This is a genomic window from Halorhodospira sp. 9628 (genome assembly GCF_022228075.1).
GTDB classification, from domain to species: Bacteria; Pseudomonadota; Gammaproteobacteria; order Nitrococcales; family Halorhodospiraceae; genus Halorhodospira; species Halorhodospira halophila_A.
In genome coordinates, this window is sequence record NZ_JAJNRF010000003.1 from 228,000 (window position 1) to 281,295 (window position 53,296).

General features: G+C 68.3%; 50 protein-coding genes and 1 riboswitch (1 of these 51 running past the window's edge). Of the genes, 17 read left to right on the forward strand and 33 right to left on the reverse strand.

Going from position 1 to position 53,296, the window contains the following annotated elements:
• The 8 genes from LRG10_RS05295 to LRG10_RS05330 form a co-directional block, all read right to left on the reverse strand.
• A protein-coding gene (locus tag LRG10_RS05295) for a type I restriction endonuclease subunit R (RefSeq protein WP_238634867.1) crosses the window boundary here: on the reverse strand, window positions 1-1,012 show its 5' end (the start). The gene continues 2,159 nt to the left of window position 1, outside the view; 1,012 of the gene's 3,171 nt are visible here — the first part of the coding sequence; it begins with the start codon at window positions 1,010-1,012; its stop codon lies off the left edge, out of view.
• The gene (locus tag LRG10_RS05300; RefSeq protein WP_238634868.1) at window positions 999-1,970 is read right to left on the reverse strand and encodes a GIY-YIG nuclease family protein; all 972 of its coding nucleotides are present in this window, start codon (window positions 1,968-1,970) and stop codon (window positions 999-1,001) included. Before LRG10_RS05300 ends, LRG10_RS05295 begins: the two co-directional genes overlap by 14 nt.
• Window positions 1,967-3,358, reverse strand: coding sequence for a restriction endonuclease subunit S (locus LRG10_RS13240; RefSeq protein ID WP_238634869.1), 1,392 nt, complete (start codon window positions 3,356-3,358; stop codon window positions 1,967-1,969). Before LRG10_RS13240 ends, LRG10_RS05300 begins: the two co-directional genes overlap by 4 nt.
• 11 nt (window positions 3,359-3,369) lie before the next feature.
• A complete protein-coding gene (locus LRG10_RS05310; RefSeq protein WP_238634870.1) occupies window positions 3,370-4,335 on the reverse strand; it encodes an Abi family protein in 966 nt (321 codons plus the stop codon).
• A gap of 172 nt (window positions 4,336-4,507) precedes the next feature.
• On the reverse strand, window positions 4,508-6,481 hold the full coding sequence (locus LRG10_RS05315) for a class I SAM-dependent DNA methyltransferase (protein WP_238634871.1): 1,974 nt from the start codon (window positions 6,479-6,481) through the stop codon (window positions 4,508-4,510).
• A 148-nt stretch (window positions 6,482-6,629) separates the two neighbouring features.
• On the reverse strand, window positions 6,630-7,001 hold the full coding sequence (locus LRG10_RS05320) for a DUF2237 family protein (protein ID WP_238634872.1): 372 nt from the start codon (window positions 6,999-7,001) through the stop codon (window positions 6,630-6,632).
• Between the two features lie 45 nt (window positions 7,002-7,046).
• Window positions 7,047-8,024, reverse strand: coding sequence for an SPFH domain-containing protein (locus LRG10_RS05325; RefSeq protein ID WP_238634897.1), 978 nt, complete (start codon window positions 8,022-8,024; stop codon window positions 7,047-7,049).
• Window positions 8,017-8,505, reverse strand: coding sequence for an NfeD family protein (locus LRG10_RS05330; protein ID WP_238634873.1), 489 nt, complete (start codon window positions 8,503-8,505; stop codon window positions 8,017-8,019). The genes LRG10_RS05325 and LRG10_RS05330 overlap by 8 nt, the downstream gene beginning before the upstream one ends.
• Window positions 8,506-8,754: 249 nt before the next feature.
• Here LRG10_RS05330 and tenA point away from each other — a divergent pair, with 249 nt between their 5' ends.
• Entirely contained in the window at window positions 8,755-9,423 is a 669-nt protein-coding gene (tenA, locus tag LRG10_RS05335; RefSeq protein ID WP_238634874.1) for a thiaminase II, read from the forward strand.
• Between the two features lie 332 nt (window positions 9,424-9,755).
• Here tenA and LRG10_RS05340 read toward each other — a convergent pair whose 3' ends face one another.
• Window positions 9,756-10,670 carry a homocysteine S-methyltransferase family protein gene (locus tag LRG10_RS05340; protein WP_238634875.1) on the reverse strand — a complete coding sequence of 305 codons (915 nt, stop codon included), beginning with the start codon at window positions 10,668-10,670 and terminating at the stop codon, window positions 9,756-9,758.
• A gap of 20 nt (window positions 10,671-10,690) precedes the next feature.
• Window positions 10,691-11,311: a hypothetical protein gene (locus LRG10_RS05345; RefSeq protein ID WP_238634876.1), complete on the reverse strand. Its 621-nt coding sequence runs from the start codon at window positions 11,309-11,311 to the stop codon at window positions 10,691-10,693.
• Window positions 11,312-11,510: 199 nt separating this feature from the next.
• Between LRG10_RS05345 and LRG10_RS05350 the strand changes: the two genes are divergently transcribed.
• Together LRG10_RS05350 and LRG10_RS05355 are read left to right on the forward strand one after the other, a co-directional pair.
• On the forward strand, window positions 11,511-12,335 hold the full coding sequence (locus LRG10_RS05350) for an alpha/beta hydrolase (RefSeq protein WP_201242381.1): 825 nt from the start codon (window positions 11,511-11,513) through the stop codon (window positions 12,333-12,335).
• 140 nt (window positions 12,336-12,475) lie between these two features.
• On the forward strand, window positions 12,476-13,240 hold the full coding sequence (locus LRG10_RS05355; RefSeq protein WP_201170351.1) for an SDR family NAD(P)-dependent oxidoreductase: 765 nt from the start codon (window positions 12,476-12,478) through the stop codon (window positions 13,238-13,240).
• Between the two features lie 41 nt (window positions 13,241-13,281).
• Here the strand turns inward: LRG10_RS05355 and LRG10_RS05360 are convergent, their stop codons facing one another.
• Window positions 13,282-13,941, reverse strand: coding sequence for a cytochrome b/b6 domain-containing protein (locus LRG10_RS05360; RefSeq protein WP_238634877.1), 660 nt, complete (start codon window positions 13,939-13,941; stop codon window positions 13,282-13,284).
• 219 nt (window positions 13,942-14,160) lie between these two features.
• On the opposite strand from LRG10_RS05360, the gene LRG10_RS05365 reads away from it, so the two are divergent.
• Both LRG10_RS05365 and LRG10_RS05370 read left to right on the forward strand, forming a co-directional pair.
• Window positions 14,161-14,619 (forward strand): cytochrome c, encoded by a 459-nt coding sequence (locus LRG10_RS05365; RefSeq protein ID WP_238634878.1) that lies wholly within the window; start codon window positions 14,161-14,163, stop codon window positions 14,617-14,619.
• Window positions 14,620-14,693: 74 nt separating this feature from the next.
• Window positions 14,694-16,376, forward strand: a complete 1,683-nt coding sequence (locus tag LRG10_RS05370; protein WP_238634879.1) for a GGDEF domain-containing protein — start codon at window positions 14,694-14,696, stop codon at window positions 16,374-16,376.
• Between the two features lie 76 nt (window positions 16,377-16,452).
• Here LRG10_RS05370 and LRG10_RS05375 read toward each other — a convergent pair whose 3' ends face one another.
• Both LRG10_RS05375 and LRG10_RS05380 read right to left on the reverse strand, forming a co-directional pair.
• Entirely contained in the window at window positions 16,453-16,848 is a 396-nt protein-coding gene (locus tag LRG10_RS05375) for a DUF2141 domain-containing protein (protein WP_238634880.1), read from the reverse strand.
• Between the two features lie 98 nt (window positions 16,849-16,946).
• Window positions 16,947-17,912, reverse strand: a complete 966-nt coding sequence (locus LRG10_RS05380) for an NAD-dependent epimerase/dehydratase family protein (protein WP_201170362.1) — start codon at window positions 17,910-17,912, stop codon at window positions 16,947-16,949.
• Window positions 17,913-18,003: 91 nt separating this feature from the next.
• Between LRG10_RS05380 and LRG10_RS05385 the strand changes: the two genes are divergently transcribed.
• The 5 genes from LRG10_RS05385 (at window position 18,004) to LRG10_RS05405 (ending at window position 22,591) form a co-directional block, all read left to right on the forward strand.
• Window positions 18,004-18,324, forward strand: coding sequence for a c-type cytochrome (locus LRG10_RS05385; RefSeq protein ID WP_201170364.1), 321 nt, complete (start codon window positions 18,004-18,006; stop codon window positions 18,322-18,324).
• Between the two features lie 11 nt (window positions 18,325-18,335).
• On the forward strand, window positions 18,336-19,640 hold the full coding sequence (locus LRG10_RS05390) for an NAD(P)/FAD-dependent oxidoreductase (RefSeq protein ID WP_201241915.1): 1,305 nt from the start codon (window positions 18,336-18,338) through the stop codon (window positions 19,638-19,640).
• 85 nt (window positions 19,641-19,725) lie between these two features.
• Window positions 19,726-21,813, forward strand: coding sequence for an AsmA family protein (locus tag LRG10_RS05395; protein WP_201241916.1), 2,088 nt, complete (start codon window positions 19,726-19,728; stop codon window positions 21,811-21,813).
• 14 nt (window positions 21,814-21,827) lie between these two features.
• On the forward strand, window positions 21,828-22,220 hold the full coding sequence (gene pyp / locus LRG10_RS05400) for a photoactive yellow protein (protein ID WP_201170371.1): 393 nt from the start codon (window positions 21,828-21,830) through the stop codon (window positions 22,218-22,220).
• Between the two features lie 125 nt (window positions 22,221-22,345).
• On the forward strand, window positions 22,346-22,591 hold the full coding sequence (locus LRG10_RS05405; protein ID WP_201170372.1) for a hypothetical protein: 246 nt from the start codon (window positions 22,346-22,348) through the stop codon (window positions 22,589-22,591).
• A 48-nt stretch (window positions 22,592-22,639) separates the two neighbouring features.
• Here LRG10_RS05405 and LRG10_RS05410 read toward each other — a convergent pair whose 3' ends face one another.
• Both LRG10_RS05410 and LRG10_RS05415 read right to left on the reverse strand, forming a co-directional pair.
• Window positions 22,640-23,125, reverse strand: coding sequence for a thioredoxin fold domain-containing protein (locus LRG10_RS05410; RefSeq protein WP_238634881.1), 486 nt, complete (start codon window positions 23,123-23,125; stop codon window positions 22,640-22,642).
• A 76-nt stretch (window positions 23,126-23,201) separates the two neighbouring features.
• A complete protein-coding gene (locus LRG10_RS05415; protein ID WP_238634882.1) occupies window positions 23,202-23,585 on the reverse strand; it encodes a hypothetical protein in 384 nt (127 codons plus the stop codon).
• A gap of 177 nt (window positions 23,586-23,762) precedes the next feature.
• On the opposite strand from LRG10_RS05415, the gene LRG10_RS05420 reads away from it, so the two are divergent.
• Genes LRG10_RS05420 through LRG10_RS05430 form a run of 3 tightly spaced genes read left to right on the forward strand, consistent with a single transcriptional unit; the run spans window position 23,763 to window position 29,316 of the window.
• A complete protein-coding gene (locus LRG10_RS05420; RefSeq protein ID WP_238634883.1) occupies window positions 23,763-26,462 on the forward strand; it encodes a PAS domain-containing protein in 2,700 nt (899 codons plus the stop codon).
• Window positions 26,459-27,946: a HAMP domain-containing sensor histidine kinase gene (locus tag LRG10_RS05425; RefSeq protein WP_238633938.1), complete on the forward strand. Its 1,488-nt coding sequence runs from the start codon at window positions 26,459-26,461 to the stop codon at window positions 27,944-27,946. The genes LRG10_RS05420 and LRG10_RS05425 overlap by 4 nt, the downstream gene beginning before the upstream one ends.
• A complete protein-coding gene (locus LRG10_RS05430; RefSeq protein WP_238634884.1) occupies window positions 27,943-29,316 on the forward strand; it encodes a sigma 54-interacting transcriptional regulator in 1,374 nt (457 codons plus the stop codon). The genes LRG10_RS05425 and LRG10_RS05430 overlap by 4 nt, the downstream gene beginning before the upstream one ends.
• Here the strand turns inward: LRG10_RS05430 and LRG10_RS05435 are convergent.
• From LRG10_RS05435 to LRG10_RS05500, 14 genes are read right to left on the reverse strand one after another with little or no spacing between them, the layout of a single operon-like run.
• Window positions 29,313-30,494: an NAD(P)/FAD-dependent oxidoreductase gene (locus LRG10_RS05435; RefSeq protein ID WP_238634885.1), complete on the reverse strand. Its 1,182-nt coding sequence runs from the start codon at window positions 30,492-30,494 to the stop codon at window positions 29,313-29,315. The two genes, LRG10_RS05430 and LRG10_RS05435, sit on opposite strands and share 4 nt — an antisense overlap.
• A 5-nt stretch (window positions 30,495-30,499) precedes the next feature.
• On the reverse strand, window positions 30,500-32,893 hold the full coding sequence (locus LRG10_RS05440; RefSeq protein ID WP_238634886.1) for a helicase-related protein: 2,394 nt from the start codon (window positions 32,891-32,893) through the stop codon (window positions 30,500-30,502).
• 15 nt (window positions 32,894-32,908) lie between these two features.
• The gene (gene cysG, locus LRG10_RS05445; RefSeq protein WP_201170392.1) at window positions 32,909-34,363 is read right to left on the reverse strand and encodes a siroheme synthase CysG; all 1,455 of its coding nucleotides are present in this window, start codon (window positions 34,361-34,363) and stop codon (window positions 32,909-32,911) included.
• Window positions 34,364-34,367: 4 nt separating this feature from the next.
• Window positions 34,368-35,681, reverse strand: coding sequence for a precorrin-3B C(17)-methyltransferase (gene cobJ / locus LRG10_RS05450; RefSeq protein ID WP_238634887.1), 1,314 nt, complete (start codon window positions 35,679-35,681; stop codon window positions 34,368-34,370).
• Entirely contained in the window at window positions 35,678-36,076 is a 399-nt protein-coding gene (locus LRG10_RS05455) for a cobalamin biosynthesis protein (protein ID WP_201170394.1), read from the reverse strand. Before LRG10_RS05455 ends, cobJ begins: the two co-directional genes overlap by 4 nt.
• On the reverse strand, window positions 36,076-36,816 hold the full coding sequence (locus LRG10_RS05460; protein WP_201170395.1) for a cobalamin biosynthesis central domain-containing protein: 741 nt from the start codon (window positions 36,814-36,816) through the stop codon (window positions 36,076-36,078). Before LRG10_RS05460 ends, LRG10_RS05455 begins: the two co-directional genes overlap by 1 nt.
• On the reverse strand, window positions 36,813-37,565 hold the full coding sequence (cobI, locus tag LRG10_RS05465; RefSeq protein ID WP_238634888.1) for a precorrin-2 C(20)-methyltransferase: 753 nt from the start codon (window positions 37,563-37,565) through the stop codon (window positions 36,813-36,815). Before cobI ends, LRG10_RS05460 begins: the two co-directional genes overlap by 4 nt.
• The gene (gene cbiE, locus LRG10_RS05470; RefSeq protein ID WP_238634889.1) at window positions 37,562-38,860 is read right to left on the reverse strand and encodes a precorrin-6y C5,15-methyltransferase (decarboxylating) subunit CbiE; all 1,299 of its coding nucleotides are present in this window, start codon (window positions 38,858-38,860) and stop codon (window positions 37,562-37,564) included. The genes cobI and cbiE overlap by 4 nt, the downstream gene beginning before the upstream one ends.
• The gene (locus LRG10_RS05475) at window positions 38,857-39,525 is read right to left on the reverse strand and encodes a precorrin-8X methylmutase (protein ID WP_238634890.1); all 669 of its coding nucleotides are present in this window, start codon (window positions 39,523-39,525) and stop codon (window positions 38,857-38,859) included. Before LRG10_RS05475 ends, cbiE begins: the two co-directional genes overlap by 4 nt.
• 10 nt (window positions 39,526-39,535) lie before the next feature.
• On the reverse strand, window positions 39,536-40,360 hold the full coding sequence (locus tag LRG10_RS05480) for a sirohydrochlorin chelatase (RefSeq protein ID WP_201170399.1): 825 nt from the start codon (window positions 40,358-40,360) through the stop codon (window positions 39,536-39,538).
• Window positions 40,361-40,372: 12 nt separating this feature from the next.
• A complete protein-coding gene (cobM, locus tag LRG10_RS05485; protein WP_201170400.1) occupies window positions 40,373-41,152 on the reverse strand; it encodes a precorrin-4 C(11)-methyltransferase in 780 nt (259 codons plus the stop codon).
• The gene (locus LRG10_RS05490) at window positions 41,142-41,939 is read right to left on the reverse strand and encodes an ABC transporter ATP-binding protein (protein ID WP_238634891.1); all 798 of its coding nucleotides are present in this window, start codon (window positions 41,937-41,939) and stop codon (window positions 41,142-41,144) included. The genes cobM and LRG10_RS05490 overlap by 11 nt, the downstream gene beginning before the upstream one ends.
• Window positions 41,936-43,027, reverse strand: coding sequence for an iron ABC transporter permease (locus LRG10_RS05495; protein WP_201170403.1), 1,092 nt, complete (start codon window positions 43,025-43,027; stop codon window positions 41,936-41,938). Before LRG10_RS05495 ends, LRG10_RS05490 begins: the two co-directional genes overlap by 4 nt.
• Entirely contained in the window at window positions 43,020-44,135 is a 1,116-nt protein-coding gene (locus LRG10_RS05500) for an ABC transporter substrate-binding protein (RefSeq protein ID WP_201170405.1), read from the reverse strand. The genes LRG10_RS05495 and LRG10_RS05500 overlap by 8 nt, the downstream gene beginning before the upstream one ends.
• A 141-nt stretch (window positions 44,136-44,276) precedes the next feature.
• Window positions 44,277-44,450, reverse strand: a riboswitch (cobalamin riboswitch).
• Window positions 44,451-44,689: 239 nt separating this feature from the next.
• On the opposite strand from LRG10_RS05500, the gene LRG10_RS05505 reads away from it, so the two are divergent.
• Window positions 44,690-45,865, forward strand: a complete 1,176-nt coding sequence (locus LRG10_RS05505; RefSeq protein ID WP_201170407.1) for an HD-GYP domain-containing protein — start codon at window positions 44,690-44,692, stop codon at window positions 45,863-45,865.
• 1 nt (window position 45,866) lies between these two features.
• Here the strand turns inward: LRG10_RS05505 and LRG10_RS05510 are convergent, their stop codons facing one another.
• Window positions 45,867-46,424 (reverse strand): trans-aconitate 2-methyltransferase, encoded by a 558-nt coding sequence (locus tag LRG10_RS05510; protein WP_201241930.1) that lies wholly within the window; start codon window positions 46,422-46,424, stop codon window positions 45,867-45,869.
• Between the two features lie 117 nt (window positions 46,425-46,541).
• Here LRG10_RS05510 and LRG10_RS05515 point away from each other — a divergent pair, with 117 nt between their 5' ends.
• The 3 genes from LRG10_RS05515 to LRG10_RS05525 are packed head-to-tail and all read left to right on the forward strand — an operon-like array spanning window position 46,542 to window position 49,783.
• Window positions 46,542-47,711 (forward strand): HD-GYP domain-containing protein, encoded by a 1,170-nt coding sequence (locus LRG10_RS05515; protein ID WP_238634892.1) that lies wholly within the window; start codon window positions 46,542-46,544, stop codon window positions 47,709-47,711.
• A 40-nt stretch (window positions 47,712-47,751) separates the two neighbouring features.
• Window positions 47,752-48,987 (forward strand): diguanylate cyclase, encoded by a 1,236-nt coding sequence (locus LRG10_RS05520; protein WP_238634893.1) that lies wholly within the window; start codon window positions 47,752-47,754, stop codon window positions 48,985-48,987.
• 58 nt (window positions 48,988-49,045) lie between these two features.
• Entirely contained in the window at window positions 49,046-49,783 is a 738-nt protein-coding gene (locus tag LRG10_RS05525; RefSeq protein WP_201241932.1) for a glutamine amidotransferase, read from the forward strand.
• A 24-nt stretch (window positions 49,784-49,807) separates the two neighbouring features.
• Here the strand turns inward: LRG10_RS05525 and apbC are convergent, their stop codons facing one another.
• The 3 genes from apbC to LRG10_RS05540 are packed head-to-tail and all read right to left on the reverse strand — an operon-like array spanning window position 49,808 to window position 53,200.
• Window positions 49,808-50,905 (reverse strand): iron-sulfur cluster carrier protein ApbC, encoded by a 1,098-nt coding sequence (apbC, locus tag LRG10_RS05530; protein WP_238634894.1) that lies wholly within the window; start codon window positions 50,903-50,905, stop codon window positions 49,808-49,810.
• On the reverse strand, window positions 50,902-51,366 hold the full coding sequence (locus LRG10_RS05535; RefSeq protein ID WP_201241934.1) for a molybdenum cofactor biosynthesis protein MoaE: 465 nt from the start codon (window positions 51,364-51,366) through the stop codon (window positions 50,902-50,904). Before LRG10_RS05535 ends, apbC begins: the two co-directional genes overlap by 4 nt.
• A gap of 25 nt (window positions 51,367-51,391) precedes the next feature.
• Window positions 51,392-53,200: an ABC transporter transmembrane domain-containing protein gene (locus LRG10_RS05540; RefSeq protein WP_238634895.1), complete on the reverse strand. Its 1,809-nt coding sequence runs from the start codon at window positions 53,198-53,200 to the stop codon at window positions 51,392-51,394.
• Between the last annotated feature and the right edge of the window lie 96 nt (window positions 53,201-53,296).

The window sequence follows — 53,296 nt, forward strand, 5'->3', positions numbered from 1 at the left end:
AGAGACTGGCCAGCTGATGGCTGGTCCAGGCGATGGAGTTCGACTTGCCGGAGCCGGCGCTGTGCTGGATCAAGTAGCGCTGCCCGGGCCCCTCCTCCCGGGTGGCGTCAATCAGGCGGGTGACCGCTTCCCACTGGTGGTAGCGCGGGAAGATCAGCGCTTCCTTCTTGCTCCGGCGGCCGTGGAAGTCCTCGTGCGTCTTCTGCTCCAGGTGCAGGAACCGCCCCAGGATGTGCAGCCAGTGATCCGGCTGGAAGACCTCGCGCCAGAGGTAACTGGTGGCGTAACCGTTCTCGGAGGCCGGGGGCGGATTGCCCGCACCACCTTCTTCGGTGCCGCGATCGAAGGGGAGGAACTTTGTCTTCTTGCCCTGCAGGTGGGTGGTCATGGCCACCCGGTCCTGGCTGACGGCGAAGTGAACCAGCGCGCCGCGCCTGAACTTGAGCAGCGGCTCCTGCTTGCCGTTGGTCTTCGCCTTCGTTGGCCGGTCGTGCTTGTACTGGCGGATCGCCTGCTCCACCGACTGCTGGAACTCGCTCTTGAGCTCCAGGGTGGCCACGGGCAGGCCGTTAACGAACAGAGCCAGATCCAGCCGGGGGTTGTACGTGCCCTCCTGCGCGTGCGGCGAGTACGAGAGCTCGGGCACCACGCGCAACCGGTTCTGCCGGTAGCGCTCAAGCACCGTCTCATTCATCGAGTGATCGGGCTTGAAAGTGGCCAGCTCGACCTTGGCCCCCGGGGTGCGGAAGCCGTGGCGCAGCACCTCGAGTGTGCCGACCTTCTCCAGCTCGCGGGCCACGTGATCGAGCAGCGCCTTCTCCGGCTCCCGGGCGTTGTGCTTGGCGAAACGCTCCCACTGATCCGGGTGGGCCTCCCGGAAGTAACCGATCACATCCTCGGGGTAGAGGGCGCGCTCGCGGTCGTAGGCGGCGCTGCTGCCAAGCTGCCACCCGGCGGCAACCAGTTCGTCGATGATGGCCTGTTGGAAGGCGCGCTCTTTAGGGTCCGCCATCGCCCGGGCTCACTCCTTGATCACTCGCCGATGCCGCCGCTTCCTCGGCGGCCTGTACCTGTCGATCCTGCCATTCCGCATAGGTTTCGCAACTCCCCTCGAGCTTCCATGCGGTACGTCCATTGGCAGTGCGGCCGGAGACCATGGCCGCTGCAGCGCTCGGGCTCGAGAAGGCCTGATCCTGGGTGAACCGCCGATGCCCGGCACCGTCGTCGACCAGCACCCCGTCTTCACAGAGCTGGTGGAACAAGGCCTCGTAGCCACCGCTTGGTCCCTTCCACGACTCTCGGGCCAGGGATCCGGATAGCACGTAGAACTCGCCTTCGTACTCCTGGCCGCGGGCCTTGAGCCCGTGTTTCGGCAGCTCCAGGCTAAAAAACGGCGAGGCTTCCGCCTTCGGCTGATCGCCCGGCTTCTCCGGCGTCGATGGCTTCGGCACCGCCCGCAGGAAGTCGAAGCCGAGCACCGGCAGGACGACGCGGATCTGATCGAGGAAGAAGGCCATGTCGGCCCGGTCCGCTTCCGGCAGGTTGGCGTACGCCTTCGCCGTGCCGTTGGCCAGACGACACCGGCCGACCTCGATGGCGTTTTGGATGAGCAAGCTCTCCAGGTGTTTGACGTGGGCCTTGGTCAGATTCTGGTCCTTGCTGGTGACCAGGCAGACCTTCTCCCAGAAGTCCTTGCCGCCCTGATCCTCCGGGCGGTTGTGCTGCTTGAGCCGTGTCCCGACGTCATCGGTCTCGCCGATGTAGACCAGCGGGCGCAGGCTGTTGTCCGGATCCGGCCCGACCAGGAAGTACACGCCGGTGCGCGCACACTCGGGACGCTGGATGAGCTCACTGAGCTTGCTCCGCGGACCGGTCAACACATGACCGGTCCAGTTCATGATCTCAGCGGTAATCAGCCCGTTCGGTGAGTCATCCACCAGAAACAGGCGCAGGCTGCGGCCGTAGCTCATGTCACGGCCCCCACGCCTTCATGCTCAGCCTCCGTGCTTAAGGCCGGCGGCGTCCAATCGCGGACGTCGATCTTGCCGGTGACGGCGGCGGAGATCAGGGCGGAGCGCCGCTCAGCTAGAATATTATTTTGTTTTTCAACCTGCTGTACCAGGAGATCAAGCCCTCGTGTTTGGGCACCTAAATGCTCTGCTAACTCCTCCTGCTCAAAAGGGGGAGGAACAGGAATCTTGGCCCTCTTTAAATCTTTTATGTTAATACCGCGAATCGTAGCGCCCACCGCCCCAGCCTCGAGCTGAGCAAATACTGGTTTTGACTGAACACAATGGAGCAGCCATTGATTATGGACTGTAGAGCGAGGCGATATTCTAGCGGCGTCTTGTGTTAGATTTGCATTCTCGAGCTGCGACGGAACACACTCAGCCTCACCGATGCTTCCCCTGATTGAATAGACAATATCCCCGGGAGCAAGACGGGATCTCTCATAATTGGATTCTATCTCAGGCGATGTACGACTTAATTTTTTTGGATCTAAACGATCAGCTGCAACATCGCCCCCTTTAATAATTGGTACACCACCATCCACATGAGGCCCAGGAAGAACAATTCCGTACATTATCTGTCTATTTTCAGGCGTCAGGTGCATCAGCGGCATAACGCCCCAATGCGCTGGAACCTCCCCCAGCCACTCCACACCGGAGTCCTTCATCGGCACATCCGGATCAAGGCCCTTGGTGACGGCATGGGAGATGACCGCCTGGCGCTTCTCCTTGAGCAGCTCGATCAGGCGCTGCTGCTCCTCGATCAGGGCGTCGATGCGGGCGGTTTCGTGGTTGAGGAAATTGGCGATGATCTTCTGCTCTCGTAGCGGTGGCCATGCGATCGTGAAGTTGCGCGCAAAGTCCTCTGGAACGCGCTTCTGGCCTCCGGCCCCATACATCGAGGCCTCTCCCAAAGTACGAAATGGCTCGGAGGAGACAACCCGGAACAAGTATTCTGGAGTCAGCTGGCGAGAGGCCGGGCGAAGTACCGTAAGCTCGGTGGTGCCGAAGGCGATACCGTTCCGTGTCCCGCGAATGAGGGTGGACTTCCCGTTCTCGAAGCACGGCGTGATCTTTGCGTACGCCACATCTCCTTCGCGGAGATACGTGTAACCATCAATAACCTCACCTATAGCGCGTTCCTCCGAGACTTCTAAAGAACCATCTTCACCCACGGCTTCCATGGGTAAGAACGTGACCTCAGTATCCGCGGATAACCCACGCACCTCGGACTTCGACGGGTTCAAGGTCGCCGTATAACGCAGCCGGCACACAAGCCAATGCGATGGCACCCGCCCTAGCCACTCCACACCCGAATCCTTGTAGTCTGGATACTTGGGAAACCGCACGCTGCTGCTCCTTACCGTGGACTTCTGATAGCGTCTGCCCAGAAGGGGTCTTCATCCCACCGCCCGGGAAAACCCATATGCGCCCGAGATACGGAGGGGTACCTTGACAATAACTGTGCCAATCTCCCGGCCCACCGGCTACCCGGGGAGACGGCCTGCATTAGGCTCTCGATAACAATTACCTGCATGTAAAGACGTCGCTGTGGAATCACGCTTTGCTCAGGGTGAACCTTTGAGCCAGTCGGTAGCCGCTGCGGCAGATCCGGCCATGGGGCTCTGATCTTCTTCGGCATTTCCGGGCGGCTACCGAATTCGCGATTCCACACTCGGCTATGGTGTGCGCAGAGATTGCGCAGGTCTGAAAGGCTCCGAAACCAAGAGCGCAGCACAGGAAAGCGCCAGCCGAAATGTTTTTCGATGCGCTGCGTGTCCTGAGCCAGTCGGAGTTGCGAAAAAAGTGTGGAGACCTCCTTAAAAGTGAGCAACTCCACGGCCATCCAGATCGGGGGCTGATTGGGCGCCGACCGATACTTCTGTCGATAGTGGACAAGGAAAGCTTCCGCGTCGCGCCCAAGCGCGGCGTTGTCCAGCCGCTCCAGCAGCCAGGCGTGGTTGTAGCGGTCGTCGAAGATTGCCGGATCTAGGTAACCGTGGGGCCCATGATGTTCCGCCAGTGTGTTCGCCAACTGGGCTCGGAGGGCGACCTCAAGGCGCTCGACCGCATCCAGCAGCAGCAAGCGAAGTTCCCGGTCGAAAACGTACAGGTCCAGCACATCATCAAAAGTTGTGCCCGAGAGGAACCGGTGCTCAGTGAGGCCCGGCTGGTAGAAGGGCCTCATGTAGGCCGACAACCGGTAGTAGCTGATATTGGCCAGGTACCTGTGGGCCCGCCCCGTGTCGGGAACTGATAGTCCCCGCCCTTGGAGCAGCTCGATCTGCTGGGGGATATCGGTGGGCGGCTTCCGGAAATTGCTCACAGGCAACCCCCGGACACAAAAAACCCGCCAAAGTGTGCTTCCGTGAGAGGCATGGCGGGTGTGTTATCGATGAGGTTAGTGACTCCGCGGCCACGAGTCAAGATGCCAGCCTGACGCCCCAACACGCCCCGTGCGAGGCAGCCCATCTGGGCTCTCGGCCAGCCACAGCCCGTCACGCCGAAAGCTCCTCAATCATCCGCTTGATACGGTCGGTGCACTCCCGCAGGTCGGCGTCGATCTCCTCGAGCGGTCGCGGCGGCTCGTACTTGTAGAAGTAGCGGTTGAACGGGATCTCGTAGCCGACGATGCCCACCTCCCCATCACGCGCATCCTTCTTGCTGGTGTCGATCCAGGCATCGGGGACGTGCGGCTTCACCTCGCGCTCGAAGTAGTCGTTGACGGACTCGGTCAGCGGCACGTTCTCGGCATCCCGCAGTTCCGGGTCCGGCTCGGCCCGCCCCTTCTTGTCCCGGCAAATCGGCGCCTCGGGGTCGCGCTCGCTAAGGGCGGCGAGCACGGCCTTGTGCTGGTTCGGCTTGAGTTTCACACCCTCACTCTTCAGGGCGGCTTCGAGCTCCCGGGTGAAGACCTGGCGGTCTTGGTAGAGGGCGCCATCGAGCCGACGGCAGGCGTCCAGGATCGCCTGCTGATCCTCCTCGCCGAGCTTCTGGATGGGCTTTTGCTCTGGAATCCGGACGATGCGCTCCTCGCTGGCCTGGAAGTTGAGGCGCAGCGGGCGCTCGACGGTGATCCGCCGGTAGCCGAAGGTCTCCACAGGAAAGATCCGGCTCTCCTCAGTCTCCTGGTAGTCACCGTAGAGCTTCACAATGGTCCGGATTGCCTCGTCGTCGAGGTACTGGCGTTTGTTGCCGAGCGACTTGCGCATCTTCGAGTAGTGCTCAGTGGCGTTGATCAGCTGCACGTGCCCCTTGCGCTCGGCGGGCTTGGCGTTGGAGAGGATCCAGACGTAGGTGGCGATGCCGGTGTTGTAGAACATGTCCGTGGGCAGGGCCACGATCGCCTCGACGAGATCGCGCTCAAGCAGGTAGCGCCGGATCTCCGACTCACCTCCGCCGGCGCCGCCGGTGAACAGCGGCGAGCCGTTGAGGATGATGCCGATGCGCGACGGCCACGGGCTGCTCTGGTCCTGGCGCATCTTGCTCACCAGATGGAGTAGGAAGAGCAGCGCCCCGTCATTGACCCGCGGCAGCCCGGGGCCGAAGCGGCCGGCGAAACCCAGCTGCTCGTGCTCTTCGTTCACTGCACGCTGACTACCCTTCCAGTCCACCCCGAACGGCGGATTGGCGAGCAGGTAATCAAAGCGCTCCCCATGGTGCTGATCGTCGGAGAGTGTGTTGCCCAGGGAGATATTGCTCACCGGCTCGCCCTTGATGAGCATGTCCGCCTTGCAGATGGCGTAGGACTCCGGGTTGAGCTCCTGGCCGTGCAGCGAGACATCCACGCCCTCACTGATCTGCTGGATGTAGTTCTGCGCCTCGGACAGGAACCCGCCGGTGCCCGCTGCCGGGTCGTAGATCTTGATGATCTCTCCGCGCTGCAGCCGCCCCTGCTGGCCGGTGAAGACCAGCGACGTCGTCAGGTGCACGACATCCCGGGGCGTGAAGTGCTCACCGGCGGTCTCGTTGGAGGCCTCGGCGAACTTGCGGATCAGCTCCTCGAAGACCACGCCCATGGAGAAGTTATCGAGCCGCTGCGGACTTAGATCCATGGCCGCAAAGCGCTGGACCACCGGATAGAGGGCGTCGCCGTGTTCAAGGCGCTCCAGGAACTCCTCGAAGCGGAAGTGCTCGAAGACCTCACGCGCCGCCGCGCTGAAGTGGCGCACGTAGTCGTTGAGGTCCTCCCGGGTGTGGGTCTCCGAGACCGTGGCCAGCCGCAACGGCGAGGTGTTGTAGAACTCCAGACCAGCCTCATTGCGCAGGATACGATCGCGCATCGCCGCCGGCTTGTCCTGATAGGCCTTGGCCTGCTCCAGGACCTGATCCCGCGTCGGCTCAAGGACGCACTCCAGCCGGCGCAGAACCGTGAAGGGCAGGATCACCCGCCCGTACTGCGACTGCTTGAGCGTACCGCGCAGGAGGTCGGCAACCCCCCAAATGAAGCTCGCCAGGTTCTCTTGGTTCATCCTCGCTGATCCTGCTCCTGAGATGTAGGCACGTGGATTGGCACTCTAACTTGAGGGGTTACCCTCATCCAGAGGCTGCCTAGCCAAGGGAACCAAGACCGCGGGGGCTAGCAGGCGCGCAACGGGCGCGGAACCAACGGCTTCGCACTCACAGCGCGTAGGCCTTCAGCGTCTCGAGGTCGATCACGGCCAGGGTCTCGGCATGCGTGGCGTGCAGATCCACTTTGGGAGCCACTCCCGCGCGGTAGGCCTCCATCCAGCGGCCGGCGCACAGACACCACCGGTCCCCGGCCTGAAGGCCGGGAAACCCCATGACGGGGTTGGGGGTCGTCAGGTCATTGCCCTGCTCCCGGGTAAAGGCCAGAAACGCCTCGTCCAGCTGGGCGCAGACCGTATGGATCCCGAAATCCTCGTGGCTGGTATTGCAGCACCCGTCCCGGTAGAAACCGGTCAAAGGCTGAGTGCTACAGGGCGCGAGGGGCTGGCCCAGGACGTTGACGGACTCGAAAGGCTGACTCATGGCTATCTCCAACTCCGAAGATGGGGGATCGTCCGGCCGGGCCGCTCATCCACCGGCGCCGGAACCGGACTGGCTTGAAGCCGCCGCAGCCCCCGTCGCCGGCCCCAGCAGCTCGCGAATACCGCCCACCGATCCCATCAGGCTCGTGACCTCCAGCGGCAGGAACACCCGCTCGCCGTCCTGCGCGACCTTGGGCAGCACCTCGATGTAGCCCTGGGCGATCAGGTAGCGCATCGCATCCCGCGACTCCAGGCCGTCGGCGTCGTCGGCAGCCTCAAGGATCTGTTTGATGGCCCGCTTCTCGCCTTCGGCCCGCTGCACGGCGGCCTCCTTGTCGCCCTCGGCCTTGAGGATCTCTGCCTGCTTGTAGCCCTCTGCCTCGCGCACCTCGGCGCGCCGGGCACGTTCGGCGGCCATCTGCTTGTTCATGGCCTCGCGGATGTCGTCCGGGATGTCGATATCGCGGATCTCGACGCGATTGACCTTCACGCCCCACTTGTTGCCGGCCTCATCCATGGTCGCCTGCAGCCGGCCGTTGATTTCCTGACGGGACTCGAAGATCTGATCGAGCTCCATGCGCCCGATCTCCGAGCGCAGCGAGGTCTGCGCCAGGGTCTGGACGGCAAGGACCAGGTTCTCGGCGCCGTAAATGGCCGCCTGGGCGTCCATGATCTGGTAGTACAGCACCCCGTCGATGCGCACCCCGACATTGTCGCGGGTGATGACCTCCTGCTTGGGGAAGTCGAGCACGACCTCACGCAGGTCGATCTGCTTTTCCGTATCGATGGTCTTCTTGTTGTCGCGGTAGCGGACAATGGTGATCGGACGGGGTCGGTCGAGGATGGGGATGATCAGATTCAGCCCCGCCTCCAGCGTCCGGTGGTAACGACCCAGGCGCTCGATCACCATCGCATGGCGTTGCGGGACGATCACCAGACCCTTGACGAGGATGGCGATGAGCAGCACCGCCATCAGCACGACCAGAATCGAGGTCACCTCGGGAATCGCCACGGCATCATTCATGGTGCTCACCTTTGCGTCCTTGTTGGGGGTTTCCGGCACCACCCCCGTCCTCACGGGTTACGACCGCCGTCGTGCCCTCAAAGCGAACCAGTCGGACCGCGGCCCCTTCCTCGAGCTGCATGTCCGCCGACCAGGGGCGTGCGCCGAACTCATCACCGAGGATGTGGACCCGCGGATCGCCACGGGCATCGAGGTGGACCCGAAACGTCTGGTGCCGCACCCGCGGGTCGTCCACGCCCTGCGTCAGTTGCCCCGGCGTCCAGCGCCGGAGCAGCATCAGCGCCAGCGGCACCAACACCACCCCGGAGAGCGCGGCGGTGAGGATCTGCAACTCCCAGGACAGACCCAACAGCGCGGCTCCCATCCCGAAAAGCGCCATGCCCGCCGCAGCGAGCAGCACACCGCTCGCTCCGCCGAAGAGGAAAAGATCCGTCAGGACCAGGACGATCGCCCCACCCAACCAGAGACTCCATGCGCTCACCATACCCCCCTTTGCTCGCTCCGCCGCTTATCGGTCTCCGAGCCTACCAGCATGGACCGGCCGGTTTTCACAATAACTGTGGAAAACCGTGTGGAGACACCCGGTGCAGCCCCGCGCTGCGCGGGCTCGCGAGCGATGGACAGATTCTGCTCACCGCCTCGGGCCACTCACGAGCGAGAGCGTCAAGGGCTGGTATCCTGCAAGCGGGATTGAGAACCCGGAGCACCGCGCCACAGGGAGGCAAGCACGATGGCTTTCACGTTCGATGACCTGGTCGCGGCCTGCGAACAGGACTGGCGGGCGTACATCGAGCACGAGTTTGTGCGCACGCTCGGTCAAGGCACCCTGAGCGCGGAGGCCTTCCGCCACTACCTCAAACAGGATTACCTGTTCCTGACCCACTTTGCCCGCGCTTACGCCCTGGCGGCCTACAAGAGCCGCAACCTGGAGGATCTCCGCCAGGCCCATGAGGGTATGAAGACGATCCTGGACGTAGAGCTTGGTTTGCACGTGTCGTTCTGCCGCGAGTGGGGCATCTCGGAAGCGGATCTCGCGAAGCTGCCCGAGGCACGAGCCACTATGGCCTATACCCGGTACGTGCTGGACACCGGCAACCGCGGCGACCTCCTCGATCTGCATGTGGCCCTGGCACCCTGCCTGGTGGGTTACGGGGAGATCGCCAACTGGCTCAATGCGCAGCCGGACACCGTGCGCGGCGACGCCAATCCCTACGACGCCTGGATTGCCATGTACGAGAGCGAGGAGTTCCAGGCGGGCATGCAGGCCGAGCGGGCGTGGCTCAACACCCGCTTGGCGGAGGTGACCCGCAGCCGCTTCGACGAGCTGACGGAGGTCTTCCGGGATGCGACCCGTCTGGAGATCGATTTCTGGCAGATGGGCCTGGATGGCGCCGATTAGTCGTGGGTCGGGCATTTTTGCGGGGCGACCAGCCCGCCTTTCACAGACCAGGCGCCGACGGCTCGGCCAAGCACAAGGTCGGAGACTCCTCCGTTTCCACAAATCCTGTGGAAAAAGGTGTGGAGACAGCGCATCGCGCCCCTGGCCGCGCGCCCTCGCGGCCAATGGTTAGATCGTGCCCACCTGCGAAGAAGGCGGCGTTGGCAGCGACCGCACCCTCCAGTTCAGTTGCCGCGGGCGGAGCACATCCGGTACCCCACAGGGCTCGATCGTCCCTGATCGAGCGCCCCGCGGCCATCAAGGCCCGCGGTCCTTCAGGAGGTAACCGGCCGCTAGGCCGATACCAACTCGTACCCGGCGGCGGCCAGCTCCTTGGTTAGGGTCTCGATGTGGGCCGGCCCCACCTCGCAGCAGCCACCGACGATGCTCGCACCCTGTCGCACCCAGCCCAGCGCATGCTCGGCATAGGCGGCGGGGTCGAGGTCCTTGCGGGCCTCCAGCACATCGACCGTACCCCCCGGCTGCAGTGCCTCGACGGAGGTGAAGGCGTTGGCGTAGGCGCCCAACGGCACGCCAAGCTCCGCGATCTCGCTCATGGCCGTGGTGACTGCCTCGGGCACCGCGCAGTTGATCAGCACGCCCTGCGCGCCCACGGCCACCACTTCACGAGCCGCTTCGGCAAGAGACTCGCCGGAGCGCAGGCGTGTGCCATCCCCGTCGTCCACCGTGAACGCGGTCCAGACCGGCAGATTGCTCTCCACCCCGGCAATCGTCGCGGCTCGGGCCTCACGGGCGAGGGACATGGTCTCGCAGAGGAAAAGATCGACCCCCTCGGCCTGGGCCTCGACCATCTGGCGGTAGTCGGCGTGACAGGTGGCGTCGTCCGGCGCTACGTCGGGGCGATAGCTCGCCACCAGCGGTGGCAGGCAACCGGCGATGCGCACATCCTGACCCGTTTCCTCACGGGCCGTGCGGGCGGCGTTTAGTGCCGCCTCGTGCAGGGGATGGAATAGATCGGGGTCCCCGTCACGGGCCAGACGGCGCGGGGTGGCACTATAGGTGTTGGCGGTGATCACCCGGGCGCCGGCCTTGATGAAGTCACGATGGGCGGCGACCACCAGCTCCGGCTCTTCCAGCATCACCTGGGCGGACCACAGCGGTGACGCCGGGCGGCTGCTGCGCCGGCGCAGCTCCTGCCCCATGCCACCATCCAGTACCACGACCCGATTGCCTTGAGCGTTCACCATTAAAGTATCCCCTTGTTTCCTCAAAAGCTGTCGACCCCGGCGGGGCCCGCTCGCCCCGAGGGTGACCGCCTCACCTTACGCACAAGGGGCAGGCCCCGAAAATAGCGCCGCACCCCGAAGCCGACGAAATTGGAGCCGCCGCGGACCCCGTCGAACAGGCCGAAGACGCCGGAGCGGTGGTGGATGCGCACGAATCCACTCCAGGCCCGCCCCGGGGGCTTGCCCTCCAACTCCAGCAGCAGGTAGTTGAGCAATCGGGTGGATGCTTTCTCGTCGTCCTTATCCCCACGGGGCTCGATGGGGGGCTCCTCGGTCGCCCAGGACAGCCCCTCGCCGAAGGCCGCCCGGGTATCCAGCCAGCGATCCCAGGGGAAGCGGGTCCAGCGCGCGACCAACACGCCGTTGATCTCCCCATGGCGCTGCAGACCGGTGTGCCGGACCAGCTGCCCCTCCACCTCCAGGTCCAGACCGCCGCGACGGGCGAAGCGGGTGCCGTAGGCCACGCTCAGCAGATAGCTCTCCTGCCGGCTGGCGGAGGCCCGACTGATGATATGAACCAGCCGGTTCTGGGCGCTCTGGCCGACGTAGAGCGCCACATAGGACCGGTTGTCACCGGCTCCCGCCGGCTCTGCCCGCTCCATGGCCCCAGACGACGGGCCCGCAAGGACCAGGATCAGGGTGACAAGAGCGAGCCGGCCTCCCCTCATAACGATCACACCTTTGCGCCCGCACGACTCCCCAGCCCCCAATGTAGCCCAGCGCTGCCCCGCCCTCGTCGCGGCGCGGCACGAGCCGTTACCCTGTCCGCCAGGAACCCCCAGCCTGCTCACGGAGATCCGGATGCGCTTGCTGCTGAGCCTCGCCGCAGCGGCCGGTCTGATCTACGTCGGCTTCGGCGCGCTGCTTTTCTTCGGGCAGGAGCGGATGGTCCACCTGCCGCAGATCCCTTCCCGCGAGCTGCAATCCGCCCCGGCGGACCGCGGCTGGGACTATCAGGATCTGGCCATCCCGAGCACCGACGGGGTCACCCTGCACGGCTGGCGCATCCCGGCTGATAGCCCGCGCGGGGTGGTGGTGTTCTTCCACGGCAACGCCGGGAACATCTCCCACCGCCTGGACACGATCGCGATCCTCCGCGATCTGGGGCTGGATGTGATCATCTTCGACTACCGCGGATACGGGCAAAGCGAAGGCAGTGCCCACGAGGCGGGGCTGCACGAGGATGCCCGTGCGGTGGCCCGGTGGGTGCGTGAGGAACTGGGCGTGCCCAGCGAGCGGATGGTCTTCCATGGCCGCTCGCTGGGCGGCGCCCTGGCGGCCAGCGCGGCGCGCCACACCAGCCCGGCGGCGCTGATCCTGGAATCGAGCTTCACATCGGCCGAGGCGGTGGCCCGCGACCTCTATCCGTTCTACCCCGCCCGCTGGCTAACGCGGCTCGAATACGCCACTGCTGACTATCTCGCCGAGACCCGGGCGCCGGTGCTGATCGTTCACAGCCGTGACGACGAGATCATCCCCTACCACCACGCCCGCTCCCTGCGCGAGGCCGCCCCGGGCGAGGCGCAGCTGCTCACCATCCGCGGTGACCACAACACCGGTTTTCTCACCAGCGGCCGGGCGTATCGCGACGGGCTGCGGCAGTTCTTGGACCAGCACCTGCCGTGACCCGGCCAGGGCGAGGTGCGATCCGCACCCGAGCTGGCCCGCATCAGCACCACCGGGCGGGCCACGTAGAGCGCCAGCATCGAGAGGACTAGAATGATCAGCGAGTAGGCGCCGCCGAATCTGAACGAGGGGAACGAACCATGAAGGGAGTAGACGGCAAGGTCATCGTCATCACCGGGGCCGCTGGGGGCATCGGCGAGGCCACGGCACGCCACCTCCACGCCCAGGGGGCGCGCCTGTTGCTCACCGACCGGGAGCTCGACGGTGTGCAGCGGCTGGCCGAGGAGTTGGGTGAAGGCACCGCCGCCATGGCGGTGGACGTCTCCAGCCAGGCCGACAACGAGGCCATGATCCGCGAGGCCGAGTCGCAATTCGGGGCTGTGCACGGGGTCTTTCTCAACGCCGGCATCGAGGGTCGGGCCGGTCCGCTGGAAGCGGCGGACGACAGCGTCTGGGAGCAGGTGCTGGCGGTCAACGTGCACGGCGTCCGCTACGGCATCCAGGCCGCCCTGCCCGCTCTGCGCCGCGCCGGTGGCGGCAGCCTCCTGATCACCTCGAGTGTCGCTGGCGTGCGTGGCGTCGCCGGGCTGAGCCCCTACGTCAGCAGCAAGCACGCGGTCATGGGCCTGATGCGCACCGCCGCGGCTGAGCTCGGCGCCGAGGGGATCCGGGTCAACTGCGTGAACCCGGGCCCGGTGGACAACCGGATGATGCGCTCGATCGAGGATCAGGTTAGCCCCGGGCACGGCGACGAGGTCAAGCAGGGCTTCACGGCACGCATCCCGCTCGGGCGCTACGTCAACAACGACGAGGTCGCGTCCGTGGCGGCCTTCCTGCTCTCTGATGCGGCCTCGGGGATCACCGGCTCCAACTACATGGTCGACGGCGGGATGACCGCCCAGTGACCGGCCACGCGTGGGCCGCCCACCCGGGTGGCCCGCGTGTCTTACGGTGCCGTGGCCAGGAGCAGCCACACCACGCCCACCGCCACCGCGGCGGCGACGGCGGCGCGGTAGAGCGGCGCAATCCAGGGCGGTGCGAAACCGTTGCGCTTGTAGCCGCTGATCATGGCCATGAGCAGCCGCTCGCCACGCACCCAGCGATACACCGCGATGGCCACCACGTGGAGGGTGACCAGGATCAGCAGCAGGTCAAAGGTGCGGCTGTGCAGCCGGGTCATGGTCCGCTCCATGTCGGAGCCGACCCAGCCGGTCAGCGGGCCACTGCGCAGGATGTCGTCGGTGGCGAACAGCCCGGACACCGCCTGGACCAGCACCACGGCCAGAAGCACGACCACCGCCCAGCCGCCCAGCGGGTTGTGGCCACGACTCGGGGTGCGGTCGCGCCACCAGTCCCGGAGGTAGCGGGCAATGGTCCGTGGGCCCGCCAGAAAGTCGCCGAATCGCGCCGTCTCGCTGCCGAACCACCCCCATAGCAGCCGGAACAGGATCAGGGTGATGACCGCATAACCGCTCCACTGATGGAGATCCCAGCCCGACAGCCCCTGCTCCGCGCTGTACCACGAGAGCCCGAGGGCAACCACCAGGGCCCAGTGGAAGAGCCGTGTGGGTAAGTCCCAGACCAGAACCCGCTGTTCTCCGCTCATCATCCCCCTTCCATGCACGCGGGCGATCCTTGTGCGTACCGCTGACCCGCTGCTCGCACGGTATCCAGCCTAGCTCCTCACCCGGTGCCTGTCAGGCCCCGTGGGTACTCCCGCGTTTGATCCAGCCCCAACCACCGACTAGGCTTGAGCAAGTGCTGCCAAGCAACGGATCCATCGGGGTCCACTTCCCCGGACCCGACTAGCGCGAAAGGAGGTGCCATGATGCGCAGACTGCTCTCCACCACCCTGGCCATCACGACCGGATGCCTGCTGGCGACCGGCGCAGTGGCACAATCCGACGAGGATCAGATCGATTACCGGCAGGCCGTGTTCACCCTGGTCGGCGCCAACTTCGGCCCGATGGGCGACATGGCTCAGGGTGAGATCGACTATGACGCCGAGCAGTTCGCCCGCAATGCGGCCCGCGTTGCGGACCTTAGCCGCATGGCCAAGGAGGGTTTTGAGGGCGGCCCTCACGATGGTGACACCGATGCCAAGCCGGCTATCTGGGATGAGTGGGACCGCTTCTCCGAGGGCATGACCCATTTCAAGACCGCCGCCCAGGAGCTTGCCGAGGCCACCGAAGGGGGGGATCGCGAGCTGGCGGATGTTCAGGATCGCTTCATGCAGGTCGCTGAATCCTGCCAGAGCTGCCACGACAACTACCGGGACAACTGATCCCCGGATGATCGATTAGGGGCGCCGCTCCGGGCGCCCCAACCCTTCGCAACCAGGACGGAAACGCGCCAGGCATGGCTCTGATCCCTTCTCGATACCGGCCACGTCTGGGCGTCGGGGCCTTGCTGCTCCTCGGCATCGCCTCGCTGCTCGCCGCGCTGATCACCATTCACATCGTCGGCGGCTACATCCTGCTCGATCGCCAGCAGGCCCATGACCAGCAGGTCAATGCGGCGCTGGTCGAGGGCGTGCGGGCCGAACTGCGCGCCGGCTACGCCGAACTCGAGCGGTTTCTGGAGAGTAGCGAGGACCGCTATCGCCAGGCCCACGAACAGGCCCGCCAGACCATCGAGGCGGAAGGGATTGAGGCGGTCGATCTGGATGCCCTGGCTGCACAGCTTAGCCAAGCCCTGGGCGATCCGGTGCATCTTTATATCGTCGACCCGGAGCTGCGCATCACCCGGACGACCTTCGAACCCGACCAGGATCTGGATTTCACCATGGAGGGGATGGAGGACGCCCGCGGCATGCTCGAGACCGCGCTGGCGCAAGATCAGGTTCTCATTCGGCCGCCCACACTGGAACTGGTCAGCCGGGAGTTCCGCTTCTACACCTACGGCCCCCTCGGTGATGAGGGCTACGCGCTGGAGCTCGGGTTCAGCCCTGACTTCATCGATGAGGTCTTTCGGGGCATGGAGCGGCGCATGGAGCAGCGGACCCCGTATGAGGGTGAGCTCTTCTTCCTGGTCAACGGCCAGTGGCTGATCCCCCTGGGCCTGGATCCGGACCTGGGCGGGCTCGACAAGGCCGAGGCCTTCGCGCAGAGCCAGGTCCAGCTCGATGAACACACCCGCCACTCCCTGGAAGCGGTGGAGCGCCGTGGTGTCTACCGGCCGCAGAATGCTGACGAGCCCGGCACTTACTACGCCTGGCTGAACCGCATCGATCTCGACGAGGACGGCCACCACCTGGACATCCTGGCCCGCCTGGAGATGGAGCAATCCGCCTCCGAGGACGTGCGCCGCGTCTGGATCGCCGTGCTGGCAGGGACCGGCGGGTCCATCGTGCTTGCCACCGTGCTCTTTCATCAGATCGCACGCCGGCTGCTGGTCTTTCCGCTACGCCGGACGGCGCAGGCGGCAGCCGCCCGGCGCCCCATCCCGATCCATGGGCCGGTGGCGTGGCTGCGCGAACTGCGCCTGCTGGCCCGACAGATCAACCGCGGGCTGGCCCACAGCCACCGCGAACTCGCGGCCCTGAACCGGCAGGCCCACTCAGACCAGCTCACGGGTCTGCTCAACCGCAGCGGGCTGGATCAGCAGCTGGCCAACGAGATTGACTACCACCGCCAAAATGATCACCCCCTGTCGCTGCTGCTGATCGATCTCGATCACTTCAAGCAGGTCAATGACGAGCACGGCCACGCCATCGGCGATGCCGTCCTGCGCACCCTGGCCAGTCAGCTGCGCGCCGGGGTCCGCGAGGCCGATACGGTGGGCCGCTGGGGTGGCGAGGAGTTCGTGGTCCTGCTGCCGGCCACCGATCTGGCTGGGGCCCATCGAACGGCGGAGAAGCTGCGCAGGGCGCTGGCCGATCACCCGGTGTTCCGCCAGTACGAGCTGACGGCCAGCTTCGGGGTGAGCACCCTGGAGGCGGATGATGAGGGTGAGGACCTTTTCGAGCGCGCCGATTGCGCGCTTTATGCCGCGAAAACCCAGGGGCGCAATCGCGTCTGCATCCGCGCACCGGGCTCTTGATCCGACGGGCACGCGCGGCGGGAGCGCATGCCCTCCGGGGCCGGTAAACGGCCCGGGCTTATGCCGCCCGCCGGTGCTAACGCAGATCCAGGGTGATGCGGGTCCCGCCCTCTTCCACCGTAAACGCGGCATCCTCGAAGTCGGGCGGTCCCATGCGGCCCATGGCGCCGCGACTGAAACCCGCCGGCTCGCGCGGGATCCCCATGAAGTTGGTGGTCAGATCGCCACTGTCGTCCAGGTCCTGGAAGGCGGCCACGGCGTACTGACCGGGGGTCAGATCGGAGATCGTCAGCGTCACCGCATCGCCCTCCACCGGACGGGTCTTGCGCGCGCGCGCCCGGTCCGCATCGGGGAAGGCCTCGGCGTCGTCGAAGAGTGCGACGTAGACACTGCCCCGGTCGGCCTTCGGCAACAGGATCTCCACCTCCAGGGTCACGGCCCGCGCCGCGACACCAACGGTCAGACCGAGCATGAGCGCCACCACCCGGACCCCGAGCCTCCCCGCCCCTGGACACAGCCCCGCTTTCCCCGAACGGGGCGTCAACTGCCGCACCCTCACGTTCGTCCTCCTTAGCCGATCGTGTCCGCCAGCGCGCCGCCGCCATCGCGGTACGGTGCCAGCAGGCGGTCGATTAGTTCCAGCAGCTGGCGCCTCTCGGCCAGCGGCTCGCGGGTACCCGGCACCAGGTACGGTGAGACGCTCCGACGATCGAAGTAGAACCCCCCGGATTCCGGTGCGCTCGAGGCCTCAGCCCCACTGGGCCCGCCGGCCCTTGCCGCCAGCCACACCAAGGTGTCCGCCCCCTGCTCGGGACTGCGCAACCGGCCGCGGGTCCAGCGCCAGAACCCCGGGATCGCCTCACGCACCCCGGCGGTATCCACCCAGCCAGGATGCATGGCGCAGCAGTCCACATCGCGGAACAGCGGCATGCGGGCCATCTGCGCATTGACGATCGTCTGTGCGCGCTTGACGTTGGCGTAGGTGGCGACCTTGTCGTAGCGTTCGTTTTCAAAGATATGGCGCAGGTGCAGGCGCTGCAGGTACATCCCCCCGGAACTCATCCAGATCACGCGGGCGCCCTCGCGCAGCCTGCCGGAGCTGGCCAGGTTGTGGACGAGCAGGTAGTGCCCGAAGAGCTGCGAGGCCATCTGCAGCTCAACGCCGTCGGCATTGCGCGTGAACTGCTCCGGCATCCCTCCGGCGTTGAGGGCCACAAAGTCAAGCGGCGGAAGGGTCTCCCCCGCGCGTGCCACGGCCGCCCAGTCCCCCGTATCCAGCGTGCGGTAATCCGGGTCCCCGGTCCCTGCCCCGCGCCCGCAACTCAGCACTCGATGGCCCATGCCGCGCAGGCGCTCAACGGCTGCAGCGCCGATGCCACGACTGCCGCCGGTAATCAGGCCGGTCAGTGCCTCCTGCGGGCCTTCCCGCAGGCGGTCCCGGAACCCGGGCCAGGTGCGCGCGTGGCGCTCGAAGCCGCTACGGTCGAATGAGAAGTAGATGGATGCATCGAGTAGCCACTCGTGGGGTTTTCTCATGGGCAGACCGTTCCGTGCGGCGAAGGGTGTGGCGTATACTCCGCAGCTTAATCGCGCCGCGCTCGACATCAAAGGGAGGAGACTTCGAGCGATGCCCGTCAGGAAACCACCCCTTCGCACCATCCTGATCGCCCTGTGCGGGGCCCTCCTTGTCACCCCCGTCCAGGCCGACGACGACCCGCTCACCCGCGGTGAGCTCATCGCCCAGAGCTGCTTTGCCTGCCACGGCCCCGATGGCCAGGGTGCCGATACCATGCCGCCGATCGCCGGCTGGGACGAGGAGCTGATGGTGGAATATCTGGAAGACTTCCAGAAAGGCAAGCGCAACCCCACCGTGATGGACCGTCACGCAACCGGTTACACCGCGGACGAGATCCGCGAGCTTGCCGCCTACCTGAGTGAACTCGACTGAGGCCCTGGATCATGAGCCGATCATACTCCCGACGCGATTTCCTGCGCCTGGGTGCCACCGGTGGCACCATAGCCGCACTGGGGCTGGCCGGCTTCCCCACCCTGAGCCTGGCCCGCAGCCAGCTCGATGCCCGCATCGCCGTGGTCGGGGGCGGTTCCGCCGGTGCCACCGTGGCCCGGTACCTCAAGGAGCACGCACCCAACCTGCGGATCACTCTGATCGAGCCCAACGAGACCTACTACACCTGCTACGCTGGCAACTGGTACCTCGGCGGTTTCCGGGATCTGGACACGCTGGGCCACGGCTACGACAACCTGCGTGAACGCCATGGCATCGAAGTGATCCATGACCGCGCTGAAGAGCTGGACCTGGCCGGCAGGCGCGTCATGACCCGCAACCATACCCCCATCCAGTACGACCGCTTGGTGGTCGCCCCAGGTATCGACTTCGACTGGGACCGGGTCGAGGGCCTCGACCGAGAAGGTACCGAGCAAATCCCACACGCCTGGCAGGGCGGCCGCCCGTTCCGGATCCTGCGCGAGCAGCTCGAGGCTATGGACGACGGTGGCACCGTCATCGTCTGCCCGCCTGAGTCGCCGTACCGTTGCCCGCCCGGGCCTTACGAGCGCATGGCGCTGATCGCCCACTACCTCAAGTCCCATAAACCGCGGGCGAAAGTGCTGGGACTCGATCCGAAGGACAGCTTCTCGAAGCAGACCCTGTTCAAGCAGGGCTGGGAGGAGCTCTACGGCGACATGATCGAGTGGGTTCCCGCGTCCGCCGGCGGCGCCCCCGAACGGCTCTCGGTGGCAGACCGCAGAGTCTTCACCGACGGGGGGGACCAGATGCACCAGGGTGATGTCATCAACTTTATCCCGCCTCAGCAGGCCGGCGCCATCGCCCATCGGGCCGGCCTGGTCGACGACACCGGCTGGTGCCCGGTGGATCAGGAGACCTTCCGGTCGAAGCGGCACGAAGACGTCTACATCATCGGGGATGCGGCGATCGCAGGCGACATGCCCAAGTCAGCCCACAGCGCCAACAACCAGGGTAAACTGGTGGCCGCAACCATCGTCGGCGAACTCACTGGAGAGCCAAGCCCGGGGTTCCCCACGGTCAACACCTGTTACAGCCTGGTCGCACCCGATTGGGCGTTCACCATCGCGGCGGTCTTCGAGCACCGCGACGGACGAATCCGCGAGGTGGAGGGCTCCGGGGGGCTCAGCCCAGAGGACGAGGGCAAGGAGTTTCGTCAGGTCGAGGCCATTTACGCACCCGGCTGGTACGAATCGATCACCCGGGACATGTTCGGGTAGGGCGCTTCTGCCCGGTTGGCGATCGGGGATACGGCCGCGCTAGAGTGGGTCGCATCACCGGATGCCGGAAAGGACCCGTTCAACCATGCTGCGCCTTCTCAAGTGGCTCCTGCTGGGCCTCCTCGCCCTGATCCTGACCCTGGGCGTCGCCATTGCCGTGGCGGCGCTGGTTATCGACCCGAACGAATACCGCGATGACCTCGCCGCCCTCGCCGAGCGCGAGCTGGGCCGGGAGTTCGAGATCGAGGGCGAGATCGAGTGGTCGTTCTTCCCCTGGCTCGGTATCGAGGTCGGACGCATCACGATGGCCGACGCCGACGGCTACCACGACGAGCCGTTCGTTGAGTTCGACCGGCTCGCCGCCGCCATGAAGGTCTGGCCGCTGCTGCGCGGCGAACTGCACACGCGGGCCGTCGAGATCGAGCGTCCGGTTGTGCGGTTGATGCGTGACGAGGATGGCCAAGACAACTGGACGGACCTGGCAGAGCGATTCGCCGCGGAGGAGTCCGATGCCGGGCAGCAGCCCGCCGGCGCCGATGCCCCGGCGGATGCTGACGCGACCGAGCCCCCTCCGGCCGACCTTGAGGCCCTGGCGGGGATGGTCATCGGCGGAGTTCGTCTCAACGAGGGGGCCGTCTACTGGGAGGACCGCAGCGATGACCGGCGGATCCGGCTGGATCCCGTCAACCTGGAGATCGACACCCTGCGCTTGGACGAACCCGTGGGGATCCGGGCCGACGCCCTGGTCGGTGACGAGGAATACCTCGAGTTCACCAGTGAGGCCCGGCTGCGCCAAGCCGATGCCGGCCCGGAGCTGACGGCCAGCTGGTCGCTGAGCCCCCTCGATCCCAAGGGCCTGCTCGAGGCGCTCGGCGAGGAGCCGCCGGAGACCGAGGATCCCGGGGTGCTGCGCAGCTTTAGCGGCTCCGGGGAGATCGACGCCACGGCAGAGCGCATCGATCTGACCGGGCTCGCCGTCGAGCTGGATGACAGCCGGGTCGAGGGCGAGGCGGCCATCGAGCCCGCGCAGCCGACCATCGAGCTGGCGCTGCAGCTCAACCACATCGATCTTGACCGCTACCTGCCGCCCGAAACAGCTGAGGGAGAGCCAAGCGGCCATGGCAACGGCGGGAACACGGACAGCGACGACGGTCCGCAAGAGGGGCTGGGGGATCTGCGCGAAGTGGCCCTGGACTTCCCGCTGGAGCCACTGCGCCCGCTGGTCGTCGAGGGCCGCATCGGCATCGACGAACTCCATGCCGCCGACCTGACGGTCAGCGACTTCGAGGCCCGGCTCACCGGCAGCGAGGGCGAGTTGGGTGCCGAGTCCCTGCGCGCCAGCCTTTACGAAGGCGAGCTGGCCGGTCACGCCTGGCTGGATGCCCGCGGCGACGTACCCGCTTTCAACGTGGCCACCTCCCTCGAAGGCGTGGCCTTTGCGCCCCTACTGGAGGATCTGCTGGATCGTGACTGGCTCCACGGGCGCGGCCATTTCCATTTCGAGGGCAGTGGCGGGGGCGCGCACCTGCACGGGCTGATCGAGGATTTCGAGGGGTCGGGCCGGATCGCCGCCGAGGACGGCAACCTGCTCGGGCTGAACATCCCCCACAAGATCCGCGAGGCGGCGGCCCAGCTGCGCCGTGAGGAACCGCCGGAGGCCCCCGGCCATGACGAGCGGACGGACTTCTCGGACCTGACCGCGAGCTTCACCCTGGAAGACGGCATCGGGCACAACGAGGACCTGCTGCTCGAGTCGCCCGTGCTCCAGGCCACCGGCGAAGGGTCGGCAAACATCCTTGCCGAGGAGATCGACTACCGCGTGCGGGCAACCCTGCCCGACGGCCTGAACGAGGAGGATGCCCCGCTGCTGCACCGCCTGGCCGGGGCCACAATCCCCCTGGAGATCACCGGTTTTCTGTTTGAGCCGGACATCCGGCTCGACCTCGCCGAAGCCTTGGGTGAGGAGCGCCTGGAGCGTCTCGGTGCCGCACGCGAAGAGATCGAGGAGCGGGTGGACGAGGAGCGCGAACGCCTGGAACGGGAGGCCGAGCAGGAGCAGGAGCGTCTCGAACAGGAGGCGCGGGAGCAGCGCGAACGCCTCGAGCAGGAGGCGGAAGAGCAGCGCGACGAGGCGGAACGGCGCCTCCGCGACGAGGTGGAGAGCTTCTTCTAAGGAGGGATCATCGGATGGGCACACTCCTGTTCGGTCGCGCAGACTTGGAGAACCGGCTGGCGGCCATGACGCCGGAGGAGATCGACGAGCTTCCCTTCGGCGTCATCCAGATCGACGACAACGGATGCATCCTCCTCTACAACGCCACCGAGGGGGCCATCACCGGTCGGGATCCGGCGGAGATGATCGGTCGCGATTTCTTCAACGAGGTCGCCCCATGCGGTCATACGGAGACCTTCTACGGTCGTTTCCGGGAGGGCGTCCGGAGCGGCGATCTCAACGAGATCTTCGACTACACCTTCGACTACCGGATGGCGCCGACGAAGGTCCGGGTGCACATGAAACGGGCCCTGAGCGGGGACAGCTACTGGATCTTCGTCAAGCGGATCAGTGCCCCGGCCGCCTGATGGAAGGGGCCCGTCGGCCGCCTGCACCCCCGGATCCCGCTGGCGTGGCGCGCAGCCGGGTGGCTCGGGGATAATGGGGACCCGCCCAAGCCCACCGGGCGCATGCCCAAGCCAGAGGGAGCCGCATGAGCGAAGACACCCCCAGACTCAACACCGACCTTGCCAGACAGGTTCAGGCCCTGGGCCTGGAGGCCGTCGACGCCCAGGACGACGAGCCAATGGCCACGGTGGAAGCCCTCATGCTCGGGACGCTTTCCTTCGCCCGCAACTACATGAGCGGTGCGGACCTGGCCGACTATCTCCGCTTCGTCGCCGAGCACGTCGAGCGGGCCGACGACGACCTGGAAGACGAACCGGGCGAAGAACCGTGATCGCACCGGCCCCCGGGCGGTAGGTAGCCCCGGGGCCGACCTCGCGACCTATTCGGCGGCCATGCGCTCGAGGGCATCGAGGGCCTGCTGCTCGCCCCCGACAAAGAACCGCACCTCGCCATCGGTGCCCCGGTAGAAGACCGTGGGTACGCTACGCACGCCCAGCTCTTGGGCCAGACGCATGTTGGCCTGGACGGCGTCGTAGCCGTCCACATCCTTCTCGTCCTCGATCATCGCCGCTGCATCTGCCTGCGCGCCCGAGCCGAGGAACCCGACCGGTACCCAGCGCCACTCCACGCTGGGCGTGGCATCGTTATCCACGGCGTTCTTCAGGTTGGTGCAGGCCGGGCAGTGCGGATCCTTGAAGGCGTAGACGCGGAAGTCGCTCTCGCCCTGCGCGATGTAGTGGCTATCGGCAAGGCGATCGAAGACGTCCGCCCGGGCGGACTCCCCCGGCGTGCCGTCAGAGCAGCCCACCATCAAAACCGCACCGCCCACGAGTACCAAAACCGCCTGACGCATTACTCGACTCATCGATCACTCCCTCATCCATCCACCTGCGTAATGAGCCACCCGGGCGCGCCGCTGCGGCGCGCCCGGGCACCCCGCCTCAGTGCTCCACCCCGGGCAGCACGGCGTTGAGCAGGTGCGCCGCGCGCTCGTGGCCGGCCTCGGCCGCCTGCTCCCAAAGCTCGGCGGTGCGTTCCATGTCCGGCTCCGTCGTATGCCCCTCCAGGTACATCCAGCCTAGCTGAACCTTGGCCTCGGCATCTCCGGCGTCAGCCAGATCCCGGAAGGCCTCGTAGGCACCTTCCAGCTTCCCCTGCTCGTGGAGTTCGAGGGCCTCGTTCAGGGCCTGATCCGCTTCGCTCAGCTCCTCGTCCTGGCCGGACGCCGCTCCCGGCTCCGTGGCCTGGGCACCGCCGCCCCAGCCGGCGACCGCCAGCACGAGCACCACAGCGAGCCAGTACGGTCTGTTGCGTTGTGGCCGCATGGATCTCCTCCGAAACGTCATCTGGGTCGGCGCAGCGTAACGCAGGATCGCCCCGCTGTCGCACCGCGACGATGCGCTCGGCCACGGAAAGGTGCATTCGCTCTATCATTGACCGGTTAACGTCGATCGATAGCCATTGATCCTCGCAACCCGGCAAGGAGGCCCCGCGCGGCAAACATGGTGAACCTCCCCCCGCAGCACATTCTCCGAGCCCTCGGCGAGGGTGTAATGGGCGTCGACCGCCAGGGACGCTTCACCTTTCTCAACCCGGCCGCCCTGCGACTGCTCGGGTTCCGCGACGAAGCCAGCGTGATTGGCGAATCGGCCCATGCGCTGACCCACCACAGCCACCCCGATGGGCGCCCTTACCCGGAAGAGCATTGCCCCATCTACCGGGTCATCGAGACTGGCGAGGCCCTCGAGGCCTGGCAGGACCTGTTCTGGCGTAGCGACGGTACCGGCCTTCCCGTCCAGGTCTACGCCAGCCCGCTGGCAGCCGACGACGGCGAAATCACCGGTGCGGTGGTCTCCTTCCAGGATCGCAGCCACCAGCAGGCCCTGGAGCGGGAGCTGCGCGAGCAAAAACGGGCCCTCGAGCGCGAGCGGCAGCTGTTTATCGGCGGACCGACTGTCGTCTTCCAGTGGCGCATCACCGCTCAATGGCCGGTGGAGTACGTCTCGCCCAACGTTCAGCAGGTCCTCGGCCATTCACCCGAGGCCTTGCTCAGCGGCACCGTGCGCTATGGCGATCTGATCCACCCGGACGACTTCCAGCGCGTCGCCGAGGAGGTCGCCCACCACCGCGATCTCGGCTCGCGCCATTTCGAGCACCGCCCCTACCGCGTGCGCCACGCCGATGGCAGCTACCGCTGGGTTTACGACTCGACGGTGATCGACCGACGCCACAATGGGCCCGACTACCACTACGGCTACCTGGTGGATATCACCCGCGAGAAGGAGATTGAGCGGGCCCTCGCCGAGAAAGAGCAGCGCTACCGAATGGCGCAGAGCGCCGCCCGCTTCGGCATCTGGGAGTGGGATATCAGCACCGACCGGGTGCACTGGGACGACGACGCCTGGAGTCTGCTCGGCTACCCGCCGGAGCAGCGCATGGACATGGACTACGCCACCCTCCGCGAGCACATCCACCCGGACGATCGCGAGGCCGCGGAGAACGCCATTTACCAGCATCTGATCGCCCGCGACGACGGCAGCTACTCGCTGGAGCTGCGCCTGCGCCGGGCCGACGGCGACTGGCACTGGATCCACGCCCGGGGCCAGGTCGTGGCGCGGGATGCCGAGGGATTCCCCCGGCAGGTGCTGGGCATCCACACGGACATCAGTGAACTCAAGGCAGCCGAGCAGTCACCCCGTGATCAACGCTACCGACGGTTCCTGGAGGACTTCATCGGGATTGCCTACCAGAGGCGACTCGGTGAACCGGCCCCGGTCCTGCTGCGCGGCATGGTCGCTGAGATCACCGGCTACAACCAGGCGGATTTCATGGGCGGCCACTGCGACTGGACCTCCTTGATCCACCCCGAGGACCGCGAGCGGGTCCGGCAGCGGATCAGGGTGCTGATTGCCGAGGGCGGCACCTCGGACCTGAACTACCGCATCGTACACCGCGATGGCTCGGTGCGCTGGGTGCGCGATATCGGCCGTCTGGTGCGACTCAACAGCCAGGAAGACTGGGTCCTGCAGGGCGCGATCTACGACATCACCGAACAGAAGGAGGCGGAACGCGCCCGGGATACCTTCCTGGCTGCGGTCAGCCACGATCTGCGCACCCCCCTGAACACCATCGCCGGCTTCTGCGGGCTGCTGGCCGATACGCCACTCACCCCCCGGCAGGAGGAGTACCTCGGCTACTGCCGGAACGCGGCGGGGCAGCTGGAAGGGCTAATCGACACGCTGTTGGAGCTGTCCCGGCTGCACGCTGGCGGGCTGCGGCTTCAACCTCGGACGCTACGGCTGCGCCAATTCCTCCATGAGCAGCTAGCCCCCCTGGAGCATCAGGCCCGAAACCAAGGGCTCACCCTGCACTGGCACCCGGATAAGCGCCTCCCGGGGATCGTCCGCGGCGATCCGACCCGGCTGGCTCAGGTCCTGAATAACCTCGTGGGCAACGCCATCAAGTTCACCGAGCGCGGGTCGGTGGCGGTCTACGTGACTCCCGAAGGCGACGAGCGCATCAGTTTCCGCGTCAGCGATACCGGCCCCGGGATCCCGGAAGCCCTCCGGGCCTCCGTCTTCGAGCCATTCGCCCGCGGTGACCCAGCGCTGCACCGCGCCCCGGGGAGCGGGCTGGGGCTGGCCATCTGCAAGGAACTCGTTGCCCTGATGGGTGGTCGGATCGAGGTAACGAGCACCGAGGGATGCGGCACCACCTTCTCCTTCACCGTGTCGCTACCCACCTGCGAGGCAACGGATGCACCGACGGAGGCCGACACCGGCGTTCACGCGCCGCGGCGTCCGATCCCGGGCGACACACCACCGCAGGCCGTGGTGGCCGAAGACGAGCCAGCCAGCGCCCTATTGCTCAGCAAGCTGTTGCAGCGCGCCGGCTGGGAGGTCACCACGGTCTCTGACGGCGAGGAGGCGATAGCCGCGTGGCAGCAGGCACAACCGGACCTGATGATCCTGGACATGCAGATGTCACACACCAACGGCGACCGGGCCGCAACGCGGATTCGGGAACTCGAACGGAGGCATCGGGTTCCGTATACGCCCATTGTGATACTCACCGCCCACGCCCTGGACGACGTCCGCGAGCGCGCCCTGCAGGCCGGGTGTGACCGCTACCTGACCAAGCCGGTGGCGACGGACGCCCTGCACGCCGTCCTGGACTGGGCCCGGGGTCAGAGTTCGGGATGAGGCTGCGCCCGGTCCGCCCCGCCCGGTTTCGCAACCCGTTCGGCCCTACCAAATCCCTGCTCCGGCTGCTTTTGACCGGCTTCGCGGTAGTGACGGCGCCGCTGATCCTGGCTCTGGCCATCGCCGCATGGTCCGTGGATCGGCTCGCCAGCGACAGTCAGATCGCCATCTATGAAGCCGTCGGCGTCACCGAGAACAGTGCTCACATGGCGCGTGTCGCCATGGATATCGAACGCGCTGCCCGCCGTTATGCCACCCACAACGACCCCGCCGCCCTTCAGGAGTATCGCCACTGGCGCCGCGAGCTGGCCGCAGCCGGCGCCCCGCCCGGTGCCTTCGGACCCGAGGAGGCCACCTGGCTTCACCAGGGGTTGCGGGTCGTAGAGTCCACCCTGGTGACCACGCTGCACCTGCTCGGGCCGGACCGGCCTGAGGCCACCGCCCAGGTGCCGGCACTGAGTCTGGCCCTGCACCGTTCGGTGGCCAGCATCTCCGCAGCCGGCTACCGACGGATCGACGAGGAGGTGGACCAGGTTCAGGCCTTCTCCGATCGGGCCCGCCAGATCTTCGTCTGGCATCTGCTTGCGGCGGTACCGATCACGCTGGCCTTCACCTTCTACTTTGCCGGACGCATCCACCGGCCTATCAAGGCCCTCGGTGACAACATCCGCCGGCTCGGGACGGCGGATTTCGAGCGCCCGGTGGCGGTCCGCGGCCCACAGGACCTGGAAAACCTGGGCCGCGAGCTGGATGACCTGCGCCGGCAACTGGCCGAGCTGCGCAACCAGCGCCAGCGGCTGCTGCGCCACTTCTCCCACGAGCTTAAGACGCCGCTGGCCGCCGTGCTCGAGGGGGCCGAACTCCTCCGCGATCCCACGTTCAACGGCGACCCGACACGACGCGAGGAGATCGCCGGGATCGTCCGCGAGAACGGCCACGAGCTGCGCCGCCAGATCGACAATCTTCTGCGTTTCGCGCGCCACGGCGAGGCCCTTGCCCGCCCGGCCCACTTCAACCGCCTGGACCTGGCCGCGCTGGTCCGCGAAGTCGTCGAGCGCCACGAGCTCACGGCCCGGCGCCGCGGCATCGAGATCCGGACCGACCTGGAACCCGCCGAGATCGAGGCCGATCGTGAACTCATGGCGACCGTGATCGATAACCTCCTCTCCAATGCCCTGCGCTATTCGCCGGAGAACCAGCCCATCGACCTGCTCCTGCGCGGCGACGACCAAGGGGTCACGCTCGAGGTACAGGATCGCGGGCAAGGCATCCCCGAGCACGAGCAATCGCTGATCTTCGAGCCGTTCCGCCAGGGCGAGACCCGGGGCAGCGGCTCGGTCAAGGGCAGCGGGCTGGGGCTGTCGCTGGTCCGCGAATGCCTGAATGCCCACGACGGCACCATCCAGGCGCTGGCACGTCCCGACGGGCCCGGCGCGAACATGCGCGTCTGGCTGCCCAGAGATGCGAAGGAGGCAACGGTATGACGCAACGCCCTCGGATCCTAGTGGTCGACGACGACCCGAGCCTGTGCCGGCTGATGGAGATGCGTCTGGAGGCCTCGGGCTACATGCCCACCACCTGTGAGAGCGGCGAGCGAGCCCTGGCCGAACTGGAACGCCAACCGGCGGACGCCGTGATCACCGACCTGCGCATGGAAGGCATGGACGGGCTGGCGCTATTCGATGCGGTCCGCGAGCGCTGGCCGGCCCTGCCGGTGATCATCCTCACCGCCCACGGCTCCATCCAGGATGCCGTCGAGGCGACTCGCCGCGGCGTCCACGAGTTCCTCACCAAGCCCTTCGACCCGCCCGAGCTTCTTGAGCAGTTGGAGAAGGCCCTGTCAGCACGCGGCGGCCAGACCTCCGACACCGCCCGCGAGGCGGGACGGCGTCACGGCCTGGTGACCCGCAGCCCGCGCATGGAGGAAGTCCTTGAGCGCGCCTTGCTGGTCGCCGACTCCGACGCCAACGTCCTGATCCAGGGCGCCAGTGGCTCGGGCAAGGAACTCGTCGCCCGCGCCGTGCACGCCCACAGTCCCCGCGCCGAGGGGCCGTTCGTGCCGGTCAACTGTGGGGCCATCCCGGAGACGCTGCTCGAGTCCGAGCTCTTCGGGCACGTCCGTGGCGCTTTTACCGGCGCCGACCGGGATCGTGCTGGGCTGTTCCGCGATGCCGACGGCGGCACCCTGTTCCTCGATGAAATCGGCGACATGCCCGCGCAGCTGCAGGTCAAACTCCTGCGTGCCCTCCAGGAGCAGGTCATCCGCCCGGTGGGCGGACGCGACCCGATCCCGATCAACGTGCGCGTGCTCTCCGCTACCCACCGAGACCTGGAGGCCGCCCGTGCCGACGGCTCGTTTCGCGAGGACCTCTACTTCCGCCTGGCCGTCGTCACCCTGGCCCTGCCCGCGCTGACCGAGCGGCGCGAGGACATCCCCCTGCTCGCCCGCCACTTCCTGACCGAGGCCACCCGCCGCCACGGTCGTCCCGTCGAGGACCTCTCGCCGGAGGCCATCGAGGTGCTGGTCCAGGCCGACTGGCCAGGCAACGTGCGCCAGCTGCAGAATGTCATCGAGCAGTGCGTGGCCCTGAGCACCAGCGAGATCCTCCCCGAGCGCCTGATCCGCCAAGCCCTCAACCAAGATCAGGAACCGGCCATTCCCACCCTGGCCGAGGCCCGCGAGGCGTTCGAGCGTGACTACCTGATCCGGCTGCTCAAGCTCACTGAGGGGAACGTCAGTCAGGCCGCCCGGATCGCCGGGCGCAACCGCACCGACTTCTACCGCCTGCTCGGTCGCCACCACCTCCAGGTGGCCGACTTCAAGGGCACCGGCGAGCCCCGCCACGACGTCTAGACGGCCTGGCCGGCTGCCACGCCGGAGGACCACGCCCACTGGAAGTTGTGGCCGCCCAGCTGCCCGGTCACATCGACGACCTCGCCGATGAAGTGAAGCCCGGGCACCTGACGGGCCGCCAGGGTGCGCGAAGAGAGCGCGTCGGTGTCGACGCCGCCGGCGGTCACCTCGGCCTTGGCGTAGCCGGCCGTACCGGCCGGGGTCAATCGCCAATCCTCAAGCCGCCGCGCCACCTCATCCAGGGCCTGATTGCTGTAGCCCTGCAACGGTCCCGACCAGCCCTCGAGTTCGCACAACGCCCGCGCCAAGCGTCGTGGCAGGTGGCGCTCCAGGCAACGATGCAGGGCCTGCCGGCCGCGTCCGCTGCGCACCCGGGCCAGCTCCTCGCGCAGGGCCGTATCCGGTAGCCAGTCCACGCTCAAGGGGGCCTCTGGCTGCCAGTAGCTGGAAACCTGCAGCGCGGCGGGTCCGCTCAACCCGTGGTGGGTGATGAGCAGGTCATCCCTGAACTCAGCCCCCGCACAGCGCATACGGACGGGCAGGCTGATCCCCGCCAGAGATCCGATCGGCCGGTGGAGGTAGTCCGGCAGGGTCAGCGGCACCAGCGCCGGGCGCGTCGGCTGCACCGGCAGGCCGAACTGCCGGGCGATGGCGTATCCCAGGCCGCTGGCGCCCATCCGGGGGATCGACAGGCCACCAGTGGCCACCACCAATGCCTCGGCGTGCACCGTACCGGTCGGGGTTGCCACGGCGAAGCCCGCCGCCGTCGAGCCGACGCTACGAACCCCCGTCGCCATGCGCAGCTCCACCCCCGCCCGCGCGCACTCATCGAGCAATAGGTCGAGGATCGGGCGGGCCGAGTCACGGCAAAACAGTCGCCCCGGCTCACGCTCCTCATAGGCAACGCGGTGGCGCTCCACCAACTCCAGGAAGGCGGCCGGCGGGTAGCGCCGCAGCGCCGAGATGCAGAAACGCGGGTTGGCCGACAAGAAGTGCTCCGGCCCGCTATCAAGGTGGGTGAAGTTGCAACGCCCGCCCCCCGACATGAGGATCTTGCGTCCCGGTTTGCGAGCGTGATCGAGCACCACCACCCGCCGGCCCCGCCCGGCGGCGGTGGCGGCACACATCAGCCCGGCGGCACCGGCACCGATCACGATCACATCGGTCTGTTCCGTCATCACTCCTACCGAATGTCGACGACCCGACTGGCCCGCTGGAAGCGGACCCGCCAGCCCGGCCAGGCCGGTAGTTCCCAGCGCTTCGGATCGGTGCGGCGGATGCCGCCGACCTTCTCAGCGACCACCTCCCGGCGCCGGACGTGGTAGTGGATACGCAATTCGAGATCGGGGAGTTGGAGCCGGCGCGGATAGCGCTCATCGAAGTCGGATCGCTGCCACTCCGGAATCCCCGGGAAACGCAGGTCCCCGGGCTCGAGCAGCGCGAGATCCTCACCCCGCTCCACGCCCAGGCGCTCGAGCTGCTCCAGCAGCCACGGCCGCGGCTCTGGAACAGCGCCCTCGGCATACCCCAGAGCGACATACAGGGCCCACGCCTCCAGATCGTCACGAAGCCGACCACCGGCCGGCGCCAGCAGCGCGTCCTCCAGGATCAGGTCGGCCGCTGCCTCGCGCGCCGCGGCTCCCTCCGGCTCCACTTCCTCGCACCCGATGCAGCGCCCGGCAAAAAGCCACTCGCGGCGGGCAGTCAGTCGCTCCCCAGTCCATGCCGGCTCGCTGATCCCCTCGCTGCAGGCGCCACTGGCAATGACGCATGGCAGCGGCAACGGCGCCAGCGCCGTGGCCACGCTGATGGTCTGCCGCGTGCCGCGACCGGGGACACTGTGCGCACTGAGGACCAGCGCCGCCTCGGCCTCCTCCGGGAACCAAGAGTACTCGCCGAGCACCACCTCGTCGCCGGCGCCATTGCCGAGCGCCTGCCGCCTTCGCTGCCGACGCACATAGAGCCAGGTCGGCATCGCCCGGGCGGCGGCGGTCAGGGCCCGCTCGACCCGTGCGCGGTCGACGCCCGGTACGCCCACCTCCCTCGGCCTCGCCTCAGGCCGCGGCAGTATCGGTAGATCGAGCAATTCGCGCAGCTGACCTGCCAGCCGTCGCGCTTCCTCCCACGCCCGCGCATCGACCTGCACACCGGGGAGACGCTCACAGCGCAGCGCCGCCACGCGTAACCGGGCATCGCAGCGCTGCCCAAGCAACCCGGCCAGCTGCTCGCGTTCGTCGGGATCGCCGCGGACCTGCAGCCAGCGATCCCCCACCGCCAGCCCGGCAATCCAGTCGGCCATCAAGCCACCGGTCTCGGCGTCGGGCATGGCAAGCACGAGATGGGCCAGCTCCGGATCGACGGGCATGCGGAACAGCCGTTGCCCCCGCGGGGTGATGCCCCCAGAGGCATCCAGAGCCCCCATCGCCTGGAGCAGCCCCTCAGCCTGCTCCAGGCTCTCGGCCCGGGGCGTGTCCACGAAGGGCAGATCGGGGATCCGATAACCGGCACAGGCTCCCGCAAGCACCAGTTCGGTCAGATCCTCGCGCAACACCTCCGGCGGAGCATGCTCGGGCAGCGGTGCGGCATGCCCCCACAGTCGATAGCAGGTGCCCGGCTGCAGACGGCCGGCGCGCCCCGCGCGCTGCGCCGCGCTCGCCCGCGAGATCGGTTGCAGCGAGAGAACCGTCCGGCCGTTGCGGCGCAAGGTCCGCCGTTCCAGGCCGCTGTCCACCACCGCGGTAATCCCAGGTACGGTCAGCGAGGTCTCGGCGATATTGGTGGCCAGTACCACGCGACGCGTCGTTCCCGGCTCCAGCGCCCGGCGCTGCTCGGACAGCCGGACCCCGCCGTGGAGCCGGATCACCTCGGCTTCCACCCCGGAGAGCGCCCGGCGCGCCTCCTCGATCTCACCCTGTCCGGGCAGGAAGGCGAGCACGTCCCCGGCCGTCTCGTCCAGCGCCCGCCGGATCGCCTCGGCCAGGCGCTTGCCGAGATCTCTGCGCTGCGGCATGGTCCGGGGCTGCTCGCCCAGGTGGCATTCACCCACCGGATACCCCCGGCCCGGCGTCTCCAGGTACGTGCCACCCAGCTCCTTGGCCAGTCGCTCCCCGTCCACGGTTGCGGAGGTGATCACCAGGTGCTGAGCGGCATCGGCGCGCAGCAACGCCAGGAGCAGGTCGGTGTCCCAGCGCCGCTCGTGGAACTCGTCGAGGATCACCGTCGTGAACTCGGCCAGCCGCCCCTCGGCCCGCCAGCGCAGGGCCACGCCGGGGGTAACGAACAGGATGCGGGTCCGCTGCGAGTAGCGGCGCTCCAGGCGGACGGCATAGCCCACGCGCTCTCCCGATTCCGTCGCCATTTGTGCGGCCACGAAATCGGCCAGGCTGGTCGCCGCCACGCGGCGGGGCTGGACGACCAGCACCGGACCGCCGGCCTCCGCCGCCCAGACCGGCAGCCGAGTGGACTTGCCGGAGCCGGTTGCGGCCGCCACCACGCAGTGGCCCTGCTCCAGCGCCCGGGTGAACGACGGACGCAGCGGGTCGATGGGCAGAGCCAAATCTTGCTCCTCCTCGCTCATGAGGTCCTCACCGGATTAGCCGTTCAGCCCGCCCGTCCAGCAGGGGTCGATACTCGCCGCCGCATCGCGCTCCTCGGCCTCGCCGCGGTACCAGCCCAGGCGCGGATGCAGCTGCACCGTCGGCCCGACCACCACCAACGCTGGACTCTCTAGCCGCTCGGAGCGGACCCGCTGTGCCAGCGTCCGGAGATTGCCCAGAACCACCCGCTGCTGCGGTGTCGTCGCCTGGGCGACCACAGCGGCCGGATGCTCGGGCGGGAGCCCACATTCGCGTAGTTGTTCGCAAACCGCCTCGAGGTTGACCAGGCCCATGTAGATGATCAGCGTTTCGTCCTCGCGATAGGGCGCGTGGGCCCTCATCTGCGGGTGCCCGGCACGCCGGTGGCCGGTGAGCAGGCGGCAGGTCTGGGCGTAGTCCCGATGGGTCAGTGGGATGCCGGCGTAACTCGCCGCCCCCTGGGCAGCACTGATGCCCGGCACCACCTGGAAGGGGATGTCGTGCTCGATCAGGCCCTCGATCTCCTCACCGCCGCGGCCGAAGAGGAACGGATCACCGCCCTTGAGCCGGAGCACCCGCTTGCCGGAGCGGGCCAGATCGATCAGCCGTTCGTTGATCCGCTCTTGTGGCAGCGTATGCCGCCCCCGTCGTTTGCCCACCGGGATCCGCTCGGCCTCCTTGCGCACGAGATCCAGCAGGGCCGGCGCCGCCAGGCGGTCGTAGAGCACCACGTCCGCCCGCTGCATGAGCCGCAGCGCGCGGAAGGTCAGCAGATCGGGATCCCCGGGGCCAGCCCCGACCAGAAAGACCTCCCCACGCGGGGCCGGCCGCGCCCGCTCCTCCTCGAGCAGCCGCAACAGCTCGGCCTCCCCCTCGGCCTCGCGACCGGCAAGCACCGATTCCGCGGCGGCACCATCAAAGATCTGCTCCCAGAACCGCAACCGCCAGTCCTTGTCCGGCAAGGCCACACGCACCCGCTCGCGCATCCGGCCAGCCAGGCGCGCCAGCCGACCGTAGGCCGCCGGCAGCAGGGTCTCCAGCCGGCTGGCGATCTGTCGAGCCAGCACGGGGGCGGCGCCGCCGCTAGAGACCGCCAGTTGCAGGGGCGAACGATCGACCTGCACAGGTGTTATGTAGGTGCTCAATGAAGGGCGTCCGGCTACATTGACCGGGATCCCCCGGACGCGGCAGGCGTGATAGATGGTGCGGTCGGTGGCCTCGTCCCCGGTGGCCCCCACCACCAGTGCTGCGCCTTCTTCCATGCCCGGGGCGAACCCCTCGGCGCGGTGGTGGAGTTCGCCGGTAGCGTTCTCCAGCAGGCGCTCACACGGCGCACCCAGCTCCGGCGCGATCAGCTCCACGCGGGCGCCGGCCCGCAGCAGATCACCGGCGCGTCGGGCCGCGGCTTCGCCGCCGCCGACCACCAGGCAGCGACACCCGTCAAGCTTGAGGAAGATCGGATAGTGGTGCATAGACTCAGCCCGCACGCCCCGATGCGTCCCCGGCCGGGTTCCTGCCGGTAACACGCTGCAGCGAAAGCAGGCCCCGACCGCGTTCATCCACCAGCTCCAGGCTGCAGAGCTGGCAGGTACCGGCCAGCGCCCAGGCCGCGGCCACGCGCTGCCAGTCGAGTTCGACCCGGCCGCCTCCGGCACCGAGGACCAGCGTCTCACCGTCGTAGTAGAGCCCCGCACCAGCCACCGAACAAACCATGCGCGTTCCGGCCGGCCCGCGCACGACGGCCCGGATCCGCGGCCACTCGCGGCACTCCTCCAGGTGACGCGGCAGGTCCGTCACCTCGATCCGGCTGGTCATGAACGGCGTATCCGGCTCCGCCACGTCGTCCGCAACGGCGGCCAACGCCTCGGCCCAACCGACGTCGAAATGCGCCGCCGCGGCCTCCAGGCTTGGCGTCTGCTGCTCGCGCAACCACTGACGCAGGACCACCGGCCAGCCCTCCAGCCCCAGACTCAGCGATTGCCCGCGCTGCTCACCGGGCACGGGCGTGCCAGCCTCAGCGTACTTGGCGGTGTAGCCCCGCGGGGTCACCATCCGGCCGTGCTCGAACCGGGTCGAGCGGTTGCCGATGATCACCGTGCTGAGCATACTCGGCTCGGCCTGGTGGAGCTGCTCTAGGGGCAGGTGCTGGACCTGCTGGCGCTCGCGGTAGGCCGAGCGGACCACCGCCACCGGAGTCTTCGGATCGCGATAGCGCAGCAGGATCTCCTGCGCCCGGGCGATGTGCGCCTGGCGGCGTTTGCTCGCCGGATTGTAGAGGACGGTGACGAAGTCACCGCGCCCGGCGGCCTCCAGCCTGCGCGCGATCACCGGCCAGGGCGTGAGCAGGTCCGAGAGCGAAATGGTGCAGAAATCGTGGGTCAGGGGGGCACCGACCAGGGCAGCGCAGGAGGACAGCGCCGAGGTCCCCGGCACCACCTCCACCTGAACCTCCCCGGCGCCCCCCTGCCAGCCCTGTTGAAGCAGGAACTCGTAGGTCGGCCCTGCCATGCCGTAGACCCCGGGATCGCCGGAAGAGACCAGGGCCACCACCTGCCCGGCCCGGGCCGCTTGCCAGGCTGCCTCGACCCGGTCAAGCTCCTCGGTCATGGCCTTGCCGATCACTGTCTTACCTTCCAGCAGCTCCGGGATCAGCTTGAGGTACGTCTGGTAACCGATGACCACCTCGGCCTCGGCGATCGCCTCTCGGGCCCGCGCAGTCATGTGCGCCGGGTCACCCGGGCCGATCCCCACCAGAAGGATCTGCCCCGGAGGGGGAACATCGCCTGTCATGCGTTCAGCCTCGCTATCGATACCGTGGCGTTGCGTCCGTCGCCGCCCCGCCAGCGGCGTTTCTCGATGATCAGATCGGCGCTGTCGGCATCGGCCCGGCACAGCGCCGCCGCTTCGGCGACCGCCGGCGTCCCGGTGTGCCGGCGCACCACCTCAGAGGGGTGCGGCACCGGGATCGCGGCCAGTTGCGTCGCCGGATAGAAAACCAGGGGCCAGCCGTGGGCCCGCGCCAGGGCGTGCAGCGCCGGTTCATCGCGCTTGAGGTCGATACTCGCCACCGCAACCACGTCCGCGTTGCACAGCCCAGCCTCGGCCAGTGCCGCGGCCACCGCCGCGGCCACCGTCTCCTCCGCCGCACCGCGGTCACAGCCAATCCCCAACACCACACGCGGCATTACGGACCCCGGCGCGCGGTTCGGTAGCGTACCAGCCGATCGCCCAGGCGTGCCTGCCAATCGGCGGACGGCGCCTCGTCGCGGACCCAGAGCACGGCACTGTAGGCCCCCGGGTCCAGGGCATCGGACTTGGTGAAGCGGTACAGGTTCGCCGGTGGTGGGGTTGCCGGGCGCCAGGTGTCGGCCTCCTCGATCAGCGCGACCGGCTCACCGTGAAGCAGCGCCGCCGCGGCCCGACGTAGGGCTGCAGTGGACGCCACCACCCGCCAGCCCTGCTCCCGGCCGAGCAGGTCCACCGCAGGCAACCCGCGTCGGTCCGAGGCCGTGGTCACCACGGGAGTGGCGCCGAGTTCCCGGGCGACGCGCTGCGCCCAGGCATTGGCCCCGCCCAGGTGGCCGCCGAGCACCGCCACCGCGAAATGCGCCGAATCATCCACGCTGACCACCCCGGGGTCACGGGTCTTATCGACCAGATACGGGGCGAGCAGGCGCACACAGGCACCCACCGAGGCGAAGCAGATAACCTGTTCGAGGGGGGAGCGGAGACGCTCCCCCAGGGCCTCCGCGAGTGCCCCGGATGCCACCGGCGTGCAGCGCTCGCCGTGGTCGGCCAGCAGTGGCGCGACCCGCTCGGTGACCAGGATTTCCGCCCCGGGCCAGAGCACCGCCAGGCGCGCCGCACCGGCGGCACCGCCACGGCTGACCACCACCAGCAACAGCCCTGCACCCGCCTCGCTCAAACGCCCTCGCCTCCTCCGGAGGGCGCGCCGGAGCGGCCCTTGCAGACCATCAGCAGCGAGAGGTAATGAACCGTCTCGCCGCGCAGCCCGGTGATCTCCGTAACCACCCGCTCCTGCGGGGTGCCGACGCGCTCGACGAAGACGCTGGCGTCGCTCAACCCGCGCCGCTCGAGCAGCTCGACCAGCGGGTCGAGCAAGGGCTTGACCTTGAGCAGCACCAGCGTATCCACCTCCGGCAACAGTCGTTCCACGGTCTCCATCCCGTACCCCCCCGGGAGCACCGCCAGCGCGTCGCCCTGGCTGGCCAACGGCCAGCCGACGCGCGCCGGGGCCGCCAGGAAGGAGGCCACCCCCGGGATGGTCTCCACTCCGGCACCGGGCTCCTCGGCGAGCACGGTACGGGCCAGGTGCCCGAAGGTGGCGTAGGTCGAGGCATCGCCCTCGACCAGGAAGGCCACATCCCGCCCCTGCGCCAGGGTCGTGGCCACGGTCGTCGCCGCCCGCCCCCAGTGCAGCGCCAGCGTCCCCGGGTCGTGGGTCATCGGGAAGACCAGGGGCATGGCATCGTCCGGTGCCACCAGCCCGCCGCGCTCGACGATATCCAGCGCGTAGCTGCGCTGCCCTTGGGCCCGCACCGGATACGCCCAGCGCGCATCTCCCTGCAGGACCTGCCAGGCCCGGCGCGTGATCCATCCGGGATCCCCGGGGCCCAGCGAAACCCCGATCAACCTTCCCGAGGCTGTCGTCATGCTGTCTCCGTCTTGTTCGCCGTGAGTACCCAGACCGGGTTCTCCGCGCGGAAAGTGCGCATCCCGGCCAGCTCACCACTGCGGCTGGCCTGCAGCTGCACCGCCTCCCACTGCACGGTCCCCTGGGCCGCGGCGGCATCGAGCCGGGCCATGGCCTGTTGGAGATTCTCCAGGGTCACCACGTTGATCACCAGCCGCCCGCCCGGACGCAGTCGCTCCAGGCAGTGGTCGATCAACGTGCCCAGTGCTCCGCCGGAGCCACCGATGAACACCGCGTCCGGATCCGGCCATTGTTCCAGCCCCTGCGGAGCCCGGCCGTGATGGAGCGTGACATTCCCCGCCCGACGCCGGCGCCGATTCTCCTCGGCGATGGCGAGATCCTCGAGGCGGCGCTCCATGGCCCAGACATGCCCCCGCGGGCAGAGCCTCGCGGCCTCGAGGGCCACCGCCCCGGAACCGGTCCCGATATCCCAGACCCGGCTCTCGGCGGTCAGCGCCAGACTGGCCAGGGCAACCGCCCGGACCTCCCGCTTGGTGATCAGGCCGCGCTGCGGGCGACGCTGGGCAAACGATGCATCGGCCCCGGCGAATGGCCAGGCCAGTGCCGCCGTACGGCGCCGCACCAGCGCCACATGGGGCTGCGCATACCGGTGCGCCGCAGCGCTGCCGAGCGGCGCCGGCGGATGGAGCTGTTCATCCTCCCGCCCGATGCGCGCCACTACGGCCACCTCCAGTTCTTCATCGCTGTAGCCGACCGCCTGCAGCTGCCGGGCCAGCCAGTCGGCGCCATTCTCACCGGTGGTGTAGACCGCCACGCGCTCGTGATCATCCAGGGCACGCAGCACCCCGCTCATCGGGTGCTCGGGCGACGCCGCCTGCGCCGACCAGTCATCGGCCGCGCGGCCGTGCACCGAGGCGATGGCGGTCTGCGCCACCGGCCAACCGAGCCGGGCACAGGCCAGCTGAACCAGCGACGGGGCCGGCAGTACCCGGCAGCGCGCGGCACCGAGGCTCGCGGTGACGCGCTCGCCAATGCCGTGGCAGAGCGGGTCGCCACTGGCAAGAACCACCACGTGCCGCCGCTGCGCCGCCGCGGCCTCGATCCAGGCCGGAACTTGCGCCACGCTGCCGGTCAGATCCCGGCGCTCCGCCCCGGGGGCCAGGGGCGCACAGGTTTCGAGAACGCGCCGCCCGCCGATGAGCAGATCCGCCCCGGCGATCGCATCGCGGGCAGCAGGCGCCAGCGCTTCGGGGCCGTCATCCAGCACGCCGACGATGGTGCACACGGGGCTCACGCGCCGGCCTCCCCGGCCAGGCCAAGCAGGGCGTGGAGGCAGGCCACCACCGCCGGCGTCCCGCCCTTGCGCCCGGCCGTGGCAATCCACGGCACCCGCTGTTGCGCCATAGCCTCGTCGCTGGACTCGGCGGCGGCGACAAATCCCACCGGCATGGCGATCAGCAGTCGCGGCGCCACCTCGCCACGCTCGATGCGCGCGAGGATCGCCCGCAGGGCGGTCGGGGCGTTGCCCACGGCGACCATGGCGCCGTCGAGCCGCCCCTGCTCGGCGGCCAGGGCGACGGCCTGCTCGGCCCGTGTCGTCCCGGCGCGCTCGGCACGCTCCGCCGCTTGCGGGTCGTTCATCAAGCAGTGGGCCTCGACCCCGAAATAGCGCAGGCGTGCCGCCGAGAGGCCGACCCGGATCATCTCGACATCGACGAACACCGGCGCCCCGGAGCGGATCGCCGCCACCCCGGCTGCCACCGCCTGGGGATGGAAGCGGGTCACACCGTTGAAATCAAAATCCGCCGTGGCGTGGATCATGCGCCGGACTACCGGCCACTGTGCGGTGTCGTAGGCGCTGCGATCTCCGGCCTCGGCATCAACACGGGCGAAGGAGCACTCCTCGATACGCCGCCCGGAGGCGGTCTGCTGCTCGGTCACGGACGGCTCACGGGACATTGCGGCACCCTCAGTGGTGGTGATGATGGTGGTGATGACCGGCCGCGGCCCGGTGCGGACAGCCGTCGCACTCGAGCATGGCCTGCCCGGTCCGCGCCTCCTCCACCCGGTGGGCGATCAGATCGAAGACTTCCGGCTCGAAACCGAGATAATCCGCCAGGGCGAAGACCGTCCGGGGATACTGGATGCGCAGCCGCTCCACCTGTTGCTCGATGCGCTCGATCAACCGTCCGGTGAACAGGTAGTACGGCAGGATCACCTGTTGCGTCGCGCCCAGCAGGTGGTGGCGCTGCACCACCGCCTCCAGGCGCGGGTGCGTCACGCCAGTGAAGGCGATATCGACCAGGTCATGCTCGCCACCCTCGTAGAGCCACCGCCCCAACCGCGCGAGCTCCCCGTTGGCGGTGCGGTCCGAGGACCCCCGACCGAGCAGGATGACGCCGGTGGTCCGCGGATCGGGGACGTGCAGGGCCTGCATGGCATCGCGCAGACGCCGCTCGACCAGACCCAGCGACGATTCACTGACTCCCAGGTGGCGTGCCAGGCGGAAATCGACGCCGGGGTGCCGCTCTCGAGCCGCATCGACCTGCTCGGGCACCTCGAGTTTCACGTGCCCGGCGGCATTGAGGATCAGCGGCACGGCAATGACGCGCTCGGCACGGGCCGCGGCGCGATCCAGGCCCTCGCTAAGCAGCGGATCGGCGAACTCGATGAAGCAGGTCTCCAGTCGCCAGTCCGGATAGCGCTCGGCCAGCATCCCGGCGAACCGGCGGATCTCCTCATTGCCGTCCTCTTGGCGTGATCCATGCCCGATCAGAAGGATACAATCACTCATTCAGAAACGTCCTCAGCTTTCAGGGCGGCGGAAACGGTGCGCGAAGTCCGGATCGTAGAGCCGCGAGCGCGCCGCCGGCGCCGCCTGCCGCGCCCCCAGCGCCGGTCCAACCAGGATCATCGTCTGGCTATTGAGCCCGGCGGCGCGGCAGTCTTCGGCGAGATCGCGGATGCAGGTGCGCAGCACCTGCTCCACCCCGGGCCAGGAGGCGCGGTGGACCACCACCACCGGGGCATCCTCTTCCCAGCCACCCCGGCAGAGGGCGTCCGCCAGGCGCTCCAGCAGGGTGATCGAGAGATAGATGCACAGGGTGCTGCCGTGGCGGGCCAGGTCGGCGAGCTGCTCGCCGGCCGGCATGGGGGTACGCCCCTCCACCCGGGTGAAGATCACGGTCTGAGTCCCCTCGGGCAGGGTCAGGCTCTCGCCGGCGGCCGCCGCGGCAGCCATCGCCGAGGTCACCCCCGGGACCAGGTGGACCGGGATGCCAGCCGCATCCAGCGGACGCACGATCTCCACGAAAGCGCCGTAGAGCCCCGGATCGCCGGGCTGCAACCGCACCACGCGGCGTCCGGCCCGGGCGCGCTCGAGCAGCCAGCCCTGGATCTCCTCCAGGGTCATGCCCTTGGAGTCGGCGACCTCACAGTGGGGCGGCGCCCATTCCAGCACCCCGGCGGGTACCAGCGAGCCGGCGTAGAGCACGGCGTCCGCCGCCGCGACACGATCCCGCCCGCGGACCGTGATCAGATCGGCCGCCCCGGGCCCCGCCCCCACGAACCAGACCTCACCCGTCATGCACACCCCCTCTCTGCTGCAATCGGTAGCCGACCACGAAGGGCGCCTGCTGGTGCTCGACAACGCGGACATCCACGTCATAGGCGGCACGGATGGTCGGCGTGTCGATCACCGCCTGCGGCGGTCCGTCGGCCATGACCCGGCCATCGCGCAGCAGCACGATGCGGTCAGCCAGTTGCACGGCGATGTTGATATCGTGGAGCACGACCAGCACGCCCTGCCCCTGTTCCCGGGCGCACGCGGTCAGGATCTCGATGGCATCGCGCTTGTGCTTCATGTCCAGATGGTTGGTTGGCTCGTCGAGCAGCAGGAACGGCGTCTGCCGGACCAGCGCCCGGGCGATGGCCGCTTTTTGCCGCTGCCCGCCGCTGATCTCGGTCAGCGGCGCCTGCGCCAAATCCGCCATACCCAGACGCTTGAGCACAGCCTCGGCGCGGGCGAGGTCCGCCGGATCGTGCCGCCAGCTCGCCCGACGCAGACCGAGCAGTACACTTTCGAGCACGGTCAGCGGGTAGACGGCATCGGCGGTCTGCGCCACGTAGGAGAGCCGGCGGGCGATGCGCGCCTGCCGCTGCCCCTGCACCGGCTCACCGGCGATGGTGAGGGTCCCGTGGCGCGGACGCAGGATGCCGGTGATGCACTTGAGCAGCGTGCTCTTGCCAGAGCCGTTGGGCCCGATCAGGGCGACCACCTCGCCGGCTTCCACGCGTGCGTCGACACCGCGAAGCACCTCGGTGCGCCGATAGGCGTAGCGCACGCCGAGCAGTTCGATCCCGGTCGCCGTCACGCCCCCCCTCCCGTCTCGCGGCGGCGCAGGATCAGATAGATGAACAGCGGCGAACCGATGAACGCCGTGACCACACCCACGGGCAACACCACCGATTCGAAGGCGTGCAGCGATACCAGATCCGCCAGCGTCAGCAGCAGGGCGCCAATCAGGGCAGTGGCCGGGATCAGGAAGCGGTGATCCGAGCCGATCAAAAGCCGCGCTAGGTGCGGCGCCACCAGACCGAGGAAGCCGATCCCGCCGGTGAACGCCACGGTGACCGCGACCAACAGGGCGACCAGGAACATCAGGCCGATGCGCAGCGGACCGACCGCGATCCCCAAGCTGGTGGCGGTCTCGTCACCGAGCAGCAACCGGTTCAGATCGCCGCTTTTCCAGAGGAAGACCGGCAGAGTCGCCACCAGCGCCGCACTGATGAATACGAAGCTCTCCCAGTCGGCGCGGCTGAGGCTGCCCACGCTCCAGAACATGACCTCTCGGGTGGCGTCGGCATCAGCGAAGTAGATCAGCAGCGTCGTGGTCGCCCCGAAGAAGTACATCAGAGCGATGCCGGCGAGGATCAGGCTCATCGGCGTCGCCCCCTTCCACTGCCCGATGAGCAGGATGAGCAGGGACACCGCCATGGCGAAGAGGAAGGCGTTGCCGACGATGCCGTAAACACCGAAGGCCGAGAAGCCGAAAATGATCGCCAGCGCCGCCCCCAGCGAGGCTCCCGAGGCGATCCCCAGGGTGAACGGCGAAGCCATAGGATTGCGCAGCAGGCTCTGCAGGATGACGCCACCGAGCGCCAGCCCCATGCCGGCCACCATCGCGGTAGCCAGGCGCGGCAGGCGGATGTTCCAGACCACGTTCTCGGTCTGCGCGCTGACCCACGACGCCCCGAGCGGGCGAGCCACCAGCGCCTGCACCACCTCGCTCAGCGGGATGCCCATCGGGCCCAGCGCCAAGCCAAAGCCCGCCGTAGCCACCAGGGCTGCCGCCAGGCCGAGCAGCACCAGCGTCTTGGCCCGGATCGCGCGCGTGTAGTCGTCAATGAGGCCCCGCGGTGGCGCCGGCCGGACGGGGGTGCCGACGGTCAACTCAGCCATCCTCGAGGCTGCTGAGCTCCATGAGCCGGTCGTAGAGACCGGGGTCGCCGTAGAAGACCTCCAGAATCTCCTCGCCGCGGTCGCGGAGATCGACGCCTGCCATGGCCTCCGGGTAGAGGACGCGAGCCATGTGCACCAGATCGATCAACCCCGTCGCCAGGTCCCAGCCCATGTAGGTGCCCTTGAAGCGGTGGATACGCTCCGCCTCGATGGCTGCTACACCGGACAAGCGCTCATCGTCGAGCACCTCGGCGCGTTCCACGCGACTCGCTCGGGACGGTGTGTGGAGGAGGATATGCTGGGGATCCCAGCTCAGCAGCTCCTCGGCACTGACCTCGCCATCGTCGCCGGCACGGCCGGCAGTGACCATCTCGGCACCGAGCAGCTCGACGGGGAAGTAGAAGGAGACGTGGTTGTAGAGATTGCGCCGGTGGGCCAGATAGACCCGAGGCGGCTGCTCGCCAGCGACCCGCTGCTGCACGGCGGAGACCGTGGCGTGGTAGAAATCGAGCAGCTCTTCGGCCCGCTCCTCGCGACCGGACACTTCGCCGAGGAGCCGGTAGGCCTGTTCGATCTGCTCCTCGACGGCCTCCTGCGACGCCCGCTCCCGGCCCAGGGTGTTCAGCGCCACCACCGGCACGCCCAGCTGTTGCTCGTAGCGTTCTGCCTGTTCGGCCATCGCCTGATCGTCATCACCGCGGCTGAAGGCCCAGTAGATAAACAGATCCGGCTCCGTGGCGAGCACCCGCTCGGCACTGAACTCCGAACCGGGCTGGCCGCCGCCGACCATGGCCACCTCGTCAAGGCGCCCGAAGGCCTCGACCTCGATGGGCTTCGCCTCGGAGAAACGCGAGCCGTACATATCGCTCGGGATGCCCACCAGGCGCTCCTCAACCCCCAGGTGGAGCGCCATGCGGAAGGCGTCGACATTGACCGTGGCGATCCGCTCGGCCGATTCCGGGACCTCCACGCTGCGGCCGAGCATATCCTCAACCTCACGGGTTTCCCGGACACCCCCTCCATCCGGATCATCGTCGAGGGCATCCCCACACCCGCCGAGGATAAGGCCGACCCCGGCCACGAGGGCGATGCATGGATTGCGGTGCATGGCTCCTCCAGTCACTGGATCCAGTACGCCATGCGGGGAGCGGGTCGGAAACGGGCACGCCGTGGCGCTGGGACAGGGCGCGGCTGAAGCTACCGTCACCGCCACGCACGGTTCCCCGCCGTGTGGCTGCGACCCCCAGACCGGTCTCCGGGCTCGCGAGCGGGGTCGAACCCCGGGCGCCGCGCCTTCCCGCACCGGGTGCCAGGGACACCGTGGATGCAGTGGCGATGCAGCGCCCACTCTCGCCTACCGTTGCGGGGACAGCGTCGGCCTTGCCTGCGCCCGCCCGGGCCGCAGTGCGCACCGACTTCCCGACCGTCCCCGGCGCTGTCGGGCGGACCACGCGGCGGGGAACGGCCCCGGCAGCGATGGTAACTGCCAGGTCACCTGGGGAGGCTGGACTCTACGGCCGGCTCGGGGCAGCTGTCAACGCGGCCCGATCGGGCGCCCAGCCGGGCCGATGGCCACAACCTCGAACTTTATGGCACAATTGCGCCGTATCAAAGAAGGGTATGGACGCCCGCGACCCCTCCCGACCCCCCGACGGAGATGTCATGGGCACAGACGCGAATTCACCCTGCCCCCAGGCGGGTGACATAGTCACCGACGCGCTGGATACCCTGCCGCTGAGCGACCAGGAACCGCACCTGCGCCTTAGCGAGCGCTTTGAACGCCTGCGCTGCCATATCAACCAAGCGCTGCCCGGCGGCGCAATCCACCGCATCGCCGTCGCCATCTACGAACCGGACGCCAACCGTCTCAAGACCTACGGCGCCGGCGGCGATGCTCCCAGCCCCCTGGATCACTACGAGACCCGGCTAGGCGAGGCCCCCACCCTGCGCGCCCTGGCCGAGGCGCCGCAGGTGCGCATCATCGACGACTACCGGGAACACCCCAGCCCGAAACCGCACACCGTCAGCATCCGCGAGAGCGGGTTGCGCGCCGGGATGATCCTGCCGCTGCAGCACGACGAGAATTTCTTCGGCTTCCTGTTCCTCAACTCCCGGCGGCCGGGCTACTTCTCGGAGGCCGTCGTCGAGCGGCTGGCGCCTTACATCGACCTGGCCCGCTTGCTCGCCATCACCTCCATCCGCACCACGCAGACCCTGCGCGGCGCGGCGCGCACGGCCATGGCCTTCGGCCGTGCGCGGGACGACGAGACCGGTGGCCACCTCGCCCGGATGGCGGAGTACAGCCGACTGATCGCTCTGGAGCTGGCCGCAGCTCACGGTCTCGGCGACGAATACATCGAGATGGTCTATCAGTTCGCCCCGGTGCATGACGTGGGCAAGATAGCCGTCCCCGACGGCATCCTGCTCAAGCCCGGCCGGCTCACCGACGAGGAGTTCGCGCAGATGCGCGAGCACGTCAGCCGCGGCGTGGCCATGGTGCTGGCGATGACCGAGGAGCTGGGGCTGAGCGAGGACCGGCGGGCGGCCATCATGCGCAACATCGTCGCCTACCACCACGAGCGCCTTGACGGCAGCGGGTATCCGACCGGTGCAAGCGGCGAGCAGATCCCGCTGGAGGGGCGCATTGTGGCCGTCGCCGACGTCTTCGACGCCCTGACCAGCGAGCGTCCCTACAAACGGCCTTGGGGTTTCGCCGAGGCTGCCGAGACCCTGCGAGCCGAGGCAAAGGCGGGCAAGCTGTGCGGGGAGTGCGTGGAGGCTTTCCTGCGCCGGGGCGCCGAGATCGAGGCGATCAGACAGCGCCACGGCCACCGCTGAGCTAGCCGCACACGTCCAAACGAGCGCGACAGGCCCGCGGAATCCGGTAGAGATAGACCGGGGCGTCCAGGCGCACGGGCGGCCGGTGCACGGCGCACGGTTGCCAGCCCGGGATGCGGAACGTGTTGCTCACCACCAGCGCCCCGGCGGGCAACTCCCGGCGCCATCGCGGCTCGAGCTCGCGAATCGCCTCAAGGTGCAGATAGCAAACCACCGCACGGGCATCACGGAAGGACACCTGGCGCAGGTCGCGGCGCCGGAATTCGACATTGGGCACCGGCCGGATCCACTGCAGCAGGCAGGCGAACAACCACGGCAGCGGCGAGAGCTCGTACCCGATCACCCGGGCCCGCGGGCACCGTCGCCCCACCGCCCGGGCCAGCCCGCCCCATCCAGAGCCAGCCTCGATCACCGTTCCCTCGAGCTCGGCCGGTAGCGCAGCAATCACCAACTCCTGCCCCAGACGTGTGGAGGGCAGCGGCGAGATGCCCGTGACCACCGTGTAGCCGACGATCAGCAGCATGCCCCCCAGCATGACGACAAGAATCAACGCCTCCAAAAACACCGTTCCTCCATGGAGTCTCGCACAGCCCCGCCCAGGGCCGGTTCGTTCCGCGGGCGTATACCCACGCATAGGCTGGTAGAATGGTCGGAGCCGGACAACGAGCCTGAGACCATGAACCAGCGGGCCATCCCCACCAAGCGGGCCACCGTTCAAGCCGACGACCTGGCGCTCGGAAAGCCCGTGCCCTACGACATCGAGGACGCCTACGGGCACCTACTGCTGCGGCGCGGCTCGATTCTGCGCTCCCGCGAGCAGCTGGAGCGGCTCCTGCAGATCGGCCGGACGCCCTACCACGTGGCCGCCTGGCGTCAAGAGACCGGCGGGGTCTCGCGGCGGCGCGAGCTCGCCTTGGCCGCTTTCCGCAACCCCTTCGACCTGATCTATCAGATCTCCCGCGCGCTGCAGGAGACCTTCAAGTGGCTGGGCGAGGATAACGACCGCTTCCTGCGTCGCCTCGACCACCTCGCCAGCCGTATCGGCGACCTGGTCGAGCGCGACGCCGATGCGGCCATCGGGGCTGCCCACCTCGATGAGGCGTTCGCCTACTCGATCCGCCACCCGATCCGCCAGGCGATCCTTTGCGATGTCGTTGGCAGCCAGTTGGACATCCCGGACAGCGAGCGGCGTTCCATCGTCCTCGCCGCCCTCTCGGCGAACATCGGTATGCTCGAGACGCAGGATGGCCTTGATCGCCAGAGTGCACCACTCGACGACGCCCAGCGCAGGGACCTGGAAGAGCACCCGTTGCGCTCGGTGGAACGCCTGTCGGCAGCCGGGGTCGAGGACCCGATCTGGCTCCGGGTCGTCGCCGAGCACCACGAACGGCTCGACGGCAGCGGCTACCCGGCTGGCCTGCACGGTACTCAAATCTGCCGCGGGGCACGGCTCCTGACCATCGCCGACACCTATCTGGCGATGATCAGCAACCGTGTCTACCGGCCTGCCACGGCGGTCCGCGAGACCCTGCTCGAGCTGATGAATCAGAGTGGCCGGATCTACGACCGCGACATCCTCTCCGGGTTGATCCAGACCATCGGGATCTATCCGGCAGGCAGTTTCGTCGCCCTGGACAGCGGCGAGCGCGGCGTCGTCATCCAGCGCGGCAACCGCGGCGCCAACCCGGTCGTGGCCGTCCTGATCAAGGCCAACGGCCAGCCCACGGCACGACCGCTCTATCGCGACACCAGCCAGCCGGACATGCCCAACGTCGACTCACTGGAGCCCACCCATCAGCTGGCGCAGCGCTTCCAGCTCGCCTCGCTGTGGGGCTACGATTCCTGAGCTGCGCGCGCCGGTGCCGCGCGCCCCGGATGGAGACGCAATGGCCGCCGTGCAACGCCTGCTCAGCTCGACCTGGCTGCTTCACCTGCTGTTCCTGGCCGCCCTGGCGGCCTGGATCGTCCTGCTTGACGCCCCCTTCCCGCGCCCGGCGATCGCGTTGCTGGAGGCCCACTCGTTCGAGTTCCTCGCCATCGCCGGCGGCATGGTGGCGGTGTTGGCCCTGCTCTACCGGCGCGCCAACCTGGCCTTGCAGGCCGCCGCCATCAGCCTGGCCATCAGCGGGATCGGCGTTGCGCCGTCACCGGCCCACGGGGTCACGGCGGCCGCCATCCTGCTGCCGATCAACCTCCTGATCCTGACCCTGCTCGATGACCGGGGCCTGCTCAGCCGAGCCGGGCTGTGGCGCTGCGCCGCCCTGGCGCTGCAAGCCCTGCTCGTCCTCGGCCTGTTCCGCTACCAGCCCGACTGGCTGGAAGCACTGGCCGCCACCACCTTCCTGCCGCTTGGCTTGGCCGACTGGAGCAGCCTGCCCGAACAGGGCCTGCTGCTCGCCGCGCTGGCCGCCGCGAGCCTGCTCCTGTGGGCCCTGCTCGACCCCACCCCGCCCCACGTGGGCGCTTTCAGCGCGCTGCTGACCACCACCCTCGGCCTGGAACTGGCCCTTGCAAGGGGCGGCGAGCTGGTGCTGCCCACCCTGCTGGGCGCGGTTGCCCTCTTCCTCCTGCTTGTCGCCGTTTTACAGGAAGCCCACCGCATGGCGTTCCGCGACGGGCTCACCGGCCTACCGAACCGGCGCGCCATGGACAGCCTGACGCAGGGACTGAGCGGAAGCTACGCCATCGCCATGACCGACGTCGACCACTTCAAGTCCTTCAACGACACCCACGGACACGAAGTCGGGGACCAGGTGCTGCGTCGGGTGGCGGCAAACATCGGCCGGGTCGGCGCGGGCGGGCACCCCTTCCGCTACGGTGGCGAGGAGTTCGCGGTCGTCTTCCCGGGGCGCACCGCGGAGCAGGTCGTCGAGGCGCTGGAAACGGTGCGCGAGACGATCGCCAGCACCCCGTTCCGCCTCCGGGGTAGCGACCGGCCGGCCGATGACCGGCACGGCAGCCGCAAACGGGGCATCAAGCGCGGGCGGCAGCAGACGCAAATCACCATCAGCATCGGCGTCGCCGACAGCAGTACCGCGACAGACGCCGACGCCGTCGTACAGGCCGCCGATCAAGCCCTTTACCGGGCCAAGAAGGGCGGACGCAACCGGCTGGCCCAGTAGCACAATCCTCCGCAACCCCACGCCGGGATTGGAGAGGACCGATAAGGAGCTTTCGGGCATGACGAATGAGCACACCACCGACGGAACCATTTGGGTGGTCAAGACCGGACGCACCCTCCCTGCACTGCGCCGGCAGGGTGACTTCGAGGACTGGATCGGCGCCGGCCTGGGGCGTGCTCCCTGGCGCACCGTGGACGCCACCGCCGGACCCGCATCCCTGCCGAAACCGGCTCACCCGGCCGGTATCGTGGTCACTGGTTCACCGGCGATGGTCTCGCATCGTGAACCGTGGAGCGAAGCCGCCGCCGACTGGCTCGCGCAAGCCGCCGGCAAAGATATCCCGATCCTCGGTATCTGCTACGGCCACCAGTTGCTGGCCCACGGCCTCGGCGGCCGCGCCGGCCCCAACCCACGCGGCCGCGAGATCGGCACCGTCGGCGTCGAGCGCTTGGCACCGTGCGCCGACGACCCCCTGTTCGCCCCCGTGCCGGAGCGCTTCGCAGCCCACGTCACCCACGAGGAGTCGGTGCTGGAACTGCCCGAGGGCGCCGTCGTTCTCGCCGCCAACGAGCACGACGCCCACCAGGCGTTCCGTTGGGGGCGTCACGCCTGGGGCGTCCAGTTCCACCCGGAGTTCGACACCGCCATCACCCGCGGCTACATCTTCCATCGCCGCCCGGATCTGCGCCGGGAGGGCTTCGACCCGCGCGCGCTCTATCGCCAGGTCGCGGCCACGCCGGAGGCGACGGCGCTGCTCGATCGCTTCGCCGCCTACGTCACCAGCCGGGCGCGCTAGACAACGCGCCCGGCTGGCCGCTGGCTACTCGGAGGAATCACCGACGACGATGTTGGGAAAGGCGCTGCCGGAACTGCGCTCGCGCAACGACAACTGGGCCGCGACGCTGCGCGCCATGTGCCGGTAATCGGTAGCGATCCGGCCGTCGGGGTCGGCGGCCACGGTGGGGTGGCCGCTGTCCGACTGCTCGCGGATGGTGATATCCAGCGGCAGCGATCCGAGCAGGTGCACCCCGTACTGGCTGGCCATGGCGGCGCCGCCACCGCTGCCAAAGATGTGCTCCTCATGGCCACAGTTCGAGCAGATGTGCGTGCTCATGTTCTCGACGATACCGAGCACGGCTACATCCACCTTCTCGAACATGCGCAACCCCTTGCGTGCGTCGAGCAGCGCGATGTCCTGGGGCGTGGTGACGATCACGCCGCCACTGACCGGCACCTTCTGGGCCAGAGTGAGTTGAATGTCCCCGGTCCCCGGCGGCATGTCCACGATGAGGTAGTCAAGCCCCTCCCAGGCCGTCTCGGTGAGCAGCTGCTCCAGGGCCTGGGTCACCATGGGCCCTCGCCAGATCATCGGGGTCTCTTCATCGACCAGGAAGCCGGCCGACATCACCTGGATGCCGTGGCCGAGCATCGGCTGCATGTGCTTGCCGTCCCGGGACTCCGGCTGGCCACGCACACCGAGCATGCGCGGCTGGCTCGGCCCGTAGATGTCGGCGTCGAGCACCCCGACCCGGGCGCCATCGGCCTGCAGCGCGAGGGCCAGATTGGCCGTGACCGTCGACTTGCCCACACCGCCCTTTCCGGAGGCGACGGCGATGATATTCTTGATCTCGTCCTGCGCCTTGACGCCCGGCTGAACCGCATGGGCGTGGATGCGCGTCTGCACCGAGATCTGCACCTGCTGCGCCCCGGTCCCCTGCTCGATGGCGGCACGCAGCTCCTCGCCCAGCGTCTGGCGATAGCCCCCGGTCGGGTAGCCGAGCTGCACCACCACCCGAACGCTCTCGTCGTCGATCGCGATCTCGTCAACGCAGCCGGCCGAGACCGGATCGGTGCCCAGATAGTGATCCCGGACCTGGCGCAGAGCCTGCTCCACGGCCTCACGGGTGAGATTCGTCATACCTTTCCCCCGGCAGTCGTTTTCCCATCCGCGCCGGTCAGGGGGGTCAGCGGCACCCCCTGCTGATACGCGCGGGTTCCGTCCTCATAATGCTCGTCCTTCCAGAATGGCGCCCGCACCTTGAGCGTGTCGATGGCGTAACGGGCCGCCTCGAAAGCTTCACCCCGGTGGGCAGCTCGAACCACGACGACGACGCTCTCCTCACCGATGGCCAACTCGCCGACGCGATGAACGATGCGACAAGCCCCGACACCAAAGCGCTCGATCACCTCGGCCTCCAGCTCGGCCAGCACGCGCTCGGCCATGGGGCGGTACGCCGAGTAGGCAATCGCCGCCACGCGCCGCCCCTCGTGGTGATCGCGGACCGTCCCGCCGAAAACCACCAGGGCGCCGGCCGCGGGGTCGGCGGTATCGGCGAGCAGCGGCTCGAGTGCGATGGGCTCGTCGGTCACCCGGTTCATACCACCTCCTGGCCAGTCTGCGTCATTATGACACGCTGGCTCCGCTGTCGGCCTTCGCCGGCTTGGCCCCGCCCAGCTGCAGGGCGCAGAAGCGCCGGTACAGGGGACTATGCTGCTGCAGCTCGCTGTGGGTCCCCTGGGCTTCCACCCGCCCCTGGTCCAGGACCACGATGCGGTCGGCGGCCACGACCGTGGCCAGCCGGTGCGCGATGACCAGGGTCGTCCGCCCGGCCATGAGGCGCTCAAGCGCCTGCTGCACGGCCTGCTCACTCTCCGCATCCAGTGCGCTGGTGGCCTCGTCGAGCAATAGCACCGCCGGGTCGCGCAGGATGGCGCGGGCGATGGCGACGCGCTGGCGCTGACCGCCGGAGAGCTGGACCCCACCGGGGCCGAGTTCGGTATCCAGCCCCTGCGGCAGCCGCTCGAGGAACCCGAGGGCGTTGGCGTCGTGCGCTGCTGCACGCACCTCGGCATCGCCGGCCTCCGGGCGGCCATAGCGGATGTTCTCGGCGGCAGTCCCGGTGAAAAGCACCGGCTCCTGGGCAACCAGCCCGGTGCAGCGGCGCAGCTCCGCCGGATCCAGGTCGCGCAGGTCCACCCCATCGAGCTGCACGCAACCGGCATCCGGATCGTAAAAGCGCAGCAGCAGCTGCAGCAGCGTGCTCTTACCCGCACCCGACGGTCCCACCAGGGCCAGTCGCTCGCCGGGGCGCGCACAAAGGGTCACCCCACGCAGTGCCGGCTGATGCGCCCGCGCCGGGTAGGCGAAGGTCACGCCATCGAAACGCACCTCGCCACGCACCGGGTGCGGCAGCGCTCGCGGGCGGTCCGGAGCCCGGATCCGCGGCTCCGCATCGATCAGCTCGAAGATGCGGTCGGTGGCCCCCATGGCACGCAGGATCTCTCCGGCCACCTCGGCCATGGCGGCCACCGACCCGGCGGCCAGCACCGCATAGAAGACAAACGCCGACAGCTCCCCGGGCGTCATGCGCCCGGCGAGCACATCGTGACCGCCCTGCCAGAGCACGGCACCGACCGCGCCGAAGACGAAGAGCAGGGCTACGCCGGTCAGCCACGCCCGCTGCCAGGTCCGACGGATGGCGGTCGCGAAGGCCTCTTCCACCCGCTCGGCATAGCGCTTGCGGTCCTCGGCCTCATGGCCGAAGGCCTGGACCGTGCCGATGGCGTGCAGCGATTCACCGGCGAAACGGCCCACGTCGGCCACCCGGTCCTGGCTGTCCCGAGAGAGGCTGCGCACCCGCCGCCCGAACCAGAGGATGGGGATCAGGATCAGCGGAATGCCCACCACCACCAGGGTGGCCAGGCGCGGGCTGGTGACGAACAGCAGCAACAGGGCGCCGACGAAGGTCAGGGCGTTGCGCAGGGCGATCGACAGCGCCGAGCCGAAGAGATTCTGCAGGACCGTGGTGTCGGCGGTCAGCCGGGACTGGACCTCGCCCGCCCCGGTGCGCTCGAAAAAGGCCGGCTCGAGGCGGAGCAGGCGGTGGAAGAGCTGCTCGCGCAGATCCGCGGCCAGCCGTTCGCCGATCCAGGTGATCAGGTAGTAGCGGGTTGCCGAGGCCAGCGCCAGGATGAGGATCATCGCCAGGGTCGCCAGCAGCGCACGATCAAGCATCGCCGCATCGCCATCGGCGAACCCGTGATCGATGACCAGCCGAAGCCCCTGGCCGATGGCCAGCACGCCTCCGGCGGCGACGAGCAGCGCTGCGGCCGCAGCGGCCAGGCGCCAGCGGTACGGCTCGAGCATGCGCACCAGGCGCAGCAGTGTCGATCGACGTCTCAGGGTCTGACTCCGTTTGCCTTGGCGGTGCATGGACCAGTAAGGTTACAGCTTGCGTGGCGCGGACATGAATCGCGACCCCCCCCCCCCCCCGGGGGGGGGCCCCCCCCGGGGGGGGGGGGGGGGGCC

Excerpts from the sequence above, each read along its gene's own strand:
- LRG10_RS05475 (WP_238634890.1), bottom strand. The coding sequence starts at position 39,525 with ATGTCCCGTGAGCCGTCCGTGACCGAGCAGCAGACCGCCTCCGGGCGG.
- LRG10_RS05500 (WP_201170405.1), bottom strand. The coding sequence starts at position 44,135 with ATGCACCGCAATCCATGCATCGCCCTCGTGGCCGGGGTCGGCCTTATC.
- LRG10_RS05390 (WP_201241915.1), top strand. The coding sequence starts at position 18,336 with ATGAGCCGATCATACTCCCGACGCGATTTCCTGCGCCTGGGTGCCACC.
- cobM (WP_201170400.1), bottom strand. The coding sequence starts at position 41,152 with ATGACGGGTGAGGTCTGGTTCGTGGGGGCGGGGCCCGGGGCGGCCGAT.
- LRG10_RS05325 (WP_238634897.1), bottom strand. The coding sequence starts at position 8,024 with ATGAATGATGCCGTGGCGATTCCCGAGGTGACCTCGATTCTGGTCGTG.
- LRG10_RS05515 (WP_238634892.1), top strand. The coding sequence starts at position 46,542 with ATGAACCAGCGGGCCATCCCCACCAAGCGGGCCACCGTTCAAGCCGAC.
- LRG10_RS05420 (WP_238634883.1), top strand. The coding sequence starts at position 23,763 with ATGGTGAACCTCCCCCCGCAGCACATTCTCCGAGCCCTCGGCGAGGGT.
- LRG10_RS05435 (WP_238634885.1), bottom strand. The coding sequence starts at position 30,494 with ATGACGGAACAGACCGATGTGATCGTGATCGGTGCCGGTGCCGCCGGG.
- LRG10_RS05455 (WP_201170394.1), bottom strand. The coding sequence starts at position 36,076 with ATGCCGCGTGTGGTGTTGGGGATTGGCTGTGACCGCGGTGCGGCGGAG.
- LRG10_RS05540 (WP_238634895.1), bottom strand. The coding sequence starts at position 53,200 with ATGCACCGCCAAGGCAAACGGAGTCAGACCCTGAGACGTCGATCGACA.
- LRG10_RS05395 (WP_201241916.1), top strand. The coding sequence starts at position 19,726 with ATGCTGCGCCTTCTCAAGTGGCTCCTGCTGGGCCTCCTCGCCCTGATC.
- LRG10_RS05415 (WP_238634882.1), bottom strand. The coding sequence starts at position 23,585 with ATGCGGCCACAACGCAACAGACCGTACTGGCTCGCTGTGGTGCTCGTG.
- LRG10_RS05495 (WP_201170403.1), bottom strand. The coding sequence starts at position 43,027 with ATGGCTGAGTTGACCGTCGGCACCCCCGTCCGGCCGGCGCCACCGCGG.
- LRG10_RS05410 (WP_238634881.1), bottom strand. The coding sequence starts at position 23,125 with ATGAGTCGAGTAATGCGTCAGGCGGTTTTGGTACTCGTGGGCGGTGCG.
- LRG10_RS05385 (WP_201170364.1), top strand. The coding sequence starts at position 18,004 with ATGCCCGTCAGGAAACCACCCCTTCGCACCATCCTGATCGCCCTGTGC.
- LRG10_RS05380 (WP_201170362.1), bottom strand. The coding sequence starts at position 17,912 with ATGAGAAAACCCCACGAGTGGCTACTCGATGCATCCATCTACTTCTCA.
- LRG10_RS05525 (WP_201241932.1), top strand. The coding sequence starts at position 49,046 with ATGACGAATGAGCACACCACCGACGGAACCATTTGGGTGGTCAAGACC.
- LRG10_RS05345 (WP_238634876.1), bottom strand. The coding sequence starts at position 11,311 with ATGGAGCGGGCAGAGCCGGCGGGAGCCGGTGACAACCGGTCCTATGTG.
- LRG10_RS05535 (WP_201241934.1), bottom strand. The coding sequence starts at position 51,366 with ATGAACCGGGTGACCGACGAGCCCATCGCACTCGAGCCGCTGCTCGCC.
- LRG10_RS05355 (WP_201170351.1), top strand. The coding sequence starts at position 12,476 with ATGAAGGGAGTAGACGGCAAGGTCATCGTCATCACCGGGGCCGCTGGG.
- LRG10_RS05425 (WP_238633938.1), top strand. The coding sequence starts at position 26,459 with ATGAGGCTGCGCCCGGTCCGCCCCGCCCGGTTTCGCAACCCGTTCGGC.
- LRG10_RS05340 (WP_238634875.1), bottom strand. The coding sequence starts at position 10,670 with ATGGTGAACGCTCAAGGCAATCGGGTCGTGGTACTGGATGGTGGCATG.
- LRG10_RS05520 (WP_238634893.1), top strand. The coding sequence starts at position 47,752 with ATGGCCGCCGTGCAACGCCTGCTCAGCTCGACCTGGCTGCTTCACCTG.
- LRG10_RS05405 (WP_201170372.1), top strand. The coding sequence starts at position 22,346 with ATGAGCGAAGACACCCCCAGACTCAACACCGACCTTGCCAGACAGGTT.
- LRG10_RS05350 (WP_201242381.1), top strand. The coding sequence starts at position 11,511 with ATGCGCTTGCTGCTGAGCCTCGCCGCAGCGGCCGGTCTGATCTACGTC.
- LRG10_RS05480 (WP_201170399.1), bottom strand. The coding sequence starts at position 40,360 with ATGAGTGATTGTATCCTTCTGATCGGGCATGGATCACGCCAAGAGGAC.
- LRG10_RS05365 (WP_238634878.1), top strand. The coding sequence starts at position 14,161 with ATGATGCGCAGACTGCTCTCCACCACCCTGGCCATCACGACCGGATGC.
- LRG10_RS05370 (WP_238634879.1), top strand. The coding sequence starts at position 14,694 with ATGGCTCTGATCCCTTCTCGATACCGGCCACGTCTGGGCGTCGGGGCC.
- cysG (WP_201170392.1), bottom strand. The coding sequence starts at position 34,363 with ATGCACCACTATCCGATCTTCCTCAAGCTTGACGGGTGTCGCTGCCTG.
- LRG10_RS05375 (WP_238634880.1), bottom strand. The coding sequence starts at position 16,848 with ATGCTCGGTCTGACCGTTGGTGTCGCGGCGCGGGCCGTGACCCTGGAG.
- LRG10_RS05505 (WP_201170407.1), top strand. The coding sequence starts at position 44,690 with ATGGGCACAGACGCGAATTCACCCTGCCCCCAGGCGGGTGACATAGTC.
- pyp (WP_201170371.1), top strand. The coding sequence starts at position 21,828 with ATGGGCACACTCCTGTTCGGTCGCGCAGACTTGGAGAACCGGCTGGCG.
- LRG10_RS05315 (WP_238634871.1), bottom strand. The coding sequence starts at position 6,481 with ATGAACCAAGAGAACCTGGCGAGCTTCATTTGGGGGGTTGCCGACCTC.
- LRG10_RS05300 (WP_238634868.1), bottom strand. The coding sequence starts at position 1,970 with ATGAGCTACGGCCGCAGCCTGCGCCTGTTTCTGGTGGATGACTCACCG.
- LRG10_RS05440 (WP_238634886.1), bottom strand. The coding sequence starts at position 32,893 with ATGAGCGAGGAGGAGCAAGATTTGGCTCTGCCCATCGACCCGCTGCGT.
- LRG10_RS05360 (WP_238634877.1), bottom strand. The coding sequence starts at position 13,941 with ATGAGCGGAGAACAGCGGGTTCTGGTCTGGGACTTACCCACACGGCTC.
- cobJ (WP_238634887.1), bottom strand. The coding sequence starts at position 35,681 with ATGACAGGCGATGTTCCCCCTCCGGGGCAGATCCTTCTGGTGGGGATC.
- LRG10_RS05430 (WP_238634884.1), top strand. The coding sequence starts at position 27,943 with ATGACGCAACGCCCTCGGATCCTAGTGGTCGACGACGACCCGAGCCTG.
- tenA (WP_238634874.1), top strand. The coding sequence starts at position 8,755 with ATGGCTTTCACGTTCGATGACCTGGTCGCGGCCTGCGAACAGGACTGG.
- LRG10_RS05320 (WP_238634872.1), bottom strand. The coding sequence starts at position 7,001 with ATGAGTCAGCCTTTCGAGTCCGTCAACGTCCTGGGCCAGCCCCTCGCG.
- apbC (WP_238634894.1), bottom strand. The coding sequence starts at position 50,905 with ATGACGAATCTCACCCGTGAGGCCGTGGAGCAGGCTCTGCGCCAGGTC.
- cobI (WP_238634888.1), bottom strand. The coding sequence starts at position 37,565 with ATGACGACAGCCTCGGGAAGGTTGATCGGGGTTTCGCTGGGCCCCGGG.